This is a genomic window from Streptomyces sp. NPDC090994 (genome assembly GCF_044768905.1).
Lineage (GTDB): Bacteria > Actinomycetota > Actinomycetes > Streptomycetales > Streptomycetaceae > Streptomyces.
Map to the genome: position 1 here is coordinate 1 of NZ_JBIVWS010000016.1, position 55,990 is coordinate 55,990.

General features: G+C 73.7%; 48 protein-coding genes. 27 read left to right on the top strand and 21 right to left on the bottom strand.

The genetic code is table 11. The annotated features are described in order from the left end of the window. Window positions 1–120: 120 nt before the first annotated feature. The 3 genes from ACIQR3_RS27185 to ACIQR3_RS27195 form a co-directional block, all read right to left on the bottom strand. A complete protein-coding gene (locus ACIQR3_RS27185) occupies window positions 121–726 on the bottom strand; it encodes a YceI family protein (RefSeq protein ID WP_403543264.1) in 606 nt (201 codons plus the stop codon). A gap of 167 nt (window positions 727–893) precedes the next feature. Next, window positions 894–1,643, bottom strand: a complete 750-nt coding sequence (locus tag ACIQR3_RS27190) for an SDR family oxidoreductase (RefSeq protein ID WP_403543265.1) — start codon at window positions 1,641–1,643, stop codon at window positions 894–896. A 76-nt stretch (window positions 1,644–1,719) separates the two neighbouring features. Next, a complete protein-coding gene (locus tag ACIQR3_RS27195; protein WP_403543266.1) occupies window positions 1,720–3,450 on the bottom strand; it encodes an L-aspartate oxidase in 1,731 nt (576 codons plus the stop codon). Between the two features lie 162 nt (window positions 3,451–3,612). On the opposite strand from ACIQR3_RS27195, the gene fdxA reads away from it, so the two are divergent. Next, complete coding sequence (gene fdxA / locus ACIQR3_RS27200; RefSeq protein ID WP_403543267.1) at window positions 3,613–3,972, top strand: ferredoxin; 360 nt, start codon at window positions 3,613–3,615, stop codon at window positions 3,970–3,972. A 15-nt stretch (window positions 3,973–3,987) separates the two neighbouring features. Here the strand turns inward: fdxA and ACIQR3_RS27205 are convergent, their stop codons facing one another. Further along, complete coding sequence (locus ACIQR3_RS27205; RefSeq protein ID WP_403543268.1) at window positions 3,988–4,485, bottom strand: Ohr family peroxiredoxin; 498 nt, start codon at window positions 4,483–4,485, stop codon at window positions 3,988–3,990. Between the two features lie 152 nt (window positions 4,486–4,637). After that, window positions 4,638–5,534, bottom strand: a complete 897-nt coding sequence (locus ACIQR3_RS27210) for an RNA polymerase sigma-70 factor (protein ID WP_403543269.1) — start codon at window positions 5,532–5,534, stop codon at window positions 4,638–4,640. 209 nt (window positions 5,535–5,743) lie between these two features. On the opposite strand from ACIQR3_RS27210, the gene ACIQR3_RS27215 reads away from it, so the two are divergent. Beyond that, complete coding sequence (locus ACIQR3_RS27215) at window positions 5,744–6,367, top strand: DUF5134 domain-containing protein (protein WP_403543270.1); 624 nt, start codon at window positions 5,744–5,746, stop codon at window positions 6,365–6,367. A 9-nt stretch (window positions 6,368–6,376) separates the two neighbouring features. Here the strand turns inward: ACIQR3_RS27215 and ACIQR3_RS27220 are convergent, their stop codons facing one another. From ACIQR3_RS27220 to ACIQR3_RS27240, 5 genes are all read right to left on the bottom strand, one after another. Further along, a complete protein-coding gene (locus ACIQR3_RS27220; protein ID WP_403543271.1) occupies window positions 6,377–7,807 on the bottom strand; it encodes an aldehyde dehydrogenase family protein in 1,431 nt (476 codons plus the stop codon). Further along, window positions 7,807–8,907, bottom strand: coding sequence for a phenazine antibiotic biosynthesis protein (locus ACIQR3_RS27225; protein ID WP_403543272.1), 1,101 nt, complete (start codon window positions 8,905–8,907; stop codon window positions 7,807–7,809). The genes ACIQR3_RS27220 and ACIQR3_RS27225 overlap by 1 nt, the downstream gene beginning before the upstream one ends. A 40-nt stretch (window positions 8,908–8,947) precedes the next feature. Further along, window positions 8,948–9,709, bottom strand: a complete 762-nt coding sequence (locus ACIQR3_RS27230) for a PIG-L deacetylase family protein (RefSeq protein ID WP_403543273.1) — start codon at window positions 9,707–9,709, stop codon at window positions 8,948–8,950. Between the two features lie 121 nt (window positions 9,710–9,830). Further along, window positions 9,831–11,063: an NAD(P)/FAD-dependent oxidoreductase gene (locus ACIQR3_RS27235; RefSeq protein ID WP_403543274.1), complete on the bottom strand. Its 1,233-nt coding sequence runs from the start codon at window positions 11,061–11,063 to the stop codon at window positions 9,831–9,833. Window positions 11,064–11,171: 108 nt separating this feature from the next. Then, the gene (locus ACIQR3_RS27240) at window positions 11,172–11,939 is read right to left on the bottom strand and encodes a methyltransferase (RefSeq protein ID WP_403543275.1); all 768 of its coding nucleotides are present in this window, start codon (window positions 11,937–11,939) and stop codon (window positions 11,172–11,174) included. A 155-nt stretch (window positions 11,940–12,094) separates the two neighbouring features. Here ACIQR3_RS27240 and ACIQR3_RS27245 point away from each other — a divergent pair, with 155 nt between their 5' ends. The 5 genes from ACIQR3_RS27245 (at window position 12,095) to ACIQR3_RS27265 (ending at window position 16,494) form a co-directional block, all read left to right on the top strand. Next, window positions 12,095–13,033: a 2-hydroxyacid dehydrogenase gene (locus ACIQR3_RS27245; RefSeq protein WP_403543276.1), complete on the top strand. Its 939-nt coding sequence runs from the start codon at window positions 12,095–12,097 to the stop codon at window positions 13,031–13,033. A gap of 150 nt (window positions 13,034–13,183) precedes the next feature. Beyond that, window positions 13,184–14,803 (top strand): cytochrome bc complex cytochrome b subunit, encoded by a 1,620-nt coding sequence (locus ACIQR3_RS27250; RefSeq protein ID WP_403543277.1) that lies wholly within the window; start codon window positions 13,184–13,186, stop codon window positions 14,801–14,803. A 49-nt stretch (window positions 14,804–14,852) separates the two neighbouring features. Beyond that, window positions 14,853–15,755, top strand: coding sequence for an alpha/beta fold hydrolase (locus tag ACIQR3_RS27255; protein ID WP_403543278.1), 903 nt, complete (start codon window positions 14,853–14,855; stop codon window positions 15,753–15,755). A gap of 14 nt (window positions 15,756–15,769) precedes the next feature. After that, entirely contained in the window at window positions 15,770–16,267 is a 498-nt protein-coding gene (locus ACIQR3_RS27260; protein WP_403543279.1) for a GNAT family N-acetyltransferase, read from the top strand. Continuing rightward, window positions 16,264–16,494, top strand: coding sequence for a hypothetical protein (locus ACIQR3_RS27265; RefSeq protein ID WP_403543280.1), 231 nt, complete (start codon window positions 16,264–16,266; stop codon window positions 16,492–16,494). The genes ACIQR3_RS27260 and ACIQR3_RS27265 overlap by 4 nt, the downstream gene beginning before the upstream one ends. Window positions 16,495–17,099: 605 nt before the next feature. On the opposite strand, the gene aceE is transcribed toward ACIQR3_RS27265, so the two are convergent. Further along, on the bottom strand, window positions 17,100–19,814 hold the full coding sequence (gene aceE / locus ACIQR3_RS27270) for a pyruvate dehydrogenase (acetyl-transferring), homodimeric type (RefSeq protein ID WP_403543400.1): 2,715 nt from the start codon (window positions 19,812–19,814) through the stop codon (window positions 17,100–17,102). A 32-nt stretch (window positions 19,815–19,846) separates the two neighbouring features. Next, entirely contained in the window at window positions 19,847–20,587 is a 741-nt protein-coding gene (locus ACIQR3_RS27275) for an SDR family oxidoreductase (RefSeq protein WP_403543281.1), read from the bottom strand. 194 nt (window positions 20,588–20,781) lie between these two features. On the opposite strand from ACIQR3_RS27275, the gene ACIQR3_RS27280 reads away from it, so the two are divergent. After that, window positions 20,782–21,243, top strand: coding sequence for a cupin domain-containing protein (locus tag ACIQR3_RS27280; RefSeq protein ID WP_403543282.1), 462 nt, complete (start codon window positions 20,782–20,784; stop codon window positions 21,241–21,243). 98 nt (window positions 21,244–21,341) lie between these two features. Here the strand turns inward: ACIQR3_RS27280 and ACIQR3_RS27285 are convergent, their stop codons facing one another. The 3 genes from ACIQR3_RS27285 to ACIQR3_RS27295 all read right to left on the bottom strand — a co-directional run bounded on the left by ACIQR3_RS27285 (window position 21,342) and on the right by ACIQR3_RS27295 (window position 23,977). After that, window positions 21,342–21,836, bottom strand: a complete 495-nt coding sequence (locus tag ACIQR3_RS27285) for a cupin domain-containing protein (protein ID WP_403543283.1) — start codon at window positions 21,834–21,836, stop codon at window positions 21,342–21,344. 43 nt (window positions 21,837–21,879) lie between these two features. After that, entirely contained in the window at window positions 21,880–23,406 is a 1,527-nt protein-coding gene (locus ACIQR3_RS27290) for an MFS transporter (RefSeq protein ID WP_403543284.1), read from the bottom strand. Window positions 23,407–23,506: 100 nt separating this feature from the next. Continuing rightward, a complete protein-coding gene (locus tag ACIQR3_RS27295; RefSeq protein WP_403543285.1) occupies window positions 23,507–23,977 on the bottom strand; it encodes a carboxymuconolactone decarboxylase family protein in 471 nt (156 codons plus the stop codon). Between the two features lie 148 nt (window positions 23,978–24,125). Between ACIQR3_RS27295 and ACIQR3_RS27300 the strand changes: the two genes are divergently transcribed. The 5 genes from ACIQR3_RS27300 to ACIQR3_RS27320 all read left to right on the top strand — a co-directional run bounded on the left by ACIQR3_RS27300 (window position 24,126) and on the right by ACIQR3_RS27320 (window position 29,954). Beyond that, window positions 24,126–24,896 (top strand): DUF427 domain-containing protein, encoded by a 771-nt coding sequence (locus ACIQR3_RS27300; protein WP_403543286.1) that lies wholly within the window; start codon window positions 24,126–24,128, stop codon window positions 24,894–24,896. A 127-nt stretch (window positions 24,897–25,023) separates the two neighbouring features. Next, a complete protein-coding gene (locus ACIQR3_RS27305) occupies window positions 25,024–25,974 on the top strand; it encodes an alpha/beta hydrolase (RefSeq protein ID WP_403543287.1) in 951 nt (316 codons plus the stop codon). A 29-nt stretch (window positions 25,975–26,003) separates the two neighbouring features. Continuing rightward, entirely contained in the window at window positions 26,004–26,738 is a 735-nt protein-coding gene (locus tag ACIQR3_RS27310; protein WP_403543288.1) for an alpha/beta fold hydrolase, read from the top strand. Beyond that, window positions 26,735–27,076, top strand: coding sequence for a hypothetical protein (locus tag ACIQR3_RS27315; protein ID WP_403543289.1), 342 nt, complete (start codon window positions 26,735–26,737; stop codon window positions 27,074–27,076). The genes ACIQR3_RS27310 and ACIQR3_RS27315 overlap by 4 nt, the downstream gene beginning before the upstream one ends. A 106-nt stretch (window positions 27,077–27,182) precedes the next feature. Continuing rightward, window positions 27,183–29,954: an AAA family ATPase gene (locus ACIQR3_RS27320; RefSeq protein WP_403543290.1), complete on the top strand. Its 2,772-nt coding sequence runs from the start codon at window positions 27,183–27,185 to the stop codon at window positions 29,952–29,954. Window positions 29,955–29,971: 17 nt separating this feature from the next. Here the strand turns inward: ACIQR3_RS27320 and ACIQR3_RS27325 are convergent, their stop codons facing one another. Beyond that, complete coding sequence (locus tag ACIQR3_RS27325; RefSeq protein ID WP_403543291.1) at window positions 29,972–30,397, bottom strand: OsmC family protein; 426 nt, start codon at window positions 30,395–30,397, stop codon at window positions 29,972–29,974. Window positions 30,398–30,534: 137 nt separating this feature from the next. On the opposite strand from ACIQR3_RS27325, the gene ACIQR3_RS27330 reads away from it, so the two are divergent. Next, window positions 30,535–31,293, top strand: a complete 759-nt coding sequence (locus tag ACIQR3_RS27330) for an SDR family oxidoreductase (RefSeq protein WP_403543292.1) — start codon at window positions 30,535–30,537, stop codon at window positions 31,291–31,293. 45 nt (window positions 31,294–31,338) lie between these two features. Here the strand turns inward: ACIQR3_RS27330 and ACIQR3_RS27335 are convergent, their stop codons facing one another. Beyond that, window positions 31,339–34,083, bottom strand: a complete 2,745-nt coding sequence (locus tag ACIQR3_RS27335) for an AAA family ATPase (protein ID WP_403543293.1) — start codon at window positions 34,081–34,083, stop codon at window positions 31,339–31,341. 122 nt (window positions 34,084–34,205) lie between these two features. Here ACIQR3_RS27335 and ACIQR3_RS27340 point away from each other — a divergent pair, with 122 nt between their 5' ends. The 3 genes from ACIQR3_RS27340 (at window position 34,206) to ACIQR3_RS27350 (ending at window position 36,957) form a co-directional block, all read left to right on the top strand. Continuing rightward, window positions 34,206–35,639, top strand: a complete 1,434-nt coding sequence (locus tag ACIQR3_RS27340) for an aldehyde dehydrogenase family protein (protein ID WP_403543294.1) — start codon at window positions 34,206–34,208, stop codon at window positions 35,637–35,639. An 86-nt stretch (window positions 35,640–35,725) separates the two neighbouring features. Beyond that, window positions 35,726–36,607 (top strand): helix-turn-helix transcriptional regulator, encoded by an 882-nt coding sequence (locus ACIQR3_RS27345; RefSeq protein WP_403543295.1) that lies wholly within the window; start codon window positions 35,726–35,728, stop codon window positions 36,605–36,607. Continuing rightward, window positions 36,604–36,957 (top strand): antibiotic biosynthesis monooxygenase family protein, encoded by a 354-nt coding sequence (locus ACIQR3_RS27350; RefSeq protein ID WP_403543296.1) that lies wholly within the window; start codon window positions 36,604–36,606, stop codon window positions 36,955–36,957. Before ACIQR3_RS27345 ends, ACIQR3_RS27350 begins: the two co-directional genes overlap by 4 nt. 60 nt (window positions 36,958–37,017) lie before the next feature. Here ACIQR3_RS27350 and ACIQR3_RS27355 read toward each other — a convergent pair whose 3' ends face one another. Further along, the gene (locus ACIQR3_RS27355; RefSeq protein WP_403543297.1) at window positions 37,018–38,745 is read right to left on the bottom strand and encodes an FAD-binding protein; all 1,728 of its coding nucleotides are present in this window, start codon (window positions 38,743–38,745) and stop codon (window positions 37,018–37,020) included. A 376-nt stretch (window positions 38,746–39,121) separates the two neighbouring features. On the opposite strand from ACIQR3_RS27355, the gene ACIQR3_RS27360 reads away from it, so the two are divergent. The 4 genes from ACIQR3_RS27360 (at window position 39,122) to ACIQR3_RS27375 (ending at window position 44,825) form a co-directional block, all read left to right on the top strand. Then, a complete protein-coding gene (locus tag ACIQR3_RS27360) occupies window positions 39,122–41,935 on the top strand; it encodes an AAA family ATPase (RefSeq protein WP_403543298.1) in 2,814 nt (937 codons plus the stop codon). Window positions 41,936–42,337: 402 nt separating this feature from the next. After that, a complete protein-coding gene (locus ACIQR3_RS27365; RefSeq protein WP_403543299.1) occupies window positions 42,338–43,075 on the top strand; it encodes a sigma factor in 738 nt (245 codons plus the stop codon). A 131-nt stretch (window positions 43,076–43,206) separates the two neighbouring features. Then, entirely contained in the window at window positions 43,207–44,031 is an 825-nt protein-coding gene (locus tag ACIQR3_RS27370; protein ID WP_403543300.1) for an SDR family NAD(P)-dependent oxidoreductase, read from the top strand. A 65-nt stretch (window positions 44,032–44,096) separates the two neighbouring features. Next, window positions 44,097–44,825 (top strand): SDR family oxidoreductase, encoded by a 729-nt coding sequence (locus ACIQR3_RS27375; RefSeq protein WP_403543301.1) that lies wholly within the window; start codon window positions 44,097–44,099, stop codon window positions 44,823–44,825. A 56-nt stretch (window positions 44,826–44,881) separates the two neighbouring features. On the opposite strand, the gene ACIQR3_RS27380 is transcribed toward ACIQR3_RS27375, so the two are convergent. After that, complete coding sequence (locus tag ACIQR3_RS27380) at window positions 44,882–45,718, bottom strand: GNAT family N-acetyltransferase (RefSeq protein WP_403543302.1); 837 nt, start codon at window positions 45,716–45,718, stop codon at window positions 44,882–44,884. Between the two features lie 135 nt (window positions 45,719–45,853). Between ACIQR3_RS27380 and ACIQR3_RS27385 the strand changes: the two genes are divergently transcribed. From ACIQR3_RS27385 to ACIQR3_RS27395, 3 genes are all read left to right on the top strand, one after another. Next, the gene (locus tag ACIQR3_RS27385; protein WP_403543303.1) at window positions 45,854–46,618 is read left to right on the top strand and encodes an SDR family oxidoreductase; all 765 of its coding nucleotides are present in this window, start codon (window positions 45,854–45,856) and stop codon (window positions 46,616–46,618) included. Window positions 46,619–46,678: 60 nt separating this feature from the next. Then, a complete protein-coding gene (locus ACIQR3_RS27390) occupies window positions 46,679–47,503 on the top strand; it encodes a hypothetical protein (protein ID WP_403543304.1) in 825 nt (274 codons plus the stop codon). Between the two features lie 141 nt (window positions 47,504–47,644). After that, the gene (locus tag ACIQR3_RS27395) at window positions 47,645–47,770 is read left to right on the top strand and encodes a hypothetical protein (RefSeq protein ID WP_403543410.1); all 126 of its coding nucleotides are present in this window, start codon (window positions 47,645–47,647) and stop codon (window positions 47,768–47,770) included. 48 nt (window positions 47,771–47,818) lie between these two features. Here ACIQR3_RS27395 and ilvC read toward each other — a convergent pair whose 3' ends face one another. Further along, entirely contained in the window at window positions 47,819–48,817 is a 999-nt protein-coding gene (gene ilvC, locus ACIQR3_RS27400; protein WP_403543305.1) for a ketol-acid reductoisomerase, read from the bottom strand. Between the two features lie 194 nt (window positions 48,818–49,011). On the opposite strand from ilvC, the gene ACIQR3_RS27405 reads away from it, so the two are divergent. Beyond that, window positions 49,012–50,136 (top strand): ferritin-like protein, encoded by a 1,125-nt coding sequence (locus tag ACIQR3_RS27405; protein ID WP_403543306.1) that lies wholly within the window; start codon window positions 49,012–49,014, stop codon window positions 50,134–50,136. On the opposite strand, the gene ACIQR3_RS27410 is transcribed toward ACIQR3_RS27405, so the two are convergent. Next, entirely contained in the window at window positions 50,123–51,301 is a 1,179-nt protein-coding gene (locus tag ACIQR3_RS27410; protein ID WP_403543307.1) for a low temperature requirement protein A, read from the bottom strand. The genes ACIQR3_RS27405 and ACIQR3_RS27410 overlap by 14 nt on opposite strands. Window positions 51,302–52,332: 1,031 nt before the next feature. Here ACIQR3_RS27410 and ACIQR3_RS27415 point away from each other — a divergent pair. Then, the gene (locus ACIQR3_RS27415) at window positions 52,333–53,796 is read left to right on the top strand and encodes a DUF4041 domain-containing protein (protein WP_403543308.1); all 1,464 of its coding nucleotides are present in this window, start codon (window positions 52,333–52,335) and stop codon (window positions 53,794–53,796) included. A 57-nt stretch (window positions 53,797–53,853) separates the two neighbouring features. After that, window positions 53,854–55,944 carry a TerD family protein gene (locus ACIQR3_RS27420; protein WP_403543309.1) on the top strand — a complete coding sequence of 697 codons (2,091 nt, stop codon included), beginning with the start codon at window positions 53,854–53,856 and terminating at the stop codon, window positions 55,942–55,944. Window positions 55,945–55,990 lie beyond the last annotated feature (46 nt).

Here is a 55,990-nt window from a genome sequence, read left to right on the forward strand (position 1 = left end):
TGCCCCGACCGCGCGCCCGGCCCGGGCCGTGGCGGGCCGGGCGGGGGCGCGGGGCGGGGGGGGGGGGGGGGGGGGGCCCCCCCCCCAACCCCCCCCCGCCCCACACGCGCCGGCCGCCGGTCAGGCGCCGGACTCCCGGTCGGCGCGGACCGCCGAGACGTCCAGGGTCAGCGTCACCTTGTCACCGACGAGGACCCCGCCGGTCTCCAGCGGCGTGTTCCAGGCCAGCCCCCAGTCCGAACGCCGCAGGGTGGCCGCGCCCTCGAAACCGACCCGGTGCCGCCCGTGGGCGTCGTCGCCGGCGCCGCCGAAGACGACGTCGATGTCCAGGGGCAGTTCGACGTCCTTGACACGCAGCGCGCCCGCGAGCCGGAACGTGTCGTCACCGAGCGGGCGGACACCGGTGGAGCGGAAGCTCATCAGCGGGAACGTCGCGGAGTCGAAGAACGCCGGGCCCGCCAGATGGCCGTCGCGCTCCTCGATCCCGGTGTTCACACTGTCGGTCTGCACACTGACGTACGCCTCGGACCGGGCGGGGTGGGAGCCGTTGAGCAGGAGCAGGCCCTCGAAGCGGTCGAACCGGCCGCGGATGGTGGAGATCATGGCGTGCCGCACGGAGAAGCCGATCATGCTGTGCGCCGGGTCGATGGTGTACGCGCCGGTCAGGCCCGGGTACGGACGGAAGCCGGGGGAGACGGCCTGGTCGTGATGGAGGGACATGGTCATTCGTTTCGCTTCCTCAGACGGTGGTGCCCGTCGGTGACGAGGTGGGCCGGGGTGGGAAAAGAGGTGGGCCGGGATGAGAAAAAAAGGGGCCTGCCGTACCGCGCCGCGGACGACAGGCCCCACGCACGGGCGACGGGCCCCCCTCACAGGGCTCGCCCCCCGGCGGCTCAGTGCTGCTGCTGCGCCAGCCAGTCGGTGAACCGGGTCTCCGCGATGTGCGCGTCCGGTCCGGGCAGCAGCGTGGTCTCCTTCAGCTCCGCGCCGAAGTACGGCGCGTGCACGTCGGCCACCACCTTGCGCGGGTCGTTCTTGGCGGCCAGGCCCTTGCCGATCAGCTCGTCGAGCTGGAACACGTCGGGACCGGCGATCTCCACCACACCGCCCACCGGGGTGCCGACGGCGGTGCGGCCCACGGTGGCGGCCACGTCGTCGGAGAAGACCGGCCGGATCTTGACCGGGGCCAGGCGGACGGTGTCACCGTCGGTGGCCGCGTCGGCGATGCCCTTCATGAACTCGAAGAACTGCGTGGCGTGCACGATGGAGAACGGGATGCCCGAGCCCTTGATCAGCTCCTCCTGCGCCTGCTTGGCACGGAAGTAGCCGCTCTCCTGGAGCCGCTCGGTGCCGACCACGGAGAGCGCCACGTGGTGGGTGACGCCCGCCTCCGCCTCCGCCTTCAGCAGGTTGGTGGTCGAGGTGCGGAAGAACTCCATGACGGCGTCGTCCGCGAAGGAGGGCGAGTTGGAGACGTCGACCACGACCGAGGCGCCGGTCAGCACCTCGGCCAGCCCCTCGCCGGTGAGCGTGTTCACCCCGGTGTTGGGGGCGGCCGGGACCGCCTCGTGACCGTGCTCCTTGAGCTTGGCGACCAGCTTGGAGCCGATCAGTCCGGTGCCACCGATCACTACGACCTTCATGGTGGGGATCCTTTCGGGGTGGTGTGATGCTGTCTGTACTGGAGAAGACCGGGTAGGCGGGGTTTGTGTGACACCGTCACTCGACGAGCTTGCCCTCGGTGGAGACGTCCGTCATGAGGGCGGCGATCTCGGCCGGGATGTCCGGGATGCTCTCGCGGGTGACACCGGTGGCCGGCGACCACACGAGGTTGACGCGGAGGGCCGGGTCCTGGTCCGGGAAGTCGCTGCGGTTGTGGCAGCCGCGGGTCTCCCGGCGTTCCAGGGCCGCCTCCAGGGTGGCGCGGGCCGCCAGCGCGGCCGACTTCAGGTCGAAGGCGTGGGCGAGGTCCTGGAACCCGGCGATGTCCGGGTGCACCCCGACGTTCTCCATGCGCTTGTCGATGAGGTCCAGTTCCGCCAGCCCGGCGCGCAGCCCCTGCTCGTCGCGGACCACCCCGGCGTGTTCGGTCATGGTGTCGCGGATGGCGCGTTGCAGCGCGCGCACGTTCTCCGGCCCGTCGGCGGCGAGCAGTTCGTCGACCTCGGCGCGGGCCGCGCGGGTCGCGGACGCGCTGCGCGGCTGCGCGGTCAGCGACTCCGCGTAGGCGGCGGCGGCCTGGCCGGTGAGCCGGCCGTAGACGAGGAGTTCGATCAGGCTGTTGCCGCCGAGCCGGTTGGCGCCGTGCAGACCGCTGGCCGCCTCGCCGATGGCGTACAGGCCGCGCACGTCGGTGCCGTGGTCCTCGGGCCGGACCCAGACGCCGCCCATCGAGTAGTGCGCGGTGGGCGCGACCTCGATCGGGTCACGGGTGATGTCGAGCATCTGCAGCTCCAGGAGGGTCTGGTAGACCCGGGGGAGCCGCTCCATGATGGTCCGGCGGGGCAGGTGGGAGACGTCGAGCCAGACCCCGCCCTTGGGGGTGCCGCGGCCCTCCTTGATCTCGGTGTAGGAGGCGAGGGCCACCCGGTCGCGGGTGGACAGCTCCATCCGCTCGGGGTCGTAGCGGCTCATGTACCGCTCGCCGAGGGCGTTGCGCAGGATGCCGCCCTCGCCTCGGGCCGCCTCGCTGACCAGGGTGCCGGCGGCGTTCTCCGGCTCGATGATGCCGGAGGGGTGGAACTGCACCAGCTCGGGGTCGCGCAGCCGGGCCCCGGCCTCGACCGCCAGCCGGAAGGAGTCACCGGTGTTCTCGTCCCGGCGCGAGGAGGTGCGGCGCCAGATACGGGTGTGACCGCCCGCCGCGAGGATCACGGCGTCCGCGTGGATCAGATGGCGGGTGCCGTCGGTGAGGTCGAAGCCGTACGCCCCGAAGACCGCGCCGTCGTGCACCAGGATGCGGGTGATGTACACACTGTCCAGCACCGGGATGTCCAGCTGCACCGCCCGCCGGATGAGGGTGCGCTGGATCTCCAGGCCGGTGTAGTCGCCGGCGAACGCGGTGCGGCGGTAGGTGTGGGCCCCGAAGAAACGCTGTGAGATACGGCCGTCCTGCTCGCGGGCGAACGCCATGCCGTACCGCTCCAGGTCGTCGATGCCGAGGGCGGCGCCCCGGGTGACGATCTCGGCGGTACGCGGATCACCGAGCAGGTAGCTCTCCTTGAGCGTGTCGGCGGCGTGCTGCTGCCAGCTGTCCTCGGGGTCCATCGTGGCCAGGGCCGCGTTGATCCCGCCGGCCGCCAGAGAGGTGTGGGTGTCCTCCTTGGGGCGCTTGCCGACGGCGATGACGTCGACGCCGGCCTCGGCCAGCTCGATCGACGCCCGCAGGCCGGCTCCGCCGGTACCGATCACCAGCACAGTGGTGGCAAGACGTTGTTCGGTAATGGCCACGATCGCTCCCGTCGCTCTGAGTGGGTCACCGATAGGACAGGACCGGGTGGGGGTTTGTGACACGGACAGCGGCGGTGGCGACCGCGACCGTGTGAGGTGTCACAACATGACGGTGTCTCTGGTCACCTCTGCGAGCCGGAGGACCCGAGGAAGGGGAAGGCCATGACGTACGTCATCGCACAGCCCTGCGTCGACATCAAGGACCGGGCGTGTGTGACCGAGTGCCCCGTGGACTGCATTTACGAGGGCACCCGCACGCTGTACATCAACCCCGAGGAATGCGTCGACTGCCACGCCTGCGAGCCCGTCTGCCCGGTGGAGGCCGTCTTCCACGAGGACGACCTGCCGGACCACTGGGCGCACTACCGGGCCGTCAACGCGGAGTTCCGCCCGTCCGTGCCGCCCGGCGACCACCCCCTGGTGGCGGCCCTGCCCCGGCAGCACCGGCCCAAGAAGGCGATCTCCGTGTTCGTCGTCGCCAAGGAGGAAGCCGCCGACGCCGACCTGTGGTTCCCCTCCTGACCGGCGGCCGGCCGCTCAGGAGGCGAGCGTGATGGTGGTCGGCGTGCCCCGCCAGGCCATGCGCGCGTACGGGCACAGCGCGTCCGCCCGCTCCATCAGCGCGGTGGCCAGGGCCCGTTCGGTTCCCGGCCAGCGCACCACCAGGTCGACGTGGAGCAGATAGCCACCGTCCCCGGGGTCCCGGCCGAAGGCCACGGTGGCCTGCACGGAGATCGCCGCGGGGTCCAGAGCCTCCTGTCGGGCCAGCAGGCTCAGCGCGCCGTGGAAGCAGGCCGCGAAACCGGCCGCGAACAGCTGCTCGGGGTTGGTGCCCCGCCCGTCGCCGCCCAGTTCGGCGGGCATCCGCAGATCGAGGTCCAGGGCGCCGTCGGACGAGCGGGCCCGGCCGGAGGCCCGTCCGTGCGAGACCGCGCCGCCGTGCACGGTCACGGTGGTGGTGTAGAGGGGCGAGAACTCGTCCCCGTCGTAGTCCTTCTCGGTGGACAGGGCGGGCAGCGGTATCCGGTCGGTCACGGCGTGACTCCGATGTCGTCGTGGTACGGCGTCCCGCCGCCGGCGGCCACGCCGTACCCGGGGCCTGGGTACGGTCCGCCCCCGGATCAGCGCGAGCCCGGGGCCGGACTACTGGATGACCGGCCGGCGCCCGCTCCTGTGACGCCGGCCGGTCAGCCCGCCAGGGAGGCCACGTACGGCGCCAGCTTCGCCGGGTTCATCACCCACATGATCCGGTCGATGCCCTCGGTGGAGATGTCCAGGCACAGCAGGGCGACGGCGGTGCCGCCCATCGAGACCAGTACCGCCGGCAGGCCGTTGGCCTCGACCCACCGGATCTCCGCCTGCGGCCAGAAGCGCGGGGCGAACGCCACCAGGTACCGCGAGACATGGGTGCGGCCGATCACCGGGATCTTGGACGCGCCGCGGATGCCGCCGCCGTCCGAGTAGCTGACCACGTCGGCGGTCAGCACGTCCTCCAGGACCGACAGGTCGCCCGTGCGGGCCGCGGAGAGGAACACCTCCAGCAGCCGCCGGTGGGCGGCCGGTGTGACACGTTCCTTGCGCTCGGCGGCCAGGTGCTTGCGTCCCCGGCTGACCAGCTGACGGGCGTTGGCCTCGGTGGTCTCCAGGATCTCGGCGATCCGCCCGTAGGGGTAGTCGAACGCCTGCCGCAGCACATAGGCGGTGCGCTCCACGGGGTTGAGCTTCTCCAGGAGCAGCAGCACCGCCAGCTCCAGCGCCTCGGCCCGCTCCGCGCCCAACTGCGGGTCCTGCACGGTGTCCACCGGATCGGGCAGCCAGGGCCCGACGTAGGACTCCCGGCGCACCCGCGCGGACTGCGCCAGGTTGATCGCCAGCCGGGTGGCCACCGTGGTCAGGAAGGCGGCGGGTTCCTTCACCTTGGCGCGGTCCGTGTGCTGCCACCGCAGCCAGGTCTCCTGTACGACGTCCTCGGCCTCCACCGCGCTGCCCAGGACCCGGTAGGCGATGCCGAAGAGCTGGGGGCGCGCCGCGAGGAAGTCCTCCGTCGCTCGGTCGAGGGAGTCGGAGTGGGTGCCAGCGTCCATCGATTGTCCCTTCTGGCGTCGTGCGCATCATGCTACAAGCGGCCGGTGACGGACGTGCCGGTGGCCGGTGGCAACCCGGGCCGGCCCCTGGGACGGGTGCGGACACACCGTGACATCGGGCGCCCGCACCGTCCGCGCGGACCGTGTCACGGATGGCTCGCACACCTGGTCAAGACAGCGAACCGCCCGGACCAGGAAAGGCACACACCGTGTGGCAGAAGACACCGGCCGATCTCGTGCACGTGCTGCTGACGGTACTCTTCGCCCTCGTGGCGGCCCATGCGCTGCGGCAGGTCCTGCGCCCCGGGGGCGCAGGGCGCCGCGACCGGGTGGACCACCTGCTGCACGCCGGCATGGCCGGGGGCATGGCGGTGATGCCGTGGGGCCTCGCCCACCCGCTGGCCGGCCGCACCGCCGTGGCCGTGTGCGCGGGCGCCGCGCTGTGGTTCTTGCTGTCCGCGCCGCGCCGCCGCCCGGCGGGCACCGTGGCGGCGGTCGGTGCCCGGTTGCCGGCCGCGGTCGGCATGGTGGCGATGGCCTGGATGCTGCGCGCCGCCCCGCACGGTGCCGCCCATCAGACCCTGGCCGCGGGCGGACCGGCCGCGCACCACACCGCGGCCGCCGCGCTGCCGGTGCCCGCGGTCACCGCGGTCACCGCGGTACTGGCGGTGGGTCTGCTGCTGTGCGGCGTACGGTCGTTGACCCGTCCGATGCCCGCGCTGCGGTCCGCCACGGACGACGCGCACCGCACCGCCGCGCGCGACCCGTACGGGCACGCGCGCGACGGCGCGATGGCGCTCGGCACGGCCGTGATGCTGCTCATGCCGCACTGAGCGCGGCGGTCACAGGCCGCCGACGACCGCCTTGCCGCGCATCAGGAACTCCGACAGATACCCGTCGTGCGGCACGCCCGGCGCCATCCAGTGGGTGGGGTGGTCCCCGACGTACACGTTGGCGATGGTGGGTTCCGCCAGCAGCGCGTCGAGCAGCGCCCGGTCGCGGGTGAGGGCGGTGAGGACCAGGGTGTCCCGCAGCACGGCGGTGCCGGCCGCCCGGTCCCAGGGCGCCACCCACACGCAGGGGAAGGGGAGTTCGGTGCGCAGCTGGGCCGCGCCGGCGTCGGCGACCTGGTGGACGGCGGGACGCAGGACGGCGCTGCCGTCCCCGAGGCCGTCGACCACACCGTCCGCGCCGAGCCACGCGCGGGTCCCCGCGGCCACCGACCCCAGGTAGCCGCCGAGGGCCCGGGCCCGGTCCAGCGGGACCACCGGCAGCACCGCCCGCGGGTCCTGGGGCGGCAGCGAGGGCAGCCGGGACAGCCGGGCCGCGAGCGCCTCGGCGAGCGGCGCGGGGTCTCCCTCGACGTAGACGGCGGTGGTGTTGACGCACGCGGTACCGCCCTCGTCGGCGACCGAACCGACGATCGTGTCCAAGTGGTCGCGCCAGTCGGTGCCGGCGGTGACGAGGATCTTGCTCCGGCCGGGACCCTGCGGCAGCACCCGCGGATCGCGGGCGTACCGGGCCACCACCTCGTCGCCGCCGTACACCACCGCGCGGTCGGCGCCCCGGACCAGGGTGTCGGCGCCGGGGTGGTCGGTGGGCAGCAGGACCAGCTGGTCGGACCGGACACCCGCCCGGTGCAGCGCCGCGACCAGCCGGTGCGGGGTGAACGGCTCGCGCCGCGACGGGCGGACGGCGACCCGGTAGCCCAGGGCCAGCGCTTCCAGCCACAGCCGGTGCACACCGGGGTGGTTGCCGGAGGCGTTCACGGCGAACACCTCGCCGCGCCGGGCCCACACCGCGTGCCCGTCGCCCAGGACCGGGTCCCGGCGGCCGGCCACCGTCCCGCGCGGCCGGCCCTGTTCGGCGGAGGACCGGGCCAGGGCGGCGAAGCGGGCGGTGCCCCGGGTCGCGGCGCGCACCACCGCCAGCGGGGTGCCGGAGGTCCGGCTGACGAGGTGTTCGTAGGCGCGTACGCCCAGTCCGCCGACGGTGCCGGCGGCGAACTCCCCGGCCGCCACCGCCAGTACCGCGTCCAGGCCGGCCGGTGCCACCGGCGGGGCCTTGCGCAGCGCGGCCAGCGTCCGGCCGACGTACAGCGGTGGCACCAGGCTCAGCCGGGCCACCTCGGCCCCGGACACATCGGTCACCGCGCTCGGCCGCCGGGTCCGGTACGGGCCGCCGGGGCCCAGCGCGTCCAGGTACGGCGGGCCGCCGGCCCCGGCCACCGCCGCTCCGGCCGGGTCCCGGTCGGCCGTCTCCCGGTCCGCCATCAGTACACGCCCTCGATCACCGTCTCGCCGCGCACCACCGGCACCGGCGCCACATCGGCGACCGCGTCGCCCGCCTGACCGCCGGCCGGCCGCACCCGCACGGCCGTGTCCCGCTCGGCGTTGTTGGGAATGAGCATGGACTTGCTGACGTGGCTGACCACCACCTGGCCGCGCTCACCCACCCCGACCCGCTCCCCGGTGCCGGGATCCACCACCGACAGGAACACGTACGGCGACACCGGGTCGAACACACAGGGCTCCGCGGCGCCGGACCCGGGCCGCTCCAGCAGCGCGGTGAGCATCATGGTGTTGCCGTACATGCCGATGAGCGGCACCTCCGGGAAGACCTCGGTGGCCAGCAGGTGGCGGGTGTCGGGGTCCATGTGCGTGCCGCCCCAGACGATCGCCTCGACGGAGCCGTTGATCCGCTCCAGCAGGTCGTCCTCGCGGGCCAGCCGCTCCAGCAGCGGGGTGGTGGCGGCGAGCACGCCGATGTCCTGGGTGAGCAGGATCCGCCGGCACTGTTCGACCAGGTGGTCGGTGTACGCCTCGGCCTCGTCGCTCCGGCCGGCGGCGATCAGCTTCCGTACCCAGCGCGGGTCCATGTCGACGCCGAGCGCCGGACCGCCGAGGGCCGCCGCCGCCCGCTGGAGCACGTCCCCGACCAGGTGCGGGCCGGTCGGGGCCACGGTCAGCCACGGCCGGCCGGTAGGCACCCCGTGGGCCCGCAGCCGCCGGTCGACCTGCTCGGTGCTGTGCCGCGCCCAGTCGGCCAGCTGGATCACCCGCTTGGGCGCCCCGGTGGTGCCGCCGCTGTCGAAGACGTCGAGCACCCGCACGCCGCTGCCGTAGCCCCGGGGGACCAGGTCGGCCACCGGCACCTCGCGCAGGTCGTCGGTGAGGGCGGGGAAGAGCGCCAGGTCGGCCACCCCCTTGACGTCCCGGCGCGGGTCGAAGGGGAGGCGGGCGGCCCGGTCGAGCCAGTAGCGGGAGCCGGTCTCCGGGGCGAAGTGCCACCGCATGGCGGCGCGTACGAACGCGTCCGGGTCGACGCCGTCGGACGGTCCGGCGTCCAGGACGGCGGGGGAGTCGTCACTCATGGGAGGTCCTTTCTCGGCGGGCGGGCCGGCCGGCGGCCGGTCACCGGCCGAACAGTTCGAAGGCGACGGCGGGCCGGCCGCCGAACCGGGCGCTGTGGGTGCCGGTGCTGTCGGCCAGGAAACGGCGTGCGTACGTCTCGGGGTCCGTGTCGCTCAGCGCCTCCAGGTAGGTGCGGTGCGCCAGCAGGGACCGCACCCCCTGTTCGAACCCCGGCCCGGCGGGCACCGCGTGGGTGGGCGCCGGCGAGTTGGCGACGGCCACCCACCGCACGCCGTTCCAGGGCGGCAGTCCCTGTCCGGTGAGTTCCGGGAAGATCCAGCGGTTGCCCGCGTCCGCCACCGCGTCCAGCACGGCCCGGCCCACCGCCACGTGGTCCGGGGTGTTCCAGGCGCCGGTGGCCCAGGTGTCCCGGTGGTTCAGGGTGAGCACCAGCTCGGGCCGGTACCGGCGGACGGCCGCGGCGATGTCCCGGCGCAGCCGCGTCCCGTACTCGATGACACCGTCGGGGTGGCCGAGGAACTCCACCGTGGTGACGCCGACGGCCGCGGCCGCCGCGCGCTGCTCGGCCTCCCGCAGCGACCGGGCCTGGGCCGGGGGGAGGGTGTCGATGCCGGCCTCGCCGCGGGTGGCGAGGACATAGCCCACCTCCCGGCCGTCGGCCGTCCAGGCGGCCACCGCCGCCGAGCAGCCGTACTCCAGGTCGTCGGGGTGGGCCACCACGGCCAGCGCCCGCCGCCAGTCGTCCGGCATCGGGCGCAGCGGGGGCGGCGGGGGCGGCGGGGGCGGGGAAGGGTCGGTCATGGGTCAGCTCTCGTGAACTCGGGCACGGGGTGCGGGCGAGGGGCGGTGCGGCGCTGGGCAGCGCGGCGGTGGGCGGCGCGGCGCTGGGCGGTGCGGCGCTCGGCGGTGCGGGCCGGGCGGGTCACGGCAGCAGGCTCTCCAGCGGCAGCCCCGGGTCGGCGAGCAGCGCGTCGTCCACCGCCGCGCCGGACTCGATCAGCGCGCGGACCGTGCCGATGACGTCCCACACGTTGACGCTCATCCCCGCCACCACCCGCTCGCCGGACATCCAGAACGCGACGAACCGCCGCTCCTGCCCCGAGCCGCGGAAGACCACCCGGTCGTAACCGCCCGGCTCGGTCCAGCCGGTGTACTCCATGCCCAGGTCGTACTGGTCGGTGTAGAAGTACGGCAGCCGGTCGTAGGAGGCGTCCTCGCCCAGCATGCTCAGCGCGGCGGTGCGCGGCTGGTGCAGCGCGTTGGCCCAGTGCTCCACCCGCAGGCGCCGGCCGAGCCGCGGGTGGTAGGCGGCCGCCACGTCACCGGCGGCGTACACGCCGGGCGCGGAGGTGCGCAGATGGTGGTCGGTGACGATGCCGTCGGCCACCTCCAGCCCCGCCGCCTCGGCGAGCTGGACGTTGGGGGTGATGCCGACGCCGACCACCACGGCGTCGGCGGGCAGGCGGGTGCCGTCGGCCAGCAGTACGCCGTCCGCGCGGTCGCCGGTCCCGGTGATCCGCTCGACCCGGGCGTGCGGCCGCAGATCGACACCGTGGTCCAGGTGCAGCCGGGCGAAGACCTCGGCCGCCTCCCGGCCCAGCACTTTGAGCAGCGGCAGCTCGCCGCGCTCCAGCAGGGTCACCCGGGCGCCGGCCGCGCGGGCCGCGGCCGCCGTCTCCAGGCCGATCCAGCCGCCGCCGACCACCACGATCCGGGCGCCCTCGGTGAAGGCGGCCTTCAGGCGTTCGCTGTCGCCGACCCGCCGCAGGTACAGCACGTTCTCCCGGTCCGCCCCCGGGACGGCCAGGCGGCGCGGCGTGGAGCCGGTGGCCAGCAGCAGCGCGGCGTAGGGCAGCCGGCACCCGTCGTCCAGGGTCACCGTGCGCTCGCCGGGGTCGACGGCGGTCGCCCGGGTGCCCAGCAGCAGGTCGACGCCGTTCTCCCGGTACCAGCTCTCGGGGTGCACATGGATCGACTCGCGGTCCTCCTTGCCCAGCAGATAGCCCTTGGACAGCGGCGGGCGGATGTAGGGGCGTTCCGGTTCGTCGCCGATGACGAGGAGCGGCCCGTCGTGGCCGTGCTCGCGCAGTTCCTCCGCGGCCTTGCCGGCGGCCAGGCCGCCTCCGACGATCACGAACGTATTGACACGCGGCATGATGATCCCAGTCCCAGGTCGTGCGGCGCGCACAGCGAGCCGTGCGGTGCGGTCGTCCATGAGACCGGGCGGCGGCACGGGTTGTGACACCGTCCGTCTCCGGCCGCCTCAGCGCGGTCCGGCGAGGGTGACCGCCAGCAGCTCCGGCTCGTCGTACCCCGGCAGCGGCACGAACCCGTGCCGCGCCAGCTCCCCGGTCAGCCGGGCGCGCGAGGCGGGCCACATCCAGAACGTCTCGGTGTGCTCCCGCAGTACCCCTTGAGCGTCCCTGACCCAGTAGTCGGCGCGGGTGCGGATGCGGTACCCGGCGGGCGACATCGTCAGCCGCCCGCCGTAGGTGTGCGCACCGACCCGCTGCTCGGGCAGCAGCCGCACGAGGGTGCGCGCGGGCATCCGGCCGGGCGGCAGGTGCAGGAAGAGCGAACCGCCGGACACCAGGGCGGTGCCGATCGCGGGCCACAGCGACTCCCGCGCGGCCGGGGGCAGACAGCCGACCATGTTGTGGCAGACGGCCACGTCCGCGACGGCGGCCGGCCCCGCCCGGTCCAGGGGGTACGGGTGCACGGTCACCCGCTCCCGCTGCCGCGCGGGCAGCGCGGCGAGCCGGGTCAGCAGGGCGCCGCGCATGGCCCGGGACGGTTCGACGGCGTGCACCTCGGCCCGGGACTCGGCCAGGCTCATCAGCGTGACCCGGCCGGTGCCGGCGCCGACGTCCAGCACACCCAGCCGGGCCGCCGCGACCGCCCGGCGGTAGAGCCGGCGCACCCGCGCGGCGTCCGCCTCGGCCTGCAGGATGTCGTAGAACTCGGCGGTGACGGCGTAGGCGTCCGGGACCGGCCGGACGGCCGCCGGCGCTCGGGTGACAACGGTATGCATGTCCAGCAAGACAACGTGTGGACCGGAGCTGTGACAGTGTCACCCGCCGCTGGGGGAGTGACCGCTGTCACCGCCGTGCGCTGTCACAGCGGGACGGGACGCGCAGTCAACTCTGCGGCTTTCGTGAAACCGTAGTGAGAGCGGAGTACGTCGTCATGACCGCGAGTTCCCCCCAGGTATGGCTGCCCGCGCAGTTCACCCGTCTCACCGACCTGCCCCAGGGGCTCAAGTACGCCCGCTGGGACGGCCGTCCGCCCTATCCGACGGACCCGGCCGAAGTGGAGTTCTACGTCCCGCCGCTGACCCAGGACATCGATGTCATCGCCGGGCCGCTCGCCCGGATGACCCGGCTGCGGGCGGTCCAGGCCCTCAGCGCCGGCACCGACGAACTGCGGGCCGCCCTGGACCGCGTCCCCCGCGAGGTGACCCTGTGCAACGCGCGGGGCGTCCCCGCGCCCGGCACGGCGGAGCTGGCGCTCACCCTGGTCCTCGCCTCCCTGCGGGGCGTCCCCGAGGCGCTCCGCGCCCAGGAGCAGGGGGCCTGGGAGCCACGGGTGCACTCCTCGCTGTACGGGCGGTCGGTGCTCATCGTCGGCTACGGCGCCGTCGGTTCCGCGCTGGAGGACCTCCTGGCCCCGTTCGGCTGCGCCGTGACCCGTGTCGCCAGTACCGGCCGCCGGACGCCCCGGGGGCCGGTGCACTCCGTGGCCCGCCTGCCCCGGCTCGTCGCCGACGCGGACGTGGTGGTGCTGTGCGTCCCGCTGACCCCGGACACCCGGCGGCTGTTCGACGCCGGGCTGCTCGCCCGCATGAAGGACGGCGCCCTGCTGGTCAACGTCTCCCGGGGGGCCGTCGTCGACACCGACGCCCTGCTGAAGGAGGCCGACGGCGGCCGGCTGCGGGCCGCGCTCGACGTGACCGACCCCGAACCGCTGCCGCCGGGGCACCCGCTGCGCACCGCGCCCGGGGTGCTGATCACCCCGCACGTCGGCGCGTTCACCCCGGCTCTGTGGCCCCGTCTGGAAACGCTCATCCGGGACCAGTTGGCCCGGTTCGCCGCGGGCGCGGAACTGCGGAACGTCGTCGCGCGCTGAATGCGGGCCGGGTGTCACACCCTCGCCGGGTCACCGGTCATGACTCACGACAGCCGTTCACGAATCATCCCCATCACCGCGAACGGCACCGTCATGGACGAGTCGGCTCCGCCGTGCGCCGCGCGGGCGGCAGAAACGAATGGTGAACAGATGGGCAACGACAGCCGGCCGGCCGGGCCGGAACAGGGGCACGGCGGGGACAGGCTCGTCCGCTGGCTGGACAGCCGCTCGGGCCGCCGCCGGCCGGCCTCCTCCGCCCGGCGCCTGGTCTTCCCCGACCACTGGTCGTTCCTGCTCGGCGAGATCGCGCTCTACAGCCTCGTCGTCCTGCTGGTCACCGGCGTCTACCTGAGCTTCTACTTCCACCCCTCTTCCGCCCCCGTCGTTTACGACGGCGGCTACGCCCCGCTGCGCGGCCAACTGGTCTCCGAGGCGTTCGACTCGACCCTGCACCTGTCCTTCGACGTCCGCGGCGGACTGCTCATCCGCCAGGCCCACCACTGGGCGGCGCTGGTCTTCGTCGCCGCCCTGTTCACGCACCTGATGCGGGTCTTCTTCACCGGCGCGTTCCGCAAACCCCGCGAGCTGAACTGGGTGCTCGGCTTCCTGCTGCTCGTGCTGGCCATGTTCGCCGGGCTGACCGGCTACGACCTGCCCGACGACCTGCTGTCCGGCACCGGGCTGCAGGTGGTCAACGGCACACTGCTGTCGGTCCCGGTGGTCGGGACGTACCTGTCGTTCTTCCTGTTCGGCGGCGAGTTCCCCGGCGAGGACCTGATCGCCCGCTTCAACACCCTGCACACCCTGGTCATCCCCGCACTGATCGTCGCCCTGCTCGCCGCCCACCTGGCCCTCGCCGTGCGCCACCGGCACACGCAGTACCCGGGGCCGGGGCGCACCGAACGCAACGTGGTCGGCCGGCCGGCCAAGGCGCACGCCGTGCGGGCCGCCGGCCTGTTCTGCTTCGTGGCCGGGGTCATCTCCGTCATGGCCGCCGTCGCGCAGATCAACCCCGTGTGGAACTACGGTCCCTTCCGCCCCGACCAGGTCTCCGCCGGCTCCCAGCCCGACTGGTACATGGGGGTCGCCGACGGCCTGCTGCGGGTCATGCCCGGCTGGGAGATCGACGTGTGGGGCCACACCCTGGCCCTGGACAACTTCCTGCCGCTGCTGGCCGGCGTGCTGTTCTTCCTGGCCCTGGGCGCCTACCCGTTCCTGGAGGCATGGGTCACCGACGACGACCGCGACCACCATCTGCTGGACCGCCCCCGCAACCGCCCGGTGCGCACCGCCCTGGGCGTCGCCTGGCTCAGCGGCTACGCGGTGGCGCTGACCGGCGCCGCCAACGACGTGATCGCCACCCGGCTGCACGTCTCCGTCAACGGGGTCACCTGGGCGGTGCGGATCGGCCTGTTCGTCGTCCCGGTGCTGGCCTTCGCCGTCACCAGGCGCCTGGCGCTGGGCCTGCAGCGCCGGGACCGCGACAAGGTGCTGCACGGCCGCGAGACCGGCGTCATCAAACGCCTCCCGCACGGCGAGTACGTCGAGGTCCACGAAGTCCTGGACCAGGCACACCGGCATGCGCTGACCGCGCACGAGCAGTACCGCCCCCTGGAGCCCGTCCCGGCCCGGGACACGGACGGTCCGCCGACCGCCCGCGCCCGGCGGCTGCGCACCGGGCTCAGCCGGGCCTTCTACGGCCCCGGCAGCCAGATCACCAAGCCCTCGGAGACCGAGTACCGGGAGATCACCGGCCGCACCCGGCCCTGACCCCGGCTCGCTCACCGAACCGTCCCACCCCTTCCCGAAAGGCATCGACATGAACCGCTCCCCGCGCATCACCGGCACCCACACCACCCACGCGACCGGCACCACCCGGTCCGCCCGTACCACCCGCACCGCCCGGGCCCGTTTCGCCCTGACCGTCCTGGCCGGTGCCAGCGTCGTGGCGAGCGTCCTGGTCACCTCGGTCGGCCCGGCCGCCGCCGACAAGGGCGCCCCGGCCCCGGCCGCCAAGCCCACCGTCGTCCTGGTGCACGGCGCGTTCGCCGACTCCACGAGCTGGAACGACGTCATCGGGGAACTGAGACACGACGGTTACCCGGTGGTCGCCGTCGCCAACCCGCTGCGCTCCCTCAGCGGTGACAGCGCCTACCTCAAGGACGTCCTGGCCGGCATCGACGGCCCCGTCGTCCTGGCCGGCCACTCCTACGGCGGCTCGGTGATCAGCAACGCGGCCACCGGCGACCGGGACGTCAAGGCACTGGTCTACCTGGCCGCCTTCCTGCCCGAGAAGGGCGAGAGCGCGCTGGACCTGTCCGGGAAGTTCCCCGGCAGCACGCTCGGCGAGGCGCTGCGGCCGGTGCCCGTCACCGGCGCCGACGGCTCCACGGGCACCGACCTCTACATCCGGCAGGACACGTTCCGCCACCAGTTCGCGGCGGACGTGCCGCGCGCCGAGACCGACCTGATGGCCGTCACCCAGCGGCCGGTCACCGAGGCCGCCCTGGCCGAGGGCGCGGCCGAGCCGGCCTGGAAGACCATCCCGTCCTGGGTGCTGGTCGCCACCCGCGACCTCAACATCCCGCCCGCCGCCCAGCGGTTCATGGCCGAGCGGGCCGGCGCCCACACCTACGAGGTCCGCTCCTCGCACGCGGTGAGCGTGTCACGGCCGGACAAGGTCACCGACGTCATCGAGGACGCCGCCCGTTCGGTGCGCTGACCGGCGGCGAACCGATGCGCCGCGCACCACGGATCGTCCCGACCGGACCCGCCGATCTCGCCCGGGTCGTGGCGCTGCACCGCCGCTGCTCCACCCGGACCCTGTGGAGCCGCTACCACCGTGCGATGGCCGACCCCGGATTCTACCTGCCCACGCTGCTGGGCCGGCCGGGGTCGGTCCATCTGGCGGCGCGGGACACCACCGGCCGCTTCGTCGCGGTGGGACACCTGATGCCGGACCACTTCGACGTGGAGGCCGCGCTGCTGGTGGAGGATGCCTGGCAGGGCCGCGGCCTGGGCACCCGCCTGCTGCGCGCCCTGGCCCGGCACGCGGTGGACGGCGGCTGGGAGACGCTCTACGGGCTCTGTCTGCCGGGGGACGCCCGGATCGACGCCATCCTGCGGCACGCGCCCGTCCCCGTACGGCGGGTGGCGGCGGACGGCGCGGTCACCGCCTCGGTCCGGCTCCTCGACCTGGCCGGCCGGCTCCCCGCCGCCGGCGGACGTAGGTGACCGCCCCGCAGGCCAACCTGGCCAACCGCACCGCCGTCCGGCTCCCGCCGGCCCGGCTGGGACGACCGACCCTCTCCGCCGACGGACATCAGATGCCCGACATCGAGAGCACGCCCATCCGGGTCGGCACCGACCTGGAGGGAGCCGGTGCCCGCATCGGCGGCCAGGCCGCCCACATCACGGGCCAACTGACCGCTTCGACGCCGGCGGCATCGTGCTGCTGCTGACTGGTGGCCTGGCGCTTGGCGCGGGCAGTGGCTGCTCGCCGCGACGAACCTGACGCTGTCCGCGGTGACCGCCGGGTGCCGTGCTCCTCGGCACCTCCGGTGATCCCTTCGCGGTGGCGCTGACCGCCTGCCTCGGAACGGCCCCTGGTGCTGCGCGCACCCGCCGGCCGAGGCGCTGCGCACCTGGCTGCCCCGGGTGGCCGCGGCCCGCGAACGGCTCACCGGTCTCGGCCCCGACCGGGCGGACCCGCTGCGCCGCGAGGCGTCCGTGATCGTCCAGCGCCAGCACGTCAGCCCGCCCGGACCCGCCGAGCACACGACGAGGGACGCCGAGGAGTACGCGCGGCTGCACGCGGACATCGTCGACGTCGTCGCGGCGCGGCGCGGCTGCACGAGGAGGGCCCGGCCGCGGCGAAGGCGGCGAGCAGAACCTCCTGGTCCGGGAGGCCGCCGACGCCTCCCGGACCCACCCGGAGGGTCGGTGGTCGTACTACAGGGACAGGTGCACCAGGTCCCGGACGCCGATGGACTCCTCGCCGTCGGCGCCGCGCACGGCCCCGGCCGCCGGCAGGCTCAGGAAAATCGTCATGACGTCGGTCAACTCCTCACAGACCGGCGGGCCCGGACGGCCCCCGGCGGTAGCGCTCGCGGGCCCGCGCGACGGTCTCGGCGGGCAGCCGCCCGGCCCGGGCCAGCCGGTCCAGGGCCGTCACCACGATCGACTCGGCGTCGACCCCGAAGTACCGGCGTACATCCGCACGGGTGTCGGACAGGCCGAAACCGTCGGTGCCCAGCGAGTAGTAGTCCTGCTCGACCCACTGGCTGATCTGGTCCGGCACCTGCCGCATCCAGTCGCTGACCGCCAGCACCGGCCCCGGCGCCCCGGCCAGCGCCCGGGTGACGTACGGCGTGCGGTCCTCGCCGCGCGTGCGCGCGTCGTCCGCTGCCATCGCGTCCCGCCGCAGCTCCGTCCAGGACGTCACCGACCACACGTCGGCGTGCACGTCCCAGTCGGCGGCGAGCAGTTCCTGCGCGCGCAGGGCCCAGTGGATCGCCGTACCGGAGGCGAGCAGTTGCAGCCGGGGCCCGGCCGTGGCGGCCGCGGCCGGCTCGGCGGGCCGGAACCGGTAGATGCCCCGGACGATGCCCTCCTCGATGCCCGGCACCGCCGGCATGGCGGGCTGGTGCCGGGGCTCGTTGTACACGGTCAGGTAGTAGAAGACGTCCTCGGGCCGCTCGCCGTACATCCGGCGCAGACCGTCCCGGACGATCACGGCGATCTCGTATGCGAACGCCGGGTCGTAGCTGACCGCCGCCGGGTTGGTGGCGGCCAGCAGGTGCGAGTGGCCGTCACCGTGCTGGAGGCCCTCACCGGTCATGGTCGTACGCCCGGCGGTGCCGCCGATCACGAAACCACGGCCCAGCTGGTCACCGAGCGCCCAGAACTGGTCGCCGGTGCGCTGGAAACCGAACATGGCGTAGAAGATGTAGAACGGGATCATCGGCTCGCCGTGCGTGGCGTACGAGGTCGCCGCGGCGGTGAACTCGGCCACCGAACCGGCCTCGGTGATGCCCTCGATGAGCAGCTGCCCGGTCTCGCTCTCCTTGTAGTGCAGGAGCTGGCCGGCGTCGACCGGGTCGTACGTCTGGCCCAGCGGCGAGTAGATGCCGGCCGTGGGGAACATCGACTCCATGCCGAAGGTACGGGCCTCGTCGGGGATGATCGGCACCCAGCGGGCCCCGGTCCGCTCGTCCCGCATCAGCTCCCTGACCAGCCGGACCAGTGCCATGGTGGTGGCGATCTCCTGGTGCCCGGAGCCCTTCTCCAGCTCCTCGAAGGGCTTGGCGGACGGCTGCGGCAGCGGCCCCGCGGCCACCCGCCGCAGCGGCAGCGGACCGCCCAGCGCGGCCCGGCGCGCGCGCAGGTACCGCACCTCGGGGGAGTCCTCGCCCGGATGCCAGTACGGCACCTGGTCGCCGGCCAGCGCGCGGTCCGGAATGGGCAGGTCCAGCAGGTCGCGCAGCTCCCGGAACTGAGCCATCGTCAGCTTTTTCATCTGGTGGTTGGCGTTGCGGGACTCGAACGCCGAGCCGAGGGTGTGCCCCTTGACCGTCTGGGCGAGGACCACCGTCGGCGCCCCCCGGTGCTCCACCGCGGCCCGGTAGGCGGCGTACACCTTCGACGGCTCGTGTCCGCCACGGGAGTTCTCGAACAGGTCGGTGATCTGCGCGTCGCTCAGCGAGGCGGTGAGCGCGGCCAGGGCGGGCCCGGTGAAGAAGTGCTCGCGGGCGTACGCCGCGTCCCGCGCGGCCAGCGTCTGCAACTGGGCGTCGGGCACCTCGCCCAGCCGGCGCACCAGGTCACCGGTGGTGTCCTGGGCGAGCAGCGGGTCCCAGGCGGCGCCCCACAGCGTCTTGACCACGTGCCAGCCCGCGCCGCGGAACCGGGCCTCCAGCTCCTGCACGATCTTGGAGTTGGACCGTACCGGCCCGTCCAAGCGCTGCAGGTTGCAGTTGATGACGAAGGTCAGGTTGTCCAGGCCCTCGCGAGAGGCCAGGGTCAGCGCGGCCAGGGACTCCGGTTCGTCCGTCTCGCCGTCGCCCAGGAACGCCCACACCCGCGAGGCGGAGGTGTCCTTGATGCCGCGCGCGTGCAGATAACGGTTGAACCGGGCCTGGTACACGGCGTTGAGCGGGCCCAGCCCCATCGAGACGGTCGGGAACTCCCACAGCCACGGCAGCCGCCGCGGATGCGGGTAGGACGGCAGCCCGTGCCCGCCCGCCTCCCGCCGGAAGGCGTCCAACTGCCGCTCGCTCAGCCGCCCTTCGAGGAACACCCGGGCGTAGATGCCGGGGGAGGCGTGCCCCTGGAGGAAGAGCTGGTCGCCCGAGCCGTCGCCGTCCTTGCCCCGGAAGAAGTGGTGGAAGCCGGTCTCGTAGAGCCAGGCCGCCGAGGCGTACGTGGAGATGTGGCCGCCCAGCCCCAGCGGGGCGCCGCGGGTGACCATCGCCGCGGCGTTCCACCGGTTGAGCGCGGTGATCCGGGTCTCCAGCTCCAGGTCGCCGTCGAACGGCGGCTGCGCGGCGGCCGGCACGGTGTTGATGTAGTCGGAGGACAGCAGCCCCGGCAGGGCGGTGCCGGTCCGCTCGGCGAACTCGTGCACCCGCCGCACCAGATAGGCGGCCCGTTCCGGCCCGGCGTGGCGCACGACGGCGTCCAGGGACGCCTGCCACTCGGCGGTCTCCTCCCGGTCGCGGTCGGGCAGTTGGTCGAGCTCGCTGGGCACGGGGGGCTCAGCGGGCCGGGACGGAACACTCATGGCGGCCTTCCGGTCGGTGCGGGCGGGCGGGTTCAGCGGCTCTGCAGCCACTGGGCGAAGGTGTGGTGGCCGAGGTGGGCGTCGGGTCCGGGCAGCAGGGTCCGCTCCTGGAGCACCGCGCCGAAGAACGGGGTGCGCGGGTCGGGGATCACCGGGCCGGTCCGGCCGAGGCGGGCCAGCAGCTCGACGGTGACGCTCTCCAGCTTCAGCTCCTCCGGCCCGGCGGCTTCGAGCACACCGAACCGCGGCAGCCCCACGGCGACATGGGCGAGTGCCGCCGCGGCGTCGTCCGCCGAGACCGGCCGCAGCAGCAACGGCGGCACATGCACACCACCGGCCCGCAGACCGGCGGTCGCGACCGCCGCCAGCGACTCGTAGAACGGTGTGGCCCGCACCAGGGAGTACGGCACGGTGGCGTGCCGGGCCAGGTCCTCCTGCGCCGCCTTGGCCCGGAAGTAGCCCGAGCCGACCCGGTCGGCGCCCACCAGCGACAGGGCCACGTAGTGCTCGACGCCGGCCGCGGCGGCGGCCTTGAGGACGTTGCCCGTGGCGGTGGTGAAGAACGCGGTGCTGACGTCCTGCTCCCGGGTGGGCGCGTCGGTGACGTCCACGACCACCTCGGCCGTGCGCAGCACCCGGTCCAGGCCCTCCCCGGTGATGACGTCGACCCCGTGCTCGCGGGAGGCCGGCACGGCCTCCACCCCGTGGTCCCGCAGCCGGGCGACGGTCCGCGCACCGATCAGACCGGTGGCACCTACAACGACGACTCTCATCTGGCTCTCCTCCGTCGCGGCCGGTGGCGGGCGTCTCAGTGCCACCGTGCTCATCCACCTAGACCGGCCCGATTCACATCCTGTGACACCGTGTCGTGCGCGCACTGTCACAGAACCACCGGTCAGCCGGTCAGGAGGGTGGCACGGCCACCGCGGCCGAGGGCCACGGACACGACTACGGAAGGTGCGACCCAGTGTCGGAGAACGCACAGCACACCCACCACGGCCACCACGGGCACGGAACCGGTGGCGAGGACGGCCCCAGTTGGACCCGGGCGGCGAAGGTGATCCAGGACGCCTCCCCGGTCGTCATCCCCGAAGGCGCCTCGGCGATGACCATCCACGTCCAGTGGGAGCCCGGCGACCCGGGCACCCCGCCGCACCGCCACTCCGGCCCGGCCTTCGGCTACGTCACCAAGGGCGCCGTCCGCTTCGAGCTGGAGGGCGAGCCCGAACGGGTCGTCGAGGCCGGCGGCACCTTCTGGGAGCCCGGCGGTGACGCCATCCACTACCAGGACGGCAACGCCCTGGCCGACGAGCGCACCGAGTTCGTCGTCACCATGCTGTGCGCCCCCGGCCAGCCCATGCTGACCCTGGTCGACGAGGCCGAACTGAAGGAGCGCGCCCACCTGCGCGCCCCCCGGCCCACGGCCTGACCGCGCACGACGGGGCCCCGCGCCCGTGACACCGGAAAGCCACCGGGATGTCACGGGCGCGGGGCCCCGTCGCAGGACCGGCTACTCCGTGGGACCGGCTACTCCGTGAAGTACGAGTCGTGCTTGTCGAAGAACGCGGCGCGCTCCTCCTGCGGGGCGTGCGCCAGGTGCGCCACCTGCTCGAAGTACTCCTCGCGCGGGGCGCCCGGGGTGAACAGCAGCAGCATGTCGGCGGGCGCGTCGGAGTCGTTGCGGAAGGCGTGCAGCCCGCCCTGCGGCACATGCAGGAAGTCGCCCTTGCGGGCGTCCACCCACCGCACCCCGTCGAAGACCCGCACGGTGCCGTCCAGGATGTAGAACGACTCGGAGATCCGCTTGTGGAAGTGCGTCTTGGGGCCGCCCGCCCGGGGCCGCATCTCCACCCGGTACAGCCCGAACTCGCCCCGGGTGGTGGCGGTGGTCGCCAGATAGTGGGTGGCGTCCTTGCCGGTACCGCTCTCCCCGAGGGCCGGCGGGGTGCCGGCCGGCCGGAAGACGGCGCTGACCTCACCGTCCTCACCCCAGTACTGCTGCTCCGGGTACGGGTACGACATGGTGTGCTCCTTCTCCTCGCGGCCGGCGGGTGCCGGCCGGGTGTCACAGACGGGGTCCGGTGGTGCGGTGGTGCAGGAAACGGGAGACCAGCGGCGGCTCCATCAGCCAGCCGTGGGCCCGCCCGTGCGGGCGGCCGGGGGCCGGGGCGGTCCGCGGCAGCAGACCGAAGGCGAGCGCCGCGCCGACGGCCAGCAGCCCCGCGCACAGCGGCATGGCCCGGCCGAACGCCGCGGTGAAGGCCGCGTCCGACCGGTAGGCGTCCGGCCCCATCCCGACCAGCAGCGGCAGCGCCGCCACGGACACCAGCCCGGCCGCCCGGGCCGCGGCGTTGTTGATGCCGCTGGCCAGCCCGGCGTCGGCGGCGTCCACCGAGGACAGCAGCGTCACCGTCAGCGGCGCCACCAGGATCACCATGCCGGTGCCCATCACCAGCAGCGCGGGCAGGATCTCGGCCGGGTAGGACGCGCCCGGCCCGACCCGCAGCATCATCAGCATGCCCGCCCCGCACACCAACGGGCCCGCGGTGAGCGGCCGTCGCGGCCCCAGCCGCTGGGCGAGTGCCCCGGCGCCGGCCGAGAACAGCAGCATCAGCACCGTGTTGGGCAGCATGGCCGCGCCGGCGCCCAGCGCCGAGTACCCGACGACGATCTGCAAGTGCAGCGCGGTCAGGAAGAAGAACCCGCCGGTGCCCGCGTAGACGCACACGGTGATCAGGTTGACGGCGGTGAACTGCCGGGACGAGAAGATCGCCGGCGGCATCATCGGGTCACCGCCGCGCCGCTCGACGCGCAGGAACGCGGCGCCCGCCAGGACGGCGGCGACGGCGGCGGTCACGGCCACCGGGCCGCCGCCGCGCGCCTCGGTCAGCGCGTAGGTGGCCAGCGCCAGCGCCAGCGCGCCCAGCACGGCACCGGACACGTCGAAACCCGGCCGCCGCCCGCCGGCCGGGGCCGGCCGGGGCGCTCCCACGGACTCCGGGACGTGGCGCAGCGCGACCGGCACGCACAGCAGCGCCGGGACGGCGCTCAGCAGGAAGGTCCAGCGCCAGCCGGGGCCGTCCACCAGCCAGCCGCCGAGGAACGGCCCCAGCGCCGCGCCGATGCCGCCGAAACCCGACCACAGGCCGATCGCGCGCGGCCGGTCGTCCGGGTGGAACGACGCCTCGATGATCGCCAGCGAACCGGGGGTGAGCAGCGCGCCGCCGACACCCTGCAACGCCCGGGCGGCGATCAGCGTGCCGGCGTCCGGGGCCAGGCCGCACAGCAGCGAGGCGGCCGCGAACCAGGCGGTGCCCACGACGAAGACCCGCCGCCGCCCGAACCGGTCGCCCAGCGAACCGCCCAGCAGGATCAGCCCGGCCAGGGTCAGCATGTAGGCGTTGACCGTCCACTGCAGCACGGCGAGACCGGCGCCGAAGTCGGCGCCGATGTGCGGCAGCGCCACGTTGGTGACGGTCGAGCCGAGCAGGACCACACCGGAGCCCAGCACGGTGGCCAGCAGCGTCCACCGTCCTCGGGCACTGGCGAGGCGCAGACCGGCGGCGGGCGCCGCGGCGGGGGAGTGGTCCATGTCGGGTCCTGCCCTGGTCAGGTGGCGGTGGCGCGGATCCGCGGGCCCTGCGGGGGCGGGCGGTCGCGCCGCCCGTCCCCGCCCGGCCGCGGCGGTCGGATCAGCCGAACATGCCGGGCTTGTAGCCACCGGCCGGCTGGCGGTTGATGACGTTGACGCGGTTGTAGGCGTTGATGACGGCGATCAGCGAGATCAGCGCGACGAGCTGGTCCTCGTCGTAGTGCTCGGCGGCCTTCGCCCACGCCTCGTCCGACACCCCCGCCGAACCGTCCGCGAGCCGCGTGCCCTGCTCGGTCAGCTCCAGCGCCGCACGCTCGGCGTCGGTGAAGACGGTGGCCTCCCGCCACACCGCCACCAGGTTCAGCCGCTGCTGGTCCTCACCGGCGGCAGCGGCGTCCTTGGTGTGCATGTCGGTGCAGAAACCACACCCGTTGATCTGGCTGGCGCGGATCTTCACCAGCTCCTGCGTGGCCACCGGCAGCGCCGAGTGCACCGCCGCACCGGCCGAGTTCAGGTGCTTCATGACCTTGCCGGCCAGGGCGTTGCCGAAGTAGTCCAGTCGAGCTTCCATGACGGATCTCCCACGTGAGAAACAGTTACATCCCACTGACCGGACACCCACCGCGTCTGTGACATGACCCAGCACACAGTGTGGGCCACTAGCATCGGGCGCACAGACCGGGGCCGTCGATGGCCCCGACGAACGCAAGGTGGTCACCATGGCAACCGAAAGTGTGCTGCACCCCCGCCTCATCGTCCCGGTCGGACACGTCGAACCCGTGCCCCGCCGCATCCGGGGGACGATCGGCGGCCGGGTCGCCTTCGACACCCGGCGCGCCCTGTACGTGTGGGAATGGCAGGCGTACCCCCAGTTCAGCATCCCCGTCGAGGACCTGGTGGACGGGGTGCTGCACGACGACGGACACACCGAACAACTCGGTGCCGGCCCCGCCCACCGGCACACGCTCCAGGTCGGGCCGGAGACCCGGGCGGGCGCGGCGTGGGTCTGGGCGGAGGGCGCCCCGGCCCCGCTGCACAACACGGTGCGTTTCGAGTGGGACGCACTGGACTCCTGGTTCGAGGAGGACGAACCGGTCTTCGTGCACCCCCGCAGCCCCTACTCCCGGGTGGACGCCCTGCGTTCGAACAGCACGGTCCGGGTCGAGGTCGAAGGGGTCGTCCTGGCCGAGGCCACCGGCTGCGTGAAGCTGTTCGAGACCGGCCTGCCCACCCGCTACTACCTCGACCGCGCGGACGTCGACTGGACCCGACTGCGCCCCTCGGACACGGTGACCCGCTGCCCGTACAAGGGGACGACCAGCGGCTACTGGTCCTTCGACGGCCCGGACGCCACCCACGAGGACATCGCCTGGGCGTACGACTTCCCCACCCTCCAGGCCCACCCCATCGCCGGGCTGACCGCGTTCTACAACGAACACGTCGATCTGTACGTCGACGGCCACCGGCTGCCGAAACCCGCCGAACAGTGAGGTGACGAACCGTTCCCCCCCGGAACGTCACACATCACGCCCCGCCCCGGTCTCAAGAGGTGAAGCGCCCCTCGCACGAGCCCTTCACACGAAGTACTCACACTCATCACCTCATCAGGAGACCACCATGAGTGACATCGTTCTCGAACCCGCCGCGCAGCAGTTCGCCGACGCCGCCGCCCAGCCGCCGCGGCTGTACGAACTCGGTGTCGAAGGCGCCCGCAAGCTGCTCGACGACGTCCAGTCCGGGCCGGTCGACAAGCCCGAGGTGGACGAGAAGTGGATCACCGTCGCGGCCCCGGTCGGCGATGTGCGGGTGCGTATCGTCAAGCCCGTCGGCAGCACCGGGATCCTGCCCGTCGTCCTGTACGTGCACGGCGGCGGCTGGATCCTCGGCAACGCCGGCACCCACGACCGCCTGGTGCGCGAACTGGCCGTGGGCGCCGAGGCGGCCGTGGTCTTCGTCGAGTACGACCGCTCCCCGGAGGCGAAGTACCCGGTCGCCGTCGAGCAGGCGTACGCCACCGCCCAGTGGGTCACCGCCAAGGGCGCCGAAGAGGGCCTGGACGGCTCCCGCATGGTGGTCGCCGGTGACTCCGTCGGCGGCAACATGACCGCCGCCCTGACCCACCTGGCCAAGCGGCGCGGCGACGTGACCTTCCGGCACCAGTCGCTGTACTACCCGGTCACCGACGCCGGGCAGGACACCGAGAGCTACCGCCTGTTCGCCGACGGACCGCACCTGACCGCCAAGGCGATGGAGTGGTTCTGGAACGCCTACACCGCCGACCCCGCCGAACGCGACCAGGCCACGGTCTCCCCGCTGCGCGCCACCCTGGAGGAACTGCGGGGCCTGCCCCCTGCGTTCGTCGTCATCGACGAGAACGACGTCCTGCGCGACGAGGGCGAGGCGTACGCCCGCAAGCTGATCCAGGCCGGTGTGCCGACCACGAGCGTGCGCTACAACGCCACCCTGCACGACTTCATGATGCTCGACCCGGTGCGCGGCACCCAGGCGTCCACCGCGGCGATCGAGCAGGCCGTGCACGTGCTGCGCCAGGCCCTCGGCACCGACTGACCCGCGCCCGGCGCAGAAAGGCCACATCCATGCGTGCACAGCAGCCGACCGTCGTCCTCGTCCACGGCGCGTTCGCGGACGCCTCCAGCCGGCACGGGGTCGTCGACCGGCTCCGGACCCGCGGCTACCCGGTGGTCGCCGCCGCCAACCCGCTGCGCGGACTGGCGGCGGACAGCGACTACGTCAGGCAGCTCCTGACCTCCATCGACGGCCCCGTGGTGCTCGGCGGGCACTCCTACGGCGGCTCGGTCATCAGCACCGCCGCGCGCGGACTCGACCACGTCCGGGCGCTCGTCTTCGCCGCGGCGTTCCTGCCGGAGGCCGGCGAGAGCGCGGTCGCGCTGTCCGCCCGGTTCCCGGGCAGCACCCTGGCCGAGACCCTGCGCCCGGTGCCGGTCACCCTCCCCGACGGCAGCCCGGGCACGGACCTCTACATCGACCAGGCCAGGTCCCACCAGCAGTTCGCCGCCGACGTACCCGAGGACACGGCAGCGGTCATGGCCGCCACCCAGCGGCCCGTGACCGAGACCGCGCTGGCCGAGGAAGCCGGCGAGCCGGCCGGGCGGGACATCCCGTCCTGGGTCCTGGTGCCCACCGGAGACCGCACCATCCCGCCCCGGCTGCAGACCTTCCTGGCCGAGCGGGCGGGCGCCACGGCGACGACCGTCGACGCCTCCCACGCGGTCAGTGTCTCGCGGCCCGACGAGGTGGCCCGCCTGATCGACGAGGCGGCGCGGGCCACCGCCCGGCGGAGCACCTCGTGAACACCGAGAAGCAGGCCGCCCGCGGACTGGTCGACATAGAGGCGTACCTCCACCAGGAAGCCCACCTCGGCGCCGCCCGCCGCCGGGTGACCGCCTTCACGGCACGCACGGACGGGCTCACCCACGAACAGAGGAGGGACATCGAGTCGTGGTACCTCGATGAACAGCGGTACGTGGCGCGCATGGTGACGCAGCACATCACCGACCGCCTCGACGCGGCCGACGCGGCACACCGCGCCCGGTTCGCGCGCTGGCTGCGCGGCACCCTGATCGCCATGACCGTGATCACCCTGGTGACCTTCGTCGGCACCGCAGTCGTCGTCGGCTCGACGGTCTGACCCGCGACGGCGCCGCCACCGCCCGGCCGGCCGGGACCGGCCCCGGCCGCCCGCGCCCGGCCGGTCCGGCGGCCGCCAGCGGTATCGTGACCGCGGGGAGGCGGACATGGTGAGGGACCGAGCACGCGCCGGGCTCGTCGGACGGCGGGCCGAGTGCCAGGTCCTCGACGACCTGCTCGCCCGGGCCCGGGCCGGGCGCAGCGGGGCCGTGGTGGTGCGCGGCGAGGCGGGCATCGGGAAGACCGCACTGCTCCACCACCTCCTGTGCCGGGCCACCGGATGCCGCGTCGTCAAGGCGGCCGGCGTGCAGAGCGAGATGGAACTCTCCTACGCCGGGCTGCACCAGCTGTGCGCCCCGCTGCTGTCCGGCCTGGACGCACTGCCCGAGCCGCAGCGCGACGCCCTGCGCACGGCGTTCGGCCTGCGCTCCGGTGCCGCGCCCGACCGGTTCCTGGTCGGCCTGGCCACCTTGAGCCTGCTGGCCGGCGCGGCCGGCGACCAGCCCCTGGTCTGCCTGGTCGACGACGCGCAGTGGCTGGACCGGGTGTCGTCCCAGACCCTGGAGTTCGTCGCCCGCCGGCTCGACGCCGAGTCGGTGCTGCTGGTGCTGGCCGTCCGCGAGTCCGGCTCCCGCGACATCCTGCCCGACCTGCCGGAACTGCCGGTGCGCGGACTGGACGAGCACGACTCCCGACGCCTGCTGGACTCCGTCCTGACCGGCCCCCTCGACCCGCGGGTGCGCGACCGGGTCGTCGCCGAGACCCGCGGCAACCCGCTGGCCCTGCTCGAACTGCCGCACGGCCTGAGCGCCGTGGAGACGGCCGGCGGCTACGAAGGCCCCACGGCCCGGCCGCTGACCAGCCAGATCGAGGCGGGCTACCTGCGTCGCATCCAGTCGCTCCCGGCCGAGGCCCAGCGGCTGCTGCTGATCGCCGCCATCGAGCCGGTCGGCGACGTGGCCCTGCTGCGGCGGGCCGCCGAACGCCTGGGCATCCCCGTGGACACCGCCGTCACCCACGCCGAGGCATCCGGCCTGCTCACGTTCGGCACCTGGGTGCGCTTCCGCCACCCCCTGGTCCGCTCCGCGGCCCAGCGCGCCGCCGGCTTCGAGGAACGCCGGCGCGTGCACCAGGCGCTGGCCGACTCGACCGACGCGCGCCTCGACCCCGAACGCCGGGTGTGGCACCTGGCCAGCGCGACGGCCCAGCCGGACGAGACCGTCGCCGCCGAACTGGAGGGCTCGGCCGGCCGGGCGCAGGCCCGCGGCGGCGTCGCGGCGGCGGCGGCCTTCCTCTACCGTGCCACCGAACTGACCCCCGACCCGGTGCGCCGCGGCACCAGAGCGCTGGCCGCCGCGCGGGCCACCTACCAGGCGGGCGCCTTCGACACCGCCCGGGAACTGGTCGACACCGCCGAGTCCGCCCCGCTCGGCGCGGCCGGGGCCGGCCGGGCGCTGCTGCTGCGGGGACAGATCGTCTCCGCCGCGCAGAGCGCGAGCGCCGGTCTGCCGCTGCTGCTCGAAGCGGCCGAACGGCTCCGGCCGTACGACCCCCGGCTGGCCACCCAGACCTACCGGGACGCCGTCTACGCCGCCCTCACCGCGGGCCGGCTGGCCACCGGCGGGGTCCGGGACGTCGCCGAGGCGGTGCTGCGGGTGCCCGGCCACGACGCCGCCGAGACCCGCGAGACGCTCCTGCTGACCGGACTGGCACGGGTGGTCACCGAGGGGTACGCGGTGGGCGCGCCCCTGCTGACGCGGGCCGTCACCGCCTTCCGCACGCACGGGTGGGCGGAGGAGGACGGCCTGGGCTGGCTGCCGTTCGTGTGCCGCATGGCGCACAACGTCTGGGACTTCGCCGCCTGGTCGGAGCTGTCTGCCCACCTGGTCGACCTGGCCCGCGCCGGCGGCGCGCTCGCCGTGCTGCCCTCGGCGCTCCTGCTGCGCCTGTCCAACCGGGTGTTCGCCGGCGACCTGCGCGGCGCCGGTTCGCTGACCGCGCAGGCCAAAGCGATCGGCGAGGCCACCGGCAGCAGCTTCTTCGCGCACTACGGGGCGCTCGTCGTGGAGCCGTTCCGAGGCGGGGAGGACACCACCCGGCGGGCGATCGAGGCCGTCACCCAGGACCGGCTGCTCAGCGGCGAGGGCAAGGTGGTGACGGCCACCCAGTGGGCGTCGGCGGTCCTGCACAACGGCCTCGGCCGGTACCGGGAGGCGTACGCCGCCGCCGAGCGCGGCTGCGAGAACCCGCAGGAACTCGGACTGTCCCTGCAGTCCCGGGTGGAACTGGTCGAGGCGGCCGTCCGGCTGGGCCGGACCGAGCGGGCGGCCGCGGCGGTGCGGGTCATCGAGGAGATGGCCGAGGTCAGCCCCACCCCCTGGGCCCGCGGCACGGCCGCCGCCACCCGGGCCCTGCTGAGCGACGGACCGGCTGCCGACGCCCTGCACCGGGAGGCGGTCGAGCGGCTCGACGCGGCCGGCACCCGGATGGACAGCGCCCGGGCCCGGCTGCGGCACGGCGAGTGGCTGCGCCGGAACGACCGGCGGGCCGAGGCCCGTGCCCGGCTGGGCGAGGCGTACGAGATGCTCAGCGAGGCCGGTGCCGAGGCGTTCGCCGAGCGCGCCCGGCGGGAGCTGCGGGCCGCCGGGGTGACGGTACGCGGCCCCGCCCCGGCCTCCCCGGCCGCGCTCACCGCGAAGGAGACCGAGATCGCCCGGCTCGCCCAGGACGGTTTCACCAACCCGGAGATCGCCGCCCGGCTGTTCCTCAGCCCGCACACCGTCGAGTGGCACCTGCGCAAGGTCTTCGCCAAGCTCGGCATCTCCTCCCGCAAGGAGATCGGCTCGGTACGGCTGGACGCCCAGCCGGCCACCCCCTGACCCGGCCGGCCCGCCGCTCACCGGGGCGGGGACCCGGCCGGGCCGGTGTCCTCGGGTTCGGCCGGCAGCGCGGGCACGGTCACGATGGTGACCTCCTTGGCCGGCAGCCGGTGCACCGGGCACCGCCCGGCGGCGGCCGGCAACTGCTCCCGCTGGCCGCTCTCCAGGTCACCGGTCAGCCCGACGTTCTTCACCACCCGGCCGCCGGGTCCGAACCGGACGGCCACGTCGACCCGGTCCAGCCGCGGGCCGCGCCGGTCGGCCAGCGCCCGCACCGCCATCGACGTACAGGACCCCAGCGCGGCCAGCAGCAGCTCCCCAGGGGTGGGGCCGGCGTCCGCGCCGGCGGGCTCGGGTTCGTCGGCCGTCAGCGTGTGCGCGCCGATCGCGACGGAGCGGGTGAGCCGTGCGCCCTCGGCGACGGACACAAGACGCGTGTTCATGGGTCTTCCTCTCGGCCGGGTGCCCCTTTCCCGCACAGACCGGGCGGCGCGGGCGGCTGTGACACCCGGTCTGTCACAGCCGCCCGCGCCACCCGGTCGGTAGGGCGGTGACCGTCACAGGCTCAAGGAGGCGTCAGATGCGAGTGGCCGTGGCCGGAGGAACCGGTCTGGTGGGCAGGCACGTGGTCACGGAACTGGAGGCCGAAGGGCACCAGGCCGTCGTCCTGGCCCGCTCCCACGGGGTGGACCTGACCACCGGGGCCGGTCTGGAGGAGAGGATGTCCGGCGTCGACGCGGTGATCGATGTGACCAACGTCGTCACCACGCGGAAGAAGACCGCCGTCGGCTTTTTCGCCCTGACCACCGGCCAGCTGCTCACCGCCGCCCGGTCGCACGGGATCGGGCACCTGGTGACGCTGTCCGTCGTGGGCAGCGACAAGGTCGACTTCGGGTACTACTACGGCAAGCGCGTACAGGAGGAACTGGTCCGCGACGGAGGGGTGCCGTGGACGGTGCTGCGCGCCACCCAGTTCTTCGAGTTCCCCGAACCGCTGCTGGCCGGCCGGTCACCGGTGGCCGTGGTGCCGAGGATGCTCACCCGGCCGGTCGCCGCCCGGGACGTCGCCGAGCGGCTCGTCCGGCACGCCGTGGAGGGACCCGCGGGCATGGTCCGGCAGCTAGCCGGCCCCGAACAGCTGCAGATGGTGGACATGGCCCGCCGTACCGCACGCGCCCGGGGCCGCCGCCGCCTCGTCGTGCCGGTGACCCTGCCCGGCCGGGTGGGCAAGGCCATGACCGGCGGCGGCCTGCTGCCGCGCGGGGAGTACCTGCGGGGCCGCCGGACGTTCGCCGAGCACCTCGCGGCACTGGAGACGTCCGCGGCGACCGGCCGGTGACCGCCGCCCCGCCGGAGGGCGGGCGCCCGAGGCGGGGCCGCCCGCTCACAGCACCGTGCGCAGCATCCGCCGCGAGGTGACGCCGAGCTTGGCGTACACCTTGCGCAGGTGCCACTCCACGGTGTGCGGACTGAGGAACAGCTGGGCGCCGATCTCTGAGTTGGTCAGTCCGTCCCGGGCCAGCCGCGCGATCTGCGCCTCCTGCGCGGTGAGCGCCGCCGCGGCGGCGCCGGCCCGCCGGGACACCGTCTCCCCGGCCGCCCGCAGCTCCCGTACGGCACGCCCGGCGAACGCGCCCGCGCCGAACCGGGTGAACAGCGCGTGCGCCTCGCGCAACTGCTCCCGGGCGTCGGCGCGCCGGTTCTCCCGCCGCAGCCACTCCCCGTACAGCAGCCGGGACCGGGCCAGTTCCATCGTGATCCGGGTACGGCCCAGCCGTTCCACCGCCTCCCGGTACCCCGCCTCGGCCGCGGCGCCCTGCTCGAACAGGGCCCGGGAGCGGGCCTGCACCCCCAGCGCCCAGTCCGTGCCGGCCGCGTCCGTGGTCCGCACCAGCCGGTCCAGCGCGGCCCGGGCCGGGTCCGGCCGGCCGCTGCGCACGGCGGCCTCCACCAGTTCCACCAGCCCCCAGTTGGCCGCGATCAGGTCCTGCGGATGGGCGCTCGCCGCCCGGGCCGCGTCGAACGCCTCCTCGTACCTGCCCAGCCCGTTGTGGAGCACCGCCTCCGCCCGCCGGGCGACGGCCACCCCGATGCCCTCGCCGCGCCGCACGGCCTCCCGCGCGCTCGCCCCGATCAGCGGACCGGCCGCCCGCGCGTCCCCCTGCCAGGCGGCCAGGGTCATCGTGCCGAACGGCGCGAAGGTGCCGCCGGACGCCTCCTGGAGGCGTCCGATCTCCGCCACCAGCAGCGCCGCCGCGTCCAGATCGCCGGCACAGGTGTGCACGACCACCCCGGAGTTGAGCGCCAGCGGCAGCTCGGTCAGCGTCCCCGCGCCCCGCGCGGTCCGCACGTGCCGGGTCACCAGCTCCGTCCAGCGCCCGTCGTCCCACAGGTCGGCGGCCAGCGTCGAGGCCGGCCAGGACCAGCGCAGGATCTGCCCCGGGTCGGACTCCGCGAGGAACGCGTCCAGCGCCGCCCGCCCCTCGGGCACCCCGGCGCCGTACCCGCCGGTGAACCGGGTGGCCAGGGCGTCCAGCAGCAGGTCGGCGGCGCGCGGCGGGCGCCGGCCGGGCGGCGGGGCCTGCCGGGCCGCCGCCGCCACCGCGCGCACGCCCGCGTCGGTGGCCAGCCGCCCGGCGAACATGGCGGCCGACAGGGTCTCCAGGAACGTCTCCCGGGCCAGCGCGGCGTCCAGCGGCACCAGGCGCCGCGCGGTGGCCAGCAGCAGCGGCAGCGCCTCGTCGACGCGCCCGGCGGCGAACGCGATCTGCGCCCGCACCAGGTCCGCGTGGGCCCGGCCGGGCTCGTCCAGCGCGCCGCCGCGGGCCAGCGCCAGCAGATCACGGGCCGCGGCGGGCGCCCCGGCGCGCAGTTTCGCGCGGGCGGCGGCCAGCGCCCGGGTCGCCTTGCGCCCCGGATGGGGCGTCAGTACGGCCGCGTGGGCGAGGAACGCGGCCGCCGCGGCGGTGCCGCCCCGGGCCAGCGCCCGCCCGGCCGACGCCTCCAGCTCCCCGGCGATCGCCTCGTCCGGCCGCACCGTCGCCCGCGCCAGATGCCAGGCGCGCCGGTCGGGGTCGAGGGCGGGGTCGGTCACCTCGGCCAGCACCCGGTGGGTCTCCCGCAGTTCCGCGAGCCCGGCCGACCGGTAGACGGCGGAGCGCAGCAGCGAATGCCGGAAGCGGACCAGGGCGGTGACGGTGAGCAGGCCCGCGGCCACCGCCGGGCCGGCCGCGCCCGGGTCGATGCCGAGCCGCTCGGCGGCCCGCCGCAGCAGCGTCACGTCACCGACCGGCTCGGCGGCGGCCACCAGCAGCAGCCGCTGCGTCTCCTCGGGCAGCGCGCGGACCCGCGCCAGGTAACTGCGCTCGATGCGGCCGGTGACCGGGTGCGGTCCGGTCCGGTCGGGCCCGTCGGCCGGGTCCGCGACCAGCCGGCCGTGCGGGAGTTCGAGCAGCGCCAGCGGATTGCCGCGGGCCTCGGCCAGCACCCGGTCGCGCACCCGCTCGTCCATCGGCCCCTCGGCCGCCTCGTTCAGCAGCGCCCGGGCGTCGGCGTCGTCCAGACCGGTCACGGCCAGCTCAGGCAGCCCGGCCAGCTCGTCGCGGCCCCGCCGCTCGCGGGTGGCGAACACCAGCGCCAGCGGTTCGGCGAGCATCCGCCGCGCCACGAACGCCAACGTCTGCGCGGAGACCCGGTCCAGCCACTGCGCGTCGTCCACCAGGCAGAACAGCGGCTGCTCGGCGGCCACATCGGTGAGCAGCCCGAGCACCGCCAGACCGACCAGGAACCGGTCCGGCGGCGGCCCGGCGCTGAGCCCGAACGCCGTGGCGAGCGCCGCCCGCTGCGGCGGCGGCAGCCGGTCGGCGCGGGGCAGGAACGGGGCACACAGCTGGTGCAGTCCCGCGAACGCGAGTTCCATCTCCGACTCGGCACCCGCCGCGCGGGCGACGCGGTACCGCGCCACCCGGTCCGCCACATGGTCCAGCAGCGCCGACTTCCCGATCCCGGCCTCACCGCGCAGCACCAGTACGGCGCTGTGTCCGGCCGCCACCTCCGTGACCAGCCCGTCGAGCAGCTCCCGCTCCCGCCGCCGGCCCCGCAACCGCTCCGGGACCTCCCGGCCGTTCACTCCGTCCCCGCCACGCCGGGAGCATAACAACACCCCGGGCGGGCGCCCGGCGGGCCGGTGACGGCGATCACGGACACCACAGGGCATGGCTGCCGCACCGCCCCGGGTGTTCCCTGGGCGGCATGAACGAAGAACACACCGTTTCCTTCCCCGCCCCCACCCACTGGATCGACGGCCGTGCCGTCGAGGGCGCCGGGCGGCTCATCGAGGTGGTGAACCCCGCCGACGAGTCGGTGGTCGCCACGGTGCGCGAGGCCACGGCCGCCGACGTGGACCTGGCGGTGCGGGCCGCGCGCACCGCGTTCCCCGAGTGGGCGGCGACCACCCCGGAGCACCGGGCCTCGGTCATGCGGCGCCTGGCGGAGGCACTGGAGCGGCACCGCGAGGAACTGGCGGCCGTCATCACCCTGGAGATGGGCGCCCCGATCGGCTTCTCCCGGCAGGCGCAGGTGGGTTTCCCGATCGCCTCCGTCCTGGCCGCGGTCGCCACCGCCGAGCAGTTCGAGTGGACCGAGCAGGTCGGCAACTCCCTCGTCGTGCGCGAGCCGATCGGCGTGGTCGCGGCGATCACCCCGTGGAACTTCCCGCTCCAGCAACTGGTCACCAAGGTGGTTCCCGCGCTGCTGGCGGGCAACACGGTCGTCCACAAGCCCTCGGAGCTGTCCCCGCTCAGCGCCCGGCTGTTCGCCGCGATCGCCGGCGAGGCGGGGCTGCCCGACGGGGTGTTCAACATGGTGCAGGGCACCGGTCCGGTCGTCGGCGAGGCCCTGTCCCGGCACCCCGAGGTCGACATGGTCTCCTTCACCGGCTCCACCCGGGCCGGCCGCAGCGTCTCCGTCGCCGCCGCCGGCACCGTCAAGCGGGTCGCGCTCGAACTGGGCGGCAAGGCCGCCCACATCGTCCTGCCCGAGGCCGACCTCGACCTCGCCGTCACCCGGGGCCTGGCCCTCGCCTGGGCCAACGCCGGCCAGGCGTGCGGCGCGTACACCCGGCTGCTCGTGCCCGGGCAGCTCCAGCCGGCCGTGGTCGACAAGCTGCGGGCGGCGGCCGAGGAGTACGTCGTCGGCGACCCGGCGAGCCAGGACACACGGATCGGCCCGCTCGCCTCGGAGGCCCAGCGCCGGCGCGTGGACGGCTACATCCGGCGCGGCATCGCCGACGGCGCCACGCTGGTGACCGGCGGCCCCGGCCGCCCGGCGGACCGGACGGCCGGCGCCTATGTCCGGCCCACCGTCTTCGCCGACGTCGACCCGGCGTCGGCCATCGCCCAGGAGGAGATCTTCGGCCCCGTCCTCGTCGTCATCCCCTACACCGACGACGACCACGCTGTGGAGATCGCCAACGGCACGATCTACGGGCTCAACGGCGCGGTCACCGGCGACGAGGAGCACGCCATGGCCATCGCCCGGCGGCTGCGCGTCGGCCAGGTCGACGTCAACGGCGGACCGCACAACTTCCAGGCCCCGTTCGGCGGGTACAAGCAGTCCGGCAACGGCCGGGAGATGGGCCGGGCCGGTCTGGAGGAGTTCCTGGAGACCAAGGCGATCACCCGCTGACCGGACCCGGCATAGTGTGTCAGGGAATGCCACACCCCGATCCCACTGTTTGACACGGTGACAGTGTCATGTGGGAGAGGACAGCCATGAGTGACCGAGCAGCGCTGGCGGCCTTCCTGCGGGCCCGCCGGGAAGCGCTCCAGCCGGAGGACGTCGGACTTCCCCGCGGGCGGCGCCGGCGCACCGGAGGGCTGCGCCGCGAGGAGGTCGCCGCGCTCTGCGCCATGTCGGCGGACTACTACGCCCGGCTCGAACAGCCACGCGGCCCCCACCCCTCGGAGCAGATGCTCGCCGTACTCGCCCGGGGCCTGCGCCTGTCCCTGGAGGAACGCGACCTGCTCTTCCGGCTCGCCGGTCACGCCTCCCCGCGCCGGGTGCGGCGCGGGGACCACATCAACCCCGGGATGATGCGGATCCTGGACCGGCTCCAGGACACACCCGCCCAGGTGGTCAACCAGGTCGGCGAGACCCTGAGGCAGACCCACCCGGCGGTGGCGCTGCTGGGCGACGGGACGGCGTACACCGGACTCGCCCGCAGCGCCCACTACCGCTGGTTCACCGATCCCGCCGCCCGCCTCCCGCACCCCGAGAGCGACCACGCCGAGCACAGCCGCCTGCTCGTGGCGGACCTGCACGGCGCCCGCACCCGGGACGGCGACGACTCCCGCGCCGCCGAACTGGTGGACGCGCTGAACCGGCGCAGCGCGGAGTTCGCCCGCATCTGGCGGGAGCGGCCCGTGCTGGGCCCCCAGTGCGGCGTCAAACGCTTCCGGCACCCGGCCGTCGGCACCCTGGAACTGCACTGCCAGACCCTGGTCGACCCCGACCAGTCCCAGCGGCTGGTGGTCTACACCGCCACCCCCGGCACCGAGAGCCACACCGCTCTGCGGCTGCTGTCGCTGCTGCCCGCCCGCGACGACCGGACCGCCTGTCACACCGAGGGAGCCGGCCCGGTCATCGACGTATGAGCCAATCCCTTACCTCCAAGACCGGCGTCGACGGCCCGGTCACCGTGATCAAGAGCTACACCGTGCCGGCGGCGGAAGCCGACCGCTTCGTCGAGGCGTACCGGGAGAACGCCGGCCTGATGGCGGCCCAGCCCGGCTTCGTCCGCTCCCGCCTGCACCGGCCGCTGGCCGACGCACCCGAGGTGCGGTTCCTGCACATCGCCGACTGGAGTTCGGGCACCGCGCTCGACCGCGCCACCGCCGACCCCGCCTGGCTCGCCTCGCTGCGCCGCCTGTTCGACGACTCCGGACTGCACATCACCTCCGAACCCGCCGTCTACCAGGAGGTCAACCGGTTCGGCCGGTCCTGACCCGGTCCGCCCCGCCGGCCACCCTGTCCGCCCCGCCGGCCACCCGGTCCGCCCCGCCGGCTACCCGGGCCGCCCCGCGTCCGCCGCGACGTCCCGCATCAACTCGGCAATGTCGGTGGGGATCGGCGGCACGGGTTCCCGGCGCACCCCGGTCGCCGGCGACCACACCAGGTTGACCGTCAGGTCCGGATCCGCCTCGGGGTGGTCGGAACGGTGGTGACTGCCCCGCGTCTCCCGCCGCTCCCGCGCGCACTCCAGCGTCGCGCGGGCGGCGAGGACGGCGGACCTCAAGTCGTAGGCGTAGGCCAGCTCCTGGAACCCGCCGATGTCGATGTGCACCCCGGCGAACTCCGCGCGGTCGGTGATCTCACCGATCTCGCCGAGTCCGGCGGTGAGCCCGGCCTCGTCGCGCGCGGCACCGGCCCGCTCGGTCATCACCCGGCGCACCGACCGCAGCAGCGCGCGGACGTTCTGGTCGCCGTCGGAGGACAGCAGCCGCTGCACGTCCGCCGCCGCGGCCCGCACCGCCGCCGGCGACCGCCGCCGGACGGTCAGCCCGGCCGAGTACTCCGCCGCCGCCCGGCCGGTGATCCGGCCGTACACGAGGAGTTCGATCAGCGCGTTCTGCTCCAGCCCGTCCGCGCCGTGCAGACCGCTGGCCGCCTCCCCGATCACGAACAGCCCGCCGACCTCGGTGCTGTGGTCCTCGGGCCGCACCCAGACCCCGCCCATCGAGTACTGGGCGGTCGGCGCGACCTCGACCGGATCACGGGTGATGTCCAGCGTCTGCACGTCCAGCAAGGTCTGGTGCACCCGCGGCAGCCGGGTCAGCACGGTCTCCCGCGGCAGGTGGGACAGGTCCAGCCAGACCCCGCCGGACCGGGTGCCCCGGCCCGCCTCGATCTCCGCGTGCACGGCCCGGGTGACCCGGTCCCGGCTGCCCCGTTCCATGTGCTCGGCGTCGTAGCGGGCCATGAACCGTTCACCGAGGCTGTTGAGCAGCACCCCGCCCTCGCCGCGGGCCGCCTCGCTGACCAGCAGGCCGGCCGCCGGCTCCGGCCCGATCAGCCCCAGCGGATGGAACCGCACCAGCTCGGGGTCGCGCAGCCGGGCGCCGGCCTCGACGGCGAGCCGGAACGCGTCACCGCCGCTCTCGTCGCGGCGCGCGGCGGTACGCCGCCAGATACGGGTGTGCCCGCCGGTCGCGAGGATCACCGCGTCGGCGTGCACCAGGTAACGGGAGCCGTCGGCGAGGTCGAACCCGTAGGCGCCGAAGACCGATCCGTCGTCCACCAGCAGCCGGGTGACGTAGACGCCGGTCAGCACCGGAATGCTCAGTTCCGCCGCTCGGGCGCGCAGCGCCCGCCGTACCTCGGCGCCGGTGAACTCCTCTTCGGACGCCCCCTGCTGGTCCCCGGGCCGCCAGGGCGGCCGGTGCCGGCCGGGCAGGCCCCGGCCCCGGTGGTCCGGCCGCGTGCCGTAGCGCCGCACGTCCTGCAGGCCGCGCGCCGCGTAGCGGGCCACGACCTGCGCGGTGCGGGGGTCGGCCAGCAGATGGCCCTCGCGCAGGGTGTCGGCCGCGTGCCGCTCCCACGCCTCGCCGGTGCCGGCCGTCTCCCACGGGGCGCCCCCGGAGACGGTGGCCGCGGGCGCGCCCTGGTCCGCGCGCTTGGCTACCGCGATGACCGCGACACCGGCCTCCGCGACCTCGATGGCCGCCCGGAGGCCGGACCCACCGGCTCCCACCACGAGGACGGACGTGGCGAGCTGGTGTCCGAGAGAAGACATGGGGGACCTCCTGGAAGAGCGAAGGACAGACGGCGAAGACGAACGGACGGAGGACGGGGGACGGGGGACGGGGGACGGGGGGAGAGAGAAACGGACGGTGGAGGTGACGGAGGTACGGCGGAGGCAGGGGGAGGTACGGCGGAGGAGGGGAGGAAACGACGGAGGAGGAGAGGCAACGACGGACGAGCTGGATCACCGGCAGTGGAGGACCGGACAGCGGGCCGGTTTGTGACAGCCGAAGAGGAATTCCCCGAGTGGAGTCCGTCACAGGCATCGGACACACCGTGTGTGGGCCGTTCCGGGTATCGTTACAAGGCTCGTTCCGACACTGTTGTGGGACTCTCCCTCCCTGACTTTCCCCGAGGAGCCGCGTCGCATGATCGCCAGCCCGCTTCCCGACCTGGTCGGCCGGCGACGCGAATGCGCCGCACTGGACGACCTGCTGGTCGGGCTGCGCGAAGGCGGGGCCCGGGTGCTGGTGATCCGCGGCGAGGCCGGCATCGGCAAGTCGGTGCTCCTCGAGTACGTGGCCGCGCGGGCGTCCCGGATGAAGGTGACCTGGGCGCACGGCATCGAGGCGGACATGGAGCTGCCCTACGCCAGCCTGCACCAGCTGTGCACGCCGTTCCTGGACGAACTGGACACACTGCCCGAACCCCAGCGCGAGGCCCTGCGGGTGGCCTTCGGCATGGCCGCCGGGGACCCGCCCGACCGCTTCCTGGTCGGTCTCGCCGTCCTCACCCTGCTCACCCGCGCCTCGGAGACCCGGCCGGTCCTGGTGCTGGTCGACGACGCCCAGTGGCTGGACCAGGTGTCCTTGCAGACCCTGGAGTTCGTGGCCCGCCGGCTGCTCGCCGAGGCCGTCGTCATGGCGTTCGCGGTCCGCGACCCCGAGGGCCAGTCCGCGCTGAGCGGCCTGCCCACGCTGCGGCTGGACGGCCTGGACGCCGCCGCGGCCGGCGAACTGCTGGAGGCCACCGTGGGCGGCCGGCTGGAGAAGCGGGTCCGGGACCGGTTCGTCGCCGAGATGCACGGCAACCCGCTCGCCCTGCTGGAGTTCTCCCGCGGCCGCAGCGCCGCCGAACTGGCCTACGGGCTGGACGCGTCGGGGCAGCCCGGCGTGCAGGGCCCGGTGGCCAGCCGGGTGGAACGGGACTTCGCCGGCCGGCTCGCCGCGCTGCCGGCGGCGACCAGGACACTGCTGCTGATCGCCGCCGCGGAACCGGTGGGCGACGCCCGGCTGCTGGTCCGCGCGGCCGCCGCGCTGGAGATCGTCCCCTACGCCGCACCGGCCAAGGCGGCCGGACTGATCGAGTTCGGCGAGTCCGTCCGGTTCCGGCACCCGCTGGTCCGGTCCGCCGTCTACCACGGAGCCGAACCCGAGGAACGCCGGGCCGTGCACCGCGCGCTGGCCGAGGCCACCGACCCGGTCCTCGACCCCGACCGGCGGGCCTGGCACGCCGCCCAGGCCGCCGCCGGACCGGACGAGGAGGTGGCCGCCGGCCTGGAACGGGCCGCCGACCGGGCCAGGCAGCGCGGCGGCATCGCGGCCGAGGCGGTGCTGCTGGAACGCGCCGCCGAGATCACGCCGGACCCCGGGCATCGCGGCCGCCGCGCCCTCGCGGCCGCCGAGGCGCACTTCTCGGCCGCCGCGCCCGACCGGGCCACGGAACTCGCCACGGTCGCCGAGCTGTGCCCGCTGAGCACGCTGGACCGCGCCCGGCTGGCCCGGCTGCGGGCCAGGATCCTGTTCGCCCGCAGCCGCAGCGACGAGGCGGCCCCGCTGCTCCTGGAGGCCGCCGCCCAGTTCACCGCCGCCGGGTCACCGCTGGCCCGGGAGACGTATCTGGAGGCGATCAGCGCCACCATCTTCGCGGGCCGGGTGCACGGCCCGACCGGGGCCCGCGCCGCCGCGATCGCGGCCCGCAAGTCCGGGGCGCCGCCCTCGGGTTCGGAGGCCGCCGACCTCCTCCTCGACGGGGTCGCCGCGCTCCTCACCGACGGATACGAGACCGGCGTCCCGGCCCTGCGCGGCGCACTGGACCTGCTCGCGCACGAGGAACTCGGCACCCGGGAGGCGACCATGCGCTGGCTGCTGCTGGTGCCGGTCGCGCTGGAGGCGTTCATCCACTACGCCTGGGACCTGCACGCCTGGGACACCTTGTCCAGCCGGGCGGTGCGGCTGGCCCGTGACATCGGCGCCCTCGGCGCGCTCCCGCCGGCCCTCATCTATGCCGGGGGAGTGCACATCCACTACGGGGACTTCGCCGAGGCCGCCCGGATGATCGACGAGGCCGACGCGCTGGCCGCGGCCACCGGCCACGCCCCGCACCAGTACGCGACGCTGGTGCTGGCCGCGTGGCGGGGCGAGGCGGATGTCGCCGCCGGCATCATCGCGGAAGCCAGACAACGCGCCGAACAGCGAGGTGAGGTGTCCCTGCTGGGCGCCTCCGGCTACATCCAGGGCGTGCTCTTCAACGGCCTGGCCCGCTACGAGGAGGCCCTGGAGGCCGCTCGCGAGGGCGTCGAGCACGACGGCTTCAACTTCACCGGCCTGTCCCTGGTCGAGCACGTCGAGGCCGCCACGCGGTGCGGTGAACTCGACCAGGCCCGCGCCTCGTTGGCCCGGTTGCTCGAACTCACCCGGGCCGCCGACTCCGGCTGGGCGCACGGCGCCGCCGCCCGCAGCCGGGCACTGCTCACCGAGGGCGACGAGGCCGACCGGCTGTACCGGTCGGCGATCGAGGAGTTCGGCCGCGGCGGGGTGACCGTGGAGGTGGCCCGGACCCACCTGCTGTACGGCGAGTGGCTCCGCCGCGACGGGCGCCGGGCGCTGGCCCGGGAACACCTGCGCACGGCGCACGGGATGTTCGACGGCATGCGGGCGCACGCCTTCGCCGAACGCGCCCGCCGCGAACTGCTCGCCACCGGCGAGCACGTCCGGGCGCGGGAGAACAAGCCGTTGAGCGCCCTCACCCCGCAGGAGTCGCAGGTCGCCACGCTCGCCGCGGACGGCATGACCAACGCGAAGATCGGCGCGGAGCTGTTCATCAGCCCGCACACCGTGGAGTGGCACCTGCGCAAGGTGTACACCAAGCTCGGCATCAACTCCCGCCGCGCCCTGCCGGGCGCCCTGGCGAACACCCCGGCCGTCGCCCTCGACGACGAGGAAACGGCCCGCACCGCCTGAGCACGGCGGGGCCGGCCACGGTGGCCGTCGCCCCCAGGGTCCTGCCACGTACTCACCACGGGGCCCCGCCACGCACTCACTACGCACTCACTACGGGGTCCCCCCCCCCCCCCCACGTGCGCGTGCGCACCACGGGTCCCCCAGGGGCCCTACGGACACTCACCGATGGGGCCTCACCAGGCGCCCACCACGGCCCCACCACGGGCGCCTCCACCCCTTCCTACGGCCTTCCCCCGCACTCCGTACGGCCGTCCCCACGGCCTCCGCCGCCTCCCACGGGACCGCTCCCACGGGGTCCCACGGACTCGACCACGGGGAGCAAGGGCGCGGTGGGCCGGGCCACGGGGCGAGGGTGGAACCGTCGCCCCTCGACGGGCGCCCGTCCACCCCGAGGAGTTCCCGATGTCCGCGCCCAGCCCGGAGACGACCCAGCCGACCGCGCCCCAGGACACCCAGCCGGCCGAGGACGGCCTGGACCTCGCGCTCGACCTCTTCCTGGCCCAGCGGACACGGCTGTTCCGCATCGCCTACCGCATCGTCGGCGATGTCACGGGCGCCGAGGACGTGGTGCAGGACGCCTGGCTGCGCTGGCAGCTCACCCGGCGCGCGGAGATCGACAACCCGACCGCGTTCCTGGTCACGGTCACCACCCGGCTGGCGCTCAACGTCGTCCAGTCCGCCCGGCACCGCCACGAGATACCGGCCGAGCCACAGTTGGCCGACCTCGGCGACCGGACCGCCCAGGACCCCGTGCTGAGCGCCGAACGGGCCGCCGCGGTCGAGGGCGCCCTGGCCCTGCTGATGGCGCGGCTGACCCCGGACCGGCTCGCCGCCTACGTGCTGCGCAAGGGGTTCGGCTACGCCTACGCCGAGGTCGCGGCGCTGCTCAGGATCAGTACCACCAACGCACGGGTGGTGGTGCACCGGGCGCAGGCCCGCCTGGAGTGCGGGAGGGAGCGGCCGGTGCCCGCCGAGTCGCACCGCCGTCTGGTCGCCGCGTTCCGCACCGCGGCCGGCACCGGGGACATGGCAGACCTCGTGCGGCTGCTCATCCCCAGGGATGCTCAGGTGCACCGGCTGCCGTCGGCGTCCCGCCCGGCGCTCGGCGCGGGCGAGCGGAGCGTGCCGCGCGCCGCCTGAGCGGTACGCCCGGCGACCGGAACACACCGTGTCACCCGACAACGCCACACCCACTGCCAACGTTTGACGCGAACGTGGGAAATCACCATAGTGTGTTCCATGTGCAACGAACATCGAACGAGGAGCACGTGATGCCCGCAGACCCCCTCGGCCAGACCCCGTCCGGCCAGACCTCATCGGGCCGGACCTCGCGCCGGACCTCATCGGACCGGACCTTCGACGGCCAGGTCGTCGTCGTCACCGGCGCCGGGTCCGGGATCGGCCGGGCCACGGCCGTCGCCTTCGCCGAGGCCGGGGCGTGGGTGCTCGGAGTGGGCCGCCGGGAACAGCCGCTGAAGGAGACCGCCGCGGCCCACCCCCGCATCGAGATCCTGGCGGCCGACATCTGCGCCGACGGAGCCCCCGCCGAGGTGATCGGGACCGCCGTGCGGCGGTGGGGACGCCTGGACCACCTGGTCAACAACGCCGGGGCGACGGCGGTGATGCCGCTGGCGGAGACCGACCGGCAGACGGTCGTCGACCTGTTCGCGCTGAACGTCGTCGCACCGAGCCTCCTGGCCCACGCGGCCCTGCCGCACCTGCGCCGGACCTCCGGTTCGATCGTCAACCTGTCCAGCACCTACGGACACCGGCCCATGCCGGGCGGCGCGCACTACGCGGCCACCAAGGCGGCCGTGGAACAGCTGACGCGCAGCTGGGCGCTGGAACTCGCGGGTGACGGCGTCCGCGTCAACGCCGTCGCGCCCGGCCCCACCAGCACCGATGTCATGCTGCACGCCGGTCTCACCGCGGAGGCCGCCAACGACATGTACGCCTACGAGCGCGACCGCATCCCCACCCACCACATCGCGCACCCGGACGAGGTGGCGCACTGGGTCCTGCGGATGGCCGACCCGGCCGGCCGCCATGCGACCGGTCAGGTGATCACCGTCGACGGCGGACTGGATCTCGTCTGACCGGGCCGCCCCGGCGGTACCACTGAACCATCCGGACCCACACCACCCACACCGAAAGGCGTGTCATGAAGATCGCAGTGATCGGCGGAACGGGGCTGATCGGCTCGCGGGTCGTCCAGTTCCTGAAGGACGCCGGCCACGAGGCCGTACCGCACTCGCAGTCCACCGGGGTCGACGTCATCAGCGGCCAGGGACTCCAGCAGGCCGTCACCGGAGCCGACGTCGTGGTGAACCTCACCAACTCACCGACCTTCGACGAGGCGTCCCCGGCCTTCTTCCGGACCTCGATGGACAACCTCCTGGCCGTGTCCCACGAGGCCGGCGTCGGACACTTCGTCATCCTGTCGATCGTCGGCGTGGACCAGGTGCCGCAACTGGACTACTACCGGGCCAAGGTGCTTCAGGAGGACCTCCTCAAAGCCGGCCCGGTGCCCTACTCGATCGTCCGGGCCACGCAGTTCATGGAGTTCATCGAGGCCGTTCTGTCCTGGACCACCGACGGTGACACCGTCCGGCTGCCCGCCACCCCGATCCAGCCCATCGCCGCCGAGGACGTCTCCCGCGCGGTGGCGGAGGTCGCCGCGGGCGCCCCGCTGAACGGCATCCGCGACATCGCCGGCCCCGAGGTCTACGCCCTCGACGAACTGGGCCGGATCACCCTGTCCCACAAGGGCGACACACGCACCGTGGTCACCGACCCGACCGCCGGCATGTTCGCCGCCGTCGAGGGCGACGTCCTGACCGACAAGAACGCCCACCTGGCCGCCACCCGGTACACCGACTGGCTCTCCTGACCGGCGAGCCGCCGCGCGGGCGGCACCGCACCCCGTCCGCGCGGCGGCGCCCCGGCTCAGGACGGGAAGTCGAAGAGCCGGTACTCGGCCGCCGTCGCGAACCCGAACCGCCGGTACAACGGCTCTCCGGCCGGGCTGGCCACCAGCGCCGCGTGGCGCATCCCGCGCTCCCGACCCACCTGGAGCGCGGCCGCCGTCAACGCCGTCCCCACGCCCCGCCGGCGCTGCTCCTCGGCCACGTGCACCAGGAAGATCCCGGCGACGGTGTGCGCGGTGATCACCACGGTGGTGCCGATCACCCGGCCGTCCAGCGACGCGGCCAGCCGGACGATGTCCGCGTTGTCCGCGCGCCGCGCCTCGACACACACCATCCCGGCCTCCGCACCCGGCCCGATCCCCATCGACGTCCGGTACGTGCGGACCAGCTCCGCCAGCCCTTCCCCGTCCCGCACCGGCTCCACCCGCGGCCCGGCGTACGCGCCGCCCGGGCCCCCGCCGGGGCCGCCGCCGGGTCCGCCGCCGGGTCCGCCGCCCGGTCCGCCGTCCGGCCCGGCGTGGCGGCTGAGTGGCCGCACCATCACCGGCATGACCGCGAGTTCCCGGCCGCCGTGCCGCCGCAGCACACCGGCGGTGTCCTCGGGGCTGTCCGGCCCGACCCACCACCACCAGGGCACACCCGCCAGCTCCCGGCGGACGGCCGCCACGTCCAGCCCGGCCGCCGACCCGGACCGCACCCGCACCACACCGTTGAACTGCGGGGCGGCCAGCCCACTGCGGAACCGGTCGACACCATCGCCCGGACCGTCCTGCGGACCCCACCCCGTCAGGTACTGCCGGAAGTTGGCGAACACCGACGCCATCGCGTCCACCACGAACACTGCCTCTCTCACCATGTGACTAAGTGCAACACAGTGTGCGTCATGCTCGCACACGCCGTTTCCCGGCCCCCGTGAACGCCGCTGTCACACCTGGGCGACCCGGTCGGTCAGACCGTTTGGCGGTGACACGAGAGCTGGAGGGTTCCCGGTATGAAGGTCGTGGTGTTCGACGACGACGGACTCATGGGCGTCGAGACCGCGCTCTGGGTCCAGGACCACGGATACGAGGTGCGCCTCGTCCCCGCCCCCGGCGGCCCGCACTCACCCGCCCCCACCCCCACCTCCGACGAGATGGCCGAGACCCTGGACGGCTGCGCGGTGATGGTCCACCTGGCGCCCGCGCCCGCCCCGCGGCACACGCTGTCCTGGCTGCGCGCCACCGGGGAACTGCTCAGGGCCGGGGCCGCCGCCGGTGTCCGGCACCACGTCTGCCTCTCCGCCGTCGGCGCGGACCGGATCACCGGCGGTGTCTTCCCGGCCCTCAAGGCCCGCGAAGCCCTGCTTCAGCGGTCCGGGACGCCTTACTCCGTCCTGCGCGCCACCCAGACCTACGAGGCGGCCGAGGACATCGCGGACGCGGGCACCGAGGACTGGATCGTGTGGGTGCCGCCGGCCGAAGTACGCCCGGTCTCCCTGACGGACGTCGCCATCCTGCTCGCGCACACCGCGGTGTCCCGCCCCCTGCACGGCGTCCTGGAGATCGCCGGTCCCGAGCAGTTCGGGCTGGACGCGTTCGTACGCACCGCCCTCAGGGCGGAGACGGAGTACCGCCGGGTCCGCACGGACCCGCGCAGCCCCTTCTACGGCGCCCGGCTGCGCCTCCTGGACCTGCTGCCGGGCGCCGGCGCCCGCATCGCGCGGACCACCTACCGGGAATGGCTCACCGGCCGCCCCGCCCCCGACACCAGGCCCTGACCACGATCACGTACGCCACCACCACACCGACACCACGCACAGCACGGGAGCAAGCCGCTGATGACGACCCTGAACCTCACCCTGCTCGGCGCGCTCCGCGAGATCACGGCTGCCGAACTGCCCTCCGCCACCTCCCCGCACAGCGGCCGGCCCCTGCGCCGGTACGCCCTGCGGCTGCACGTGCCGGACGAACGGCACCAGGAACTCGACGCCGAACTCCGGGCGGCCGCCGCGGCCGACGGAGACCCGCTGCGCGGGACCGACGCGGCGTGGCGCGTCGCGGAGGGCTGGACCGCCGCCTCGCAGGGCCGCCGGCCCGAGATCTACGTCTACCGGATCGAGATTCAGGAGATCGAGGTCCTGCACCCCACGGCCCTGGAGATCGAGGGACTGCGCCTCGTCCCGGCCAAGTACCGGGAACGGGCGGACGAGGACGTCCTGACGGTGACGGCCGTCGCCGACGTCACCGGCGCGGACGACCAACGTCTGGAGCGGCTCCTCAGCACCCCCGGCGCCTGGTACGAGGTGACCCGCCGGGGCATCAGCGACACCCCCGTGCGCATGCGCTTCGGACGCTGTGTGTGGCAGCGGACGGGGGAGGGGACCCGGCGTCATCACCTGGAACTCGTGGCCGGCGAGGACCGGCCGTCGGCCGCGCCCCCGGAGACCGCCCTGGCCGGGCAGCCGCGCCTGGACCGGGCCGTGGAGCGGCTGATGGCGCACACCGACGCCCTGGCCCGGCTCCTGAAGGAACTGCACACCCAAGGCGTACTGAGCGACAGCGCCGTCCGGGCCGTCGAAGCCGCCGCCGCCCCGCGCCCGTTGACCCCCGGGGAGCGGCGCGAGCTGTCCCGTACCGAACGACTCGACGACTACTGGCGCTGAGCCCGTCGCGCACGCGCCCGGCCGAAAGGAACGATCCATGTCCGAGCACGCCACGGGACCGGTGCCGCAGCCGGTGACGGCCCCCTGACCGGCGCGGCCGTCTTCCTGGTCGGCACGATCGACGACGGCAGTGAGGCCACCGTGCGCGAACTGCTGCCGGACCTCGCCGCACTGGAACGGTCGGCGGTCTTCGCCGCGCTCTCCATCCCGTTCGTCCTGAAGTTCGTCAGGGAGACGAAGGGCAAGACACTGGAGGAGATGGGATGAGCGCCCTCCCCGGCAAGGAGAAGGGCGCCCGGTCCAGGTGACGACGGCTCACGCCTCCTCGTCCACCCAGCTCATCAGCTTGCGCAGCTCCTTGCCGGTGGTCTCCAGCAGCAGCTCGGAGTCCTGCTGCTGGTACTCGTGGTACTTCTTCAGACCGCCGTGGTACTCGTCCATCCAGTTCTTGGCGAACGTGCCGTCCTGGATCTCGGCGAGGACCTTCTTCATCTCGGTCTTGGTGGCGTCGGTGATGATCCGCGGGCCGGTGACGTAGTCGCCCCACTCGGCGGTCTCGGAGATCGACCAGCGCATCTTCTCCAGGCCGCCCTCGTACATGAGGTCCACGATCAGCTTCAGCTCGTGCAGGCACTCGAAATAGGCGATCTCCGGCTGGTAGCCGGCCTCGGTCAGGGTCTCGAAACCCGCCTTGACCAGCGCGGAGACACCACCGGCCAGAACGGCCTGCTCACCGAAGAGGTCGGTCTCCGTCTCCTCGGTGAACGTGGTCCTGATGACGCCGGCCCGGGTACCGCCGATGCCCTTGGCGTAGGACAGCGCCAGCGCCAGGGCGCCGCCGGTGGCGTCCTGCTCCACGGCCACCAGACAGGGCACACCGCGCCCCTCCTCGTACTGACGGCGCACCAGGTGGCCCGGGCCCTTGGGGGCGACCATGCAGACGTCCACGCCGGCCGGTGGTTTGATGAAGCCGTAGCGGATGTTCAGGCCGTGCCCGAAGAACAGTGCGTCGCCGTCCTTCAGGTTGTCCTTGATGTGCTTCTCGTAGATCTCGCCCTGCAACGGGTCCGGAATCAGGATCATGATGACGTCGGCCTCGGCGGCGGCCTCGGCCACCGAGACCACCCGCAGGCCCTGCTCCTCGGCCTTCGCCTTGGACGCGGACCCTTCGTGCAGACCGACGCGCACGTCGACACCGGAGTCGCGCAGCGACAGCGCGTGGGCATGGCCCTGGCTGCCGTAACCGATGACCGCGACCTTGCGGCCCTGGATGACGGACAGATCGGCGTCGGCGTCGTAGAACAACTCAGCCATGAGGAACACCTTCCACGGAAAACACGGAGAACATCTGGAGACGGGTCGAGCGGAGTAACACTATCTCACCGCGCACAGTGTTGAGTGGGTGCACACAAACACACCGAACACTGTGAGCGGGGTGTCACAGCTCTCCGCTGCCGCCTGTCAGAGAAGTAACCCCGTGCCGACAACACCACCGAAGTGAGCCCCCCATGCCCGAGAACCAGTCCGACACCCCCGACACCCCCGACACCCCCGACACCCCCGGCACCGCCGCGGCGACCGGCATCGCGACGCTGGAGGACCTGCGCAGGCACTTGCAGTGGGCCATCGAACTGGAACACTCCACACTGCCGCCGTACCTTACGGCCCTGTACTCCCTCGACGCCGAACGCAACGCGGACGCCGCGCAGTTGATCGGCGGTGTGTTCGTCGAGGAGATGATCCACCTCGCGCTGGCCGCCAACCTGCTCAACGCGGTCGGCGGCCGGCCCGTGCTCGACGCGCCGCACCTGCTGCCGGCCCACCCGCGGACCATGCCGCACGCCGACCCGTCCATCGAGCTGTCCCTGCTGCCGTTCGGCGAGGCGGCGCTCGCGATGTTCCTGCGCCTGGAACAGCCGGCCCGCCCCGGCGACCCCGCCGAGGGCGACCGCTACGAGACGATCGGGCAGTTCTACGACGCGATCGAGGAAGGGCTGCGGCGCCTGTGCGACGAGTTGGGGGAGGCCGCGGTGTTCACCGGCGACCCGGCCCGGCAGGTGGCCGGCGGCCCGTTCGTGCACACCGCGGGCCACCTCGCCCCGGTCACCGACCTCCGCTCGGCCCTCGCCGCGCTGGAGGAGATCGTCGAACAGGGCGAGGGCGCGGCCCGCGCCGACGTCTGGGACGGCGACCAGGACCTGTTCCACCCGGGAACCAAGGCGGTCTCCCACTACTACCGTTTCCAGGAACTCGCGCTGGGGCGGCGCTACCAGCCCGGCGACACCCCCGCGACCGGCCCGACCGGCGAGAAGGTGACCGTGGACCCGGCCGGCACCCGCCCGGTACGCCCCGACCAGCTTGGCGGACCACCCCGAGGGCAGCGCGATCCGTACCGCGCAAGAAGCGTTCAACCAGACGTACTGCAAGACGCTTCAGATGCTGGAGCAGGCGTTCAACGGCAACCCGGCGATGCTGGGCATGTCGGTCGGCACGATGTACGCGCTCAAGGCGCAGGCACAGGCCCTGATGGCCCTCCAGGACGACGACGGCCTGGCAGCCGGGCCGACCTTCGAGTATGTCGCGCCCGAGGACCGGGCCTAGTGTCCCGGCGCGCGGCGCTCAGATGTCCCTGAGCGCTGCGCGCCGCGCCACCAGCAGGGACGTGACGATCAGCAGGGACGTGATGACCCCGGTGCACAGCACGGCGAAGGGTGTGAACGTCGTGGCGAGGACTGCGAGGGCCGCGACGGGAGGAAGGATGTCGGACGCGGCGGACAGAGGCGTTCCCTTCCGGTGCAGCAGCCACACGCAGGTGATGAAGAGCGCGACGGGCACCGTGTACGTGGCCGCGGCCTGGTGGTCGGTGAGGGCACGGGAGCCGGTGGCGTGGGCGGCGTTGACGGCGAGCGCCGTCCCGACCGCGGCCGCGGCGGCGAACACGAAGTAGTGCCCGTAGCCCCACAGCATCGCCGTGCGCTGGGTCCGCAGGCGGCGCGGCGCGTCCTGGGCGAAGTACAGCCACCACAGCGCGAAAACGGTCGTCATCCCGCCCACCGCGACGGCCAGGACCGAGCCGGACGCCCGGTGGCTGTGCAGGGCGGTGGTGACGGCGACAGCGGTGGCCATGACGGACTCGCCGAGCACGATCAAGGTGAACAGCCCGTACCGCTCGGCTATGTGATGGGGGTGCCACGTGGTGCCCTCGGCCCGTTCGGCCCAGACCGGTACCGCGAGTTCCCCGGCCGCGAGGACGGCGAACGAGGCGACCCCGCCGTCATGGGAGAGGACCAGCCGCAGCAGCCAGCCCAGTTGCAGGACCAGAATGCCCAGGGCGTACCGCAGCGCGGACCGCCGGCGCTCCTGGTCCGTGCAGGCGGCCCGCAGCCACTGGCTGACCATGGCCAGCCGCATCACGACATAACCCCACGTGATGACCGTGAAGTCACCGTGCTCCAGCGCCTCGGCGGCGCCCGAGGCCATCAGCAGGGCCCCGCCGATCTGCACCAGGGTGAGCAGACGGTAGGGGGCGTCGTCGGTGTCGTAGGCGGAGGCGAACCAGGTGAAGTTCATCCAGGCCCACCAGATCGCGAAGAAGACGAGCGCGTAACCGAGCAGACCGTGTCCCAGGCGGCCCGCCGTGACCTCGTGCTCGAACGCCGCCGAAGCCTGGGCTACGGCGACGACGAAGCAGAGGTCGAAGAACAACTCCAGAGCACTGGCGGTGCGATGCTCCTCACCGGCATGGCGGGCGTGCATCGGCCGGTACCAGGCGCTGGATGCGTACGGTGACTGACTCATGGCGTCCTGATCTCAAGGTCGGGCCGGCGCCACGGGACGGCACCCGCACGCCGGACAGTCACCGTCTACGACCGGACCGGACCTGGGTCTGTGACAGCACTCGTCGGAACAGGCGACCGCAGCAGCCGGGGCGGCCAGCGCCACCGGGGTCGGCGTCAGTGGTCCGGCTTCGAGCGTGGTCTCGACGTCGTCGGCTCCCGCGCGGCCGGCCAGGCGAAGCGCGTCGTTCGAGCACGGCTTCGACCCGTTCGCGCCGGGCTGCGAGGTCGACGTGCTGAGATCCCGGATGTGAGGCTGCGCAGGCCCGACTGCTTCGGCTGCGTTCTGTGGCATCGCGCAGGCCACCCCTGGGGCGATCGCTCGCCCTTGCGCTCCACGCAGTACGGTGCGCAGTCGCCGTCAGCAGGTCATCTCCGAGCCGCAGCCCGGCTCCTGGGGCGGAAACTCCCAGCGGTTCCCGGTGTGCAGCACGAAGCAGCACGAAGCAGCACGAACAGGATTCGCAGAGCACCTTGCGAACATCCCTACGTCATGACCTGGACGCCGCGGCCTACGCGGGACGACCGGCAGCAGCGGCTCGATCCGCGCCCTCGAGTCGTCGTCGGTGTCCAGCGGCCTGGCAGCGGTCTTCCTCGTCTCGGCTGGCCGGCCCCCTCGGCCGGCGTCCCGGGCTGTGCCTTCGCCTGAGGTCGCGTCGCCCGGTCGACGGGTGGGTTACGGCGCTCTCCTATATGCCTCTCACGCGGGAGCACGCTGGGCTTCCCGTAGAGATGACCCGATGGTGTGAAAGCGGCCGGTCCGTACAACCACCCCGACCGTAGGGAAGTCGTACTCCTCACACGTAGCACTGGCCTCGGGGAGCCCACCATGACAGGGCGTTTCCCGAGTGCCGCGGCACCTGGGGGCAGACCTGTATGACGTACCGCTTCAACCCTCCGCCAGGCTGGCCGACTCCCGCACCGGGGTGGGTCCCGCCGCCCGGCTGGCAGCCTGACCCGTCCTGGCCCGTGCCTCCGGGGTGGCAGTTGTGGGTGCCGGAGCAGGCGTCGGCGCCGCCCGCCGCACCGGTGCCGCACAGCGGGGCCACGGGTACCGCTCCCGCCGGCCTGTTCGGGCGGCGGCGCAAGCAGGCCGAGGCGGAGGCCGAGCGGTTGGCGGGGGAGCTCGCGCACAGTCAGGAGCAGGCGCGGGTGCTGCGGGCGCAGGTGGACCAGCTGACGGCACAGCTGAGCAGGGTGATCGGTGCCGACAGCGCGGCGATCGCCGTGGAGCAGGAGCGGTTGCGGCAGGCCCACGTCGAGAAGCTGGCGGAGCTGCAGCGGATCGACGGGCTGCTGGACGCGAAGGTGGAGCACGCGGCGGAGCGGGCCGCGCAGTCGTTGGCCGACGTGCGCGGGCAGGCGCAGGTGCTGGCCCAGCAGGCGGAGCAGGCCCGGCGCCAGGTGGCCGCGGCGCAAGCGGACCTGGTGGTCATCGACGAGGTGCGGATGCTGCAGGAGGCCGGTGTCTACGAGTACCGGCACCCGTTGGCCGACGCGGTGGCGTACGCCGGTCAGCTGGAGCGGTTGAAAGCCCGGTACAAGCAGTTGGTCCGTGACAACGGTGCCGTGCTGGCAGCGCAGGACTGGACCGTGAACGGTTCCCTCGCGCAGGGCCGCAAGATGGTGCGGGACTTCTCCAAGCTGATGCTCCGGGCGTACAACGCCGAGGCCGACAACGCGGTGCGCGGCATGAAACCGCACCGGCTGTCCTCGCTGATCGACCGCCTGGGCAAGACCCGCGAGACGATCGCCCGACTCGGCGCCACGATGCACATCCGCATCAGTGACGAGTACCACCGGCTGCGCGTCCAGGAACTGGAACTCACCGCGGACCATCTGGCACGCAAGGAGGCCGAGAAGGAGGAACAGCGGGAGCTGCGGGCCCGCCAGCGCGAGGAGGAGCGGCTGCAACGGGAGATCGAACGGGAGCGGCAACGGTTGGAGAAGGAGCGCGGACACTACGAGAGCGCGTTGCGGCGGCTGCGAGCCGGCACCGGTGATCCGGCCGGAATCGCCGAGTTGGAGGGCAGGTTGCGGCAGCTCGATGACGACCTGCGGGCGGTGGACGCCCGGGAAGCCAACATCCGCGCCGGCTATGTGTACGTCATCTCCAACATCGGGGCCTTCGGCGAGCGCATGGTCAAGATCGGGCTGACCCGGCGGCTGGACCCCATGGACCGGGTCGACGAACTGGGCGACGCGTCGGTGCCGTTCCGCTTCGACGTCCACGCGTTGATCTTCAGCGAGGACGCCGTGGGCCTGGAGAGGCGTTTGCACCAGGAGTTCGAGGACCGCCGCGTCAATCGCGTCAACACACGGCGTGAGTTCTTCTACATCACTCCCGTTGAAGTGCGTGCCGCGCTTCAACGCCTCGCCGGTCAACACCTCCTGGAGTTCACCGACACCGCGGAGGCACCCGAATGGCGCGCCAGCAGGAGCATGTCGCTCTCCTGACGCGCGAGGTCGGCCGGCGAATCCTGACATCACCGCGTAGCACATGTGGGGGAATCCATGCATGAAATGGTCAAGGGTGCCAACGTCGCGTTGGCTTCCCTGAGTGAGAACACCGGTTCCGTGCTGGTGAGTCTCGAGTGGGCCAGTCAGTCCGGTGAGGGCGACGCGGACGTGTCCGTGCTGTTGCTCGGGGAGAGCGGACGCGTCCGTACCGATGGCGACTTCTACTTCTACAACAACCCGGTGGCCGCCGACGGGAGCGTCGAACTGCTGGGGAAGAAGCCGACGGGGGAGGGCAGCGAGGACCGTATCGTCTTCGACCTGACCGCCGTCCAGCCCGGCGTCGAACGCATCGTGGTCGCCGCGAGCCGGTACGGGGAAGCCCGCTTCGACGAACTCGACGGGCTGCAGGTCAAACTGGCCGACGCGGCGGGAGAAGACCTGCTCCGCTTCGCCATCGACGACCCCGGCTCGGTGAGCGCCTTCATCTTCGGTGAGCTCTACCGGCGCCAGGAGGACTGGAAGTTCCGGGCGGTCGGCCAGGGCTACGACACGGGACTGGCCGCCCTCGCCACGGACTTCGGCGTGGACATCGACGACGACGCTCCCGCACAGGGAAGCGGCGAGGGCCTCGGTGACGGCGACGACGCTCAGCTCGCGGCCGCCTCCGGAACACCGACCGCCGACGCGTTCGCCGAGCGTGAGCCGGACCGGTCGGCCGGAACACCGGCGCCGGCCGACGAGGCGCCCGGCCAGGCCGTGCTGGGAGCGATCCCCGCGCAGCGGGACTCCGGCGGACCGCCGGCACCGGCGGCCCGGGCGCGTCGGCCCCGTACCGCCAAGAAGAAGGTCACGTTGCCCAGGAAGGGCAAGAAGACCCTGGCGGAGAGCGACTCCTGGAACGAGGCACGGCTGTTTCCCGTGTCCGCGGTCAAGAGCGACCGTGACCGGGAGATGCGTGCCACGTCCGTTCTGCTGTCGGTGATGTCCCAGGTTCCCGAGTTCGGCCGCCGTCTCACCGCCGCCTTCGGCGCGCCGGCCGGTCGCATGGAGACCTTCACCGAAGTCGCGCTCCCGCACGGCGACTCCCCTCGACGGCCCGACGGTGTCGTCCGGGTCGAGCGGGCCGGCAAGCTCTGGACAGCGCTGGTCGAGACGAAAACCAACGGCAACCCTCTGAAGTCCGAGCAGGTTCAGGCGTACATGGACATCGCCGCCCGGCGCGGTTACGAGGCCGTCATCACCTTGTCCAACGACGTGGTTCTCGAAGGCAGCCCTCTCGTCGACGTCAAGATCGACAAGCGGCGCAAGCACAAAGTCGCCCTGTGGCACCTGTCCTGGGCGGAGGTCGCCCATCAGGCCCAGATGCTCATCCGGCACGAAGGTGTCGGCAACAGTGCCCACGCCTGGCTGCTGCAGGAGCTGTTGCACTACCTCCAGCATGACAACTCCGGCTGTCACGGCTTCCAGAACATGGGCGCCGCCTGGGTCCCGGTCCGTAACGGCATCGACGACGAGACCCTGTGCCGGGGTGACGCCCGTGCTCTGGAAGTGGTCGAGAGCTGGGAACGGCTCGTCCGGCAGGTCTGTCTGGGCCTCGGCGGTGAACTGGGCCAGAAGGTCCTCCCCGTGCGACGTGCCAAGCGAGGAACCGATCCCGGCCGGCGCCGTGCGCTCATGGCCGACCAGCTCTGCCTGGAGGGCCGCCTCCAGGCAGAGCTGCGTATCGACGGCACCCCCGGTGTCCTGACCCTCGGCGCCGATCTGCGCACCGGCAAGCTGCGCACCTCCCTCGAGATCCCGGCACCGGCCGAGGGCTACCCCCTGACCTGGGTCAAGCGACTCATCCGGAAGCTGGCCGACGCCCCGGCCGACCTGCACATCGAGACGCTGACCGACACGGAGACGGGGGGCCCGCGAGGGACGCTGGAGCGTTTGCGCCCCGAGCCCGGGGATCTGATCCCCAAGGGCGGCGCGCAGATCACCGGCTTCCGGCTTTCCCTGCTCAAGAGCATGGGCAGCAGCCGGGGCAACGCCGAGACCGGCTTCATTCGCAGCGTTGACGACGCCGTCCACCGCTTCTGTTCGACCGTGGTCATCCACCTGGACCGCCCCGTGAGCCGCAAGGGCGAGCCGGCCGCGGCCTGACCGGTCGCTCGGCGCGCCGCCGGCCCACGGCGGACGTGCCGGTGCT

Excerpts from the sequence above, each read along its gene's own strand:
- ACIQR3_RS27295 (WP_403543285.1), bottom strand. The coding sequence starts at position 23,977 with ATGGAAGCTCGACTGGACTACTTCGGCAACGCCCTGGCCGGCAAGGTC.
- ACIQR3_RS27305 (WP_403543287.1), top strand. The coding sequence starts at position 25,024 with ATGAGTGACATCGTTCTCGAACCCGCCGCGCAGCAGTTCGCCGACGCC.
- ACIQR3_RS27365 (WP_403543299.1), top strand. The coding sequence starts at position 42,338 with ATGTCCGCGCCCAGCCCGGAGACGACCCAGCCGACCGCGCCCCAGGAC.
- ACIQR3_RS27300 (WP_403543286.1), top strand. The coding sequence starts at position 24,126 with ATGGCAACCGAAAGTGTGCTGCACCCCCGCCTCATCGTCCCGGTCGGA.
- ACIQR3_RS27330 (WP_403543292.1), top strand. The coding sequence starts at position 30,535 with ATGCGAGTGGCCGTGGCCGGAGGAACCGGTCTGGTGGGCAGGCACGTG.
- ACIQR3_RS27245 (WP_403543276.1), top strand. The coding sequence starts at position 12,095 with ATGACCGCGAGTTCCCCCCAGGTATGGCTGCCCGCGCAGTTCACCCGT.
- fdxA (WP_403543267.1), top strand. The coding sequence starts at position 3,613 with ATGACGTACGTCATCGCACAGCCCTGCGTCGACATCAAGGACCGGGCG.
- ACIQR3_RS27275 (WP_403543281.1), bottom strand. The coding sequence starts at position 20,587 with ATGAGAGTCGTCGTTGTAGGTGCCACCGGTCTGATCGGTGCGCGGACC.
- ACIQR3_RS27190 (WP_403543265.1), bottom strand. The coding sequence starts at position 1,643 with ATGAAGGTCGTAGTGATCGGTGGCACCGGACTGATCGGCTCCAAGCTG.
- ACIQR3_RS27420 (WP_403543309.1), top strand. The coding sequence starts at position 53,854 with ATGCATGAAATGGTCAAGGGTGCCAACGTCGCGTTGGCTTCCCTGAGT.
- ACIQR3_RS27285 (WP_403543283.1), bottom strand. The coding sequence starts at position 21,836 with ATGTCGTACCCGTACCCGGAGCAGCAGTACTGGGGTGAGGACGGTGAG.
- ACIQR3_RS27260 (WP_403543279.1), top strand. The coding sequence starts at position 15,770 with ATGCGCCGCGCACCACGGATCGTCCCGACCGGACCCGCCGATCTCGCC.
- ACIQR3_RS27255 (WP_403543278.1), top strand. The coding sequence starts at position 14,853 with ATGAACCGCTCCCCGCGCATCACCGGCACCCACACCACCCACGCGACC.
- ACIQR3_RS27345 (WP_403543295.1), top strand. The coding sequence starts at position 35,726 with ATGAGTGACCGAGCAGCGCTGGCGGCCTTCCTGCGGGCCCGCCGGGAA.
- ACIQR3_RS27220 (WP_403543271.1), bottom strand. The coding sequence starts at position 7,807 with ATGGCGGACCGGGAGACGGCCGACCGGGACCCGGCCGGAGCGGCGGTG.
- ACIQR3_RS27235 (WP_403543274.1), bottom strand. The coding sequence starts at position 11,063 with ATGCCGCGTGTCAATACGTTCGTGATCGTCGGAGGCGGCCTGGCCGCC.
- ACIQR3_RS27320 (WP_403543290.1), top strand. The coding sequence starts at position 27,183 with ATGGTGAGGGACCGAGCACGCGCCGGGCTCGTCGGACGGCGGGCCGAG.
- ACIQR3_RS27225 (WP_403543272.1), bottom strand. The coding sequence starts at position 8,907 with ATGAGTGACGACTCCCCCGCCGTCCTGGACGCCGGACCGTCCGACGGC.
- ACIQR3_RS27380 (WP_403543302.1), bottom strand. The coding sequence starts at position 45,718 with ATGGTGAGAGAGGCAGTGTTCGTGGTGGACGCGATGGCGTCGGTGTTC.
- ACIQR3_RS27185 (WP_403543264.1), bottom strand. The coding sequence starts at position 726 with ATGACCATGTCCCTCCATCACGACCAGGCCGTCTCCCCCGGCTTCCGT.
- ACIQR3_RS27290 (WP_403543284.1), bottom strand. The coding sequence starts at position 23,406 with ATGGACCACTCCCCCGCCGCGGCGCCCGCCGCCGGTCTGCGCCTCGCC.
- ACIQR3_RS27250 (WP_403543277.1), top strand. The coding sequence starts at position 13,184 with ATGGGCAACGACAGCCGGCCGGCCGGGCCGGAACAGGGGCACGGCGGG.
- ACIQR3_RS27370 (WP_403543300.1), top strand. The coding sequence starts at position 43,207 with ATGCCCGCAGACCCCCTCGGCCAGACCCCGTCCGGCCAGACCTCATCG.
- ACIQR3_RS27355 (WP_403543297.1), bottom strand. The coding sequence starts at position 38,745 with ATGTCTTCTCTCGGACACCAGCTCGCCACGTCCGTCCTCGTGGTGGGA.
- ACIQR3_RS27340 (WP_403543294.1), top strand. The coding sequence starts at position 34,206 with ATGAACGAAGAACACACCGTTTCCTTCCCCGCCCCCACCCACTGGATC.
- aceE (WP_403543400.1), bottom strand. The coding sequence starts at position 19,814 with ATGAGTGTTCCGTCCCGGCCCGCTGAGCCCCCCGTGCCCAGCGAGCTC.
- ACIQR3_RS27240 (WP_403543275.1), bottom strand. The coding sequence starts at position 11,939 with ATGCATACCGTTGTCACCCGAGCGCCGGCGGCCGTCCGGCCGGTCCCG.
- ACIQR3_RS27405 (WP_403543306.1), top strand. The coding sequence starts at position 49,012 with ATGCCCGAGAACCAGTCCGACACCCCCGACACCCCCGACACCCCCGAC.
- ACIQR3_RS27230 (WP_403543273.1), bottom strand. The coding sequence starts at position 9,709 with ATGACCGACCCTTCCCCGCCCCCGCCGCCCCCGCCGCCCCCGCTGCGC.
- ACIQR3_RS27350 (WP_403543296.1), top strand. The coding sequence starts at position 36,604 with ATGAGCCAATCCCTTACCTCCAAGACCGGCGTCGACGGCCCGGTCACC.
- ACIQR3_RS27385 (WP_403543303.1), top strand. The coding sequence starts at position 45,854 with ATGAAGGTCGTGGTGTTCGACGACGACGGACTCATGGGCGTCGAGACC.
- ACIQR3_RS27210 (WP_403543269.1), bottom strand. The coding sequence starts at position 5,534 with ATGGACGCTGGCACCCACTCCGACTCCCTCGACCGAGCGACGGAGGAC.
- ACIQR3_RS27360 (WP_403543298.1), top strand. The coding sequence starts at position 39,122 with ATGATCGCCAGCCCGCTTCCCGACCTGGTCGGCCGGCGACGCGAATGC.
- ACIQR3_RS27375 (WP_403543301.1), top strand. The coding sequence starts at position 44,097 with ATGAAGATCGCAGTGATCGGCGGAACGGGGCTGATCGGCTCGCGGGTC.
- ACIQR3_RS27325 (WP_403543291.1), bottom strand. The coding sequence starts at position 30,397 with ATGAACACGCGTCTTGTGTCCGTCGCCGAGGGCGCACGGCTCACCCGC.
- ACIQR3_RS27410 (WP_403543307.1), bottom strand. The coding sequence starts at position 51,301 with ATGAGTCAGTCACCGTACGCATCCAGCGCCTGGTACCGGCCGATGCAC.
- ACIQR3_RS27390 (WP_403543304.1), top strand. The coding sequence starts at position 46,679 with ATGACGACCCTGAACCTCACCCTGCTCGGCGCGCTCCGCGAGATCACG.
- ACIQR3_RS27310 (WP_403543288.1), top strand. The coding sequence starts at position 26,004 with ATGCGTGCACAGCAGCCGACCGTCGTCCTCGTCCACGGCGCGTTCGCG.
- ilvC (WP_403543305.1), bottom strand. The coding sequence starts at position 48,817 with ATGGCTGAGTTGTTCTACGACGCCGACGCCGATCTGTCCGTCATCCAG.